Origin of the sequence: Legionella worsleiensis, from assembly GCF_001467535.1 — a bacterium.
GTDB lineage: Bacteria > Pseudomonadota > Gammaproteobacteria > Legionellales > Legionellaceae > Legionella > Legionella worsleiensis.
The window spans coordinates 57,672-99,427 of sequence record NZ_LNZC01000027.1; the positions used below are offsets into that span (position 1 = coordinate 57,672).

Genomic DNA, 41,756 nt, shown 5'->3' on the forward strand with positions numbered 1-41,756 from the left:
TTTTCAATATTAAAATAACATATTAGGATGCTGGTACAGGGAATGAACTATTTACTAGATATCAAACAAGACTTGCTCATAACGTCCAATGAATGGACCATTGCCAGCAATCAGCAATCAGCACTAGATTTTCCATTGTCTATTCCCCTTACATTTTATGGTGTTTCTTTCCTTTACCCAAGGACTTGTCTCATCTCTTTGCTCGGTTTTTATCCCATGCTACGCGTTCGTGCATTCACTCCCATATTATGCCAATCGATTGCCGCTGACTGCTTACAAGCTCACTTAATGACTCGTTTTTACTTTGCAAGGAGCACTTATGAAGTATCGTTTATTTCTTTCTATCACTGCTGCCGGTGTGTTGGGAAGTACAGCCTTTGCAGGCACCATGGGGCCTGTTATGTCTTCCAAAGACTGGACCTGGGTTGGTGCGTTTGCCGCAGAACCGGTCTGGGCAAGAGGTGGTGAGACGCAGACTTTTTATTTGGCTCCAGAGATTGAAAAGACTTATGCGGCGAGAATTTCCACGAATGCTCTGGCTTCTGGAGAGCTGTTTGTTGGTATACAAAAACCATTGACTTCTCAATGGTTGGGGCAATTGGGATTGGCAGCCGCCACGACTGCTAATGCCGAGCTTCAGGGTGTGATATGGGATGATGCCGGCCCTCAATTTGATAATTACAGCTACCAATACAAAGTACGAAACACTCGCATAGCGCTAAAAGGCAAACTGTTGCTTGATAAAGGCTACTGGGTCATGCCCTGGGTGAGCGCAAGCCTTGGTATTGGCTTTAACCGTGCGCATAATTTTACGAATACGCCTTTGATTTTTGAAGCCTTACCCAATTCCAACTTTACAAACCACACAAAAACCGCCTTCACCTACACGCTGGGTGCTGGGGTGCAAAAATCCATCAGCGAGCATTGGCAATTGGGGGTTGGTTATGAGTTTGCCGATTGGGGTAAAAGCGAACTGGGTCGTGCAGTGGGGCAGACCATGAATTCAGGATTGACGCTCAATCACCTCTACACCAATGGGGTTTTGTTTAATCTGACGTACATCGCATAAGGATAATGGTCATGCAAAGAAACAACAAACACTTTTTTATGCAGAGAATACTGACTTTCTTGTGCTCAGTGTTCGTGATTACAGCAGTTTTTGCAGGAACTCCATTGTGGACCTTTGAACCTCTGACGGCTACCACAATCGCAGTGCCTGCCAATGGTACCGCCATGGTGCAATATCGAGTCACCAATCAATCCAGTAAGCCACATACGTTGGCGATGCAGTCCATTGGCGGCATTACGCAAATCACCACGGGACTCAATGTGTGCGGCAATCCTTTTGTTCTCAGAGGAAAAAATTCCTGCGTACTGTCTTTACAGATAAATGGCAGTCAGTTAAATGGCCCCGTTACGGGTGGTCCCGTGGTTTGCCAGCAAGGAAACCCCAATCAGTGTTATCGGCCAGGTAGCGCCAATATTTTGCGCATCACCCAGGCGCCACCGATAACGGTGGCGGTGATTACCGTCACCGGGTCTCCTTTAACACTCACGGTAAATGGCCCAACGGGGCAGCTCACGATTAACAACACCTCGACGCAAGCGGCTGCTACCAACATCACCTCCGATTTCACAGGAACCGCCTTGGATGGTAATGTCAGCGAGACAGGCAATACCTGCGCCAATGTGCCACCAGGAGGCAGTTGCACACTGACTTACACACCAGGGAATACGGTGGTGCCGCAAACGAATTTCACCATCCAAGGCACCAATACCAATGCGCTGACGGCAGCCATTGCCATTCAATCAGGCAGTACGCTGACCGCCATCAATCCAACCTCAGGAACGGCATCAGGGGGAACCGGTTTTACCTTAACGGGTACCGGGTTAACGGGGGCAACAAGCGTTACTTTTGGCGGAATAGCGGCCACCAGTGTTACTGTCGTCAACTCTACAACGGTGACTGGCGTCACGCCTGCTCATACCGCAGGAGCTGTCGATGTCGTCATTAATACGCCGGCAGGTGGCGCCACACTAGCTAATGGCTATACTTACGTAGCAACCGCAGTCGGACAACCGGCTTTTGGTGGAACGATTGCTTGTCTGAACGGAGGATTGAATAATCTGATTGCAACCACTGCTGAAAACGGCGCAGCCATTCTATGGGGCGGATTTGGTACGGCTGTTGGTGCTGGGGCGCAAAGTAATACCGATGGGGCTACTAACACGGCAACGATTGTTGCCTGTTTGACAGGTCCTGGCGGAGGAGGAGGCTGTCCAATGAATATTAATGTCAACACTTACCCCGCCGGTATTTGCAGCACTTATCAAGTGGACTCCCAAGGGAACACTCCCTGTCAGGCAGGACACACCTGCTATGACGATTGGTTTTTGCCAGCCGGAAATAATTTGACACCCGCAGGTCAACTCAACTGCTTATTTACCAATAGGGCTGCCATTGGCGGTTTTGCCAATGGCAGCTACTGGAGTTCTACCGAGTTTTCCGGCAACCCTACGTTCGACGCCTGGGCCCAGAGCTTCGCAAGTGGCGTCCAGCTCAACGTCGGTAAGAACGGCGCTCTTCGGGTTAGGTGCGTTCGGGCTTTTAACCCTTAAACCCTTTATCCCTTTTCTTTTGAGGCAGCGAAGCTGCCTCATGATTTCTTTAAAGACGTAAGGTATAACGCAACGTCATAGTCAAGCTTTTTAAACAGGAAATCTTCCAATCGTCTTATTATAGGCTTCCTGGGCATCTGATAAAGATAACTTTGAGTAAATTTGAAGTGAATGCATTAAATTAATAGTAACTCCCCAGGTCGTCATCCAGAGGAGCGAAGCGACGAAGGATCTCCAGCAAATGGCACTTATTAAATTAATGTAAAAAATACTTGAAAAATTATGTGGTTATGATCAAATAGCTGCATGAAGAACTACGAACAAATCATATCAACGCTTTTGGCAAAGATTAGGGTTGGTCGAGAAAAAAAGAAACATGCACTGATTAACACACTGAACTCACAGTGGAATGACTTGTTTCCATCATTAATTTAAGACAGTGCCAAATGATGAAGATCCTTCGTCGCTTCGCTCCTCTGGATGACGACCTGGGGAGTTACAATTAATATCTATCGATTATTTTATGAACAGAGCATTTCGCAACACCGACGGGTTATCCACAAAATCTGTGTATAAGATTGTGAATAGGTTGTATAAGTACCTGTAGAGAAAGAGCAAACTGCCAAATACCAGGAATAATCAAATGTTCTTTGATTTCTCTGGCAATTCAATGCCATCTGTTTTAAATTATCTTTCGCTTTTAAACAATAATAAACATGGAATGAGTCACTAAATCATGAAAAAATTAACCCTGCTTTCTTTGATGTCCGCATTATCGTTCAGTTCCGTTATCCATGCCGGTGGTATGGGTGAAGCAAACTCTTGTTGTTCCTCATATTTTTCTCTGGAAGGTGGCTACACATGGAATAACATAGACGGCTATGACTTTGTTATTTTGGACAACAATACCCTTCTTTCCTCACGACTAACCGACGATGAATACACCGGCCGTTTTGCTGCTGGCGTTTTAACCATGTTTGCTGATCAATTCGCAGCTACTGCTGAGGTTGGCTGGGGTTACTACGGAAAAACTACGGTTAATCCCGCTCGATTGAATGTCGCTGCTGCGATTCCCGCCGCATTAACTTCCAGTCATACCTTAAGCGGATTTGATGCGTTATTAGGTGTTGCCTACGTACAACCCTATTACAGCGTTTCGTTTAAAGCAGGTGCATTAATTCAAAACATGCAGAATAATACTACTGCTTTCTATTCTCCTGACATTTCGCTCCCCTTAGTCGATAGCTACAACGAAAAAGCGGTTCAAACAGCGGTATTGCCAGAAATCAAACTTGGTGCAGCTTATAATTTTAATGAAAATTGGTCCCTGACTGGATCTTACCTGTTTGCTTTGGGAGCAAGCCCCAAAACAACCGGAGTATTCAATTTAAACAACTCGACTGGAAGTTTAAATGTAGACAAACGAAATCCAACGATCAACACGCTGTTAGTCGGTGTTCAATATACCCTTTAAACGCAAATCATCAGAATCCAACTCATATTTGAGGTACTCATCACGAGTGGTAGAGTACCTTGTAACAATTCTTAAAGCACAGGATTAGCAAAGTTATTTCTATTTACTTGTTGATAATTCATCATCTAATATAAGTTAAAACATATTTAATCGTTGTTTCAATCAAGAGTATTCATGAAAATAAAGAAGTGTTTTAACCGGTTTCATTTCATTTTACTGGCCTTCGTGTCAACCTGTCTGTGCGCCAAAAATGAAAATACGAACACCGTTGAGACACACCAACCCCCAAAGACAGGCAATTTTGCCCTACCCTCTGCACAGCAAATAAGCCCTCTGGTTTCATTTGGACAAAACATAGTCGATAAAGGAACAAAGCAGGTGTTTATGGAACCTGATTACATACAGGCACCCATGGAGCACTACACTACAGCCACCCCCTCTTTTCTTTATGGACTCAGTGACATTTCATCCCTCTTTATCAGTGTACCTGCTGCAATAAATTATAAAGACGATGGCGCTCATTCCTCTGGTTTGTCTGATGCATTGATTCAACTGGAATATTCTTTTTTTGAAACGTCCAACAGAAGTTATACAACTCAGGCTACTTTTGTAGCCAATGCCACTCTGCCCTCTGGTTCCATAGAGAAATCGCCGCCCACAGGTTCGGGTTCGCCTACCTTTCTTTTGGGTACTACCTACAATATCACTACAGTTAACTGGTACGCTTTTGTATCTCCAGGAGCTATTCTTACGACAAAAAAAAATAATTTCAAACCTGGGGCGCAATACTTGTATCAGTTTGGTCTGGGTAGAACCTTTTTAACTGCCACAAATAAATACATTTTTGCGGGTCTTGTGGAGTTTAATGGAATAATCAACGAGAAATCATCACTATTTAATCAAGCCTTACCGGATACCGGAGGTAAAGTACTTGGAGTCACGCCATCATTATGGTTTTCAAATAAACAACTGATTCTGCAATTTGGTGTTGGATTTCCCTTATATCAACAGTTGAATGGAAATCAACAACCCAACAATTATATCCTTGTAGGTAATGCAGCGTGGCTATTTACCCCTGATTTTTAACCTACTAAATGCAGGTAAAAGATGCGCTTATGATGATGCACCTGAAGAGCCACCTTTTTTTAATAATTTGTATGATTTGCCCGCTTTAATTAAGGCTTGAATGTCACTAAAAGGTAAGGGTTTAGAGCAATAAAAGCCCTGAATTTCATCACAGCCCATACCGAAAAGAATATTAACCTGAGCCAGAGTTTCTACCCCCTCGGCAACTACTTTAATGTTTAAACTATGAGCTAATGTAATAATCGCATTGATAATTTTTATACTTTGCACATTATCAGGTAAGCCATCGATAAACATTTTATCTATTTTTAACGTTTCAGGACAATAATTTCGTAAATAGTCAAATGAACTGTACCCTGTTCCAAAATCATCCAGTGTAATGCGTACATCCTGTTGTTGTAACTCATTAATCACTTTTATTGTGTGCGTGGTATCAGTCATTAATAACGTTTCAGTCACTTCAAATTCAATCCACTTGGGATTTACAGAAAATTCATCCAATAAATTTTTTATTTTTTCAACCAGATTATAAGAAGGACTGAATTGACGGGCTGTTAAATTGATGGCTGTTCGTATTGGTTGATCACTACGCACCAGATTTTTAAATGCCTCACGCAAAACCCAATCACCAACCTCAACAATTAATTCTGATTTTTCACAAACAGGAATAAAATATTCCGGTAACCGCAGGCCATATCGAGGATCATTCCAACGAACTAACGCTTCAACACCCGTTATTTTTCCAGTTTTCAGTGAAACTTGCGGTTGATAATAAAGCTCCAGCTCATTGTTTAATATGGCCTCATGTATACCGCTTTCAATTTCCAATTGCCTTGCCGGAAGAGTAAGCATCTCTGAAGAAGCGAATTTAAACTGGTGACTTCCTTCTTTTGCTGATTCAATGAGTGCCCATATTGCATTGCTCAATAATTGTGTGCTGGTGATACCATGCTCTGGATACTGACTGATGCCAATATTAGTGGTTAAAAAAATCTCCAGATTATGTTCTCTAAAGGGTTTCAGGGTAATGGCAAGGAGTGTTTTAACAAAATGAATAATTGCATTTTTCTCTTTTAGTGTATGAGACAAAAAGCCAAAAACACCAGGCTGGAGAATAGCAATCATATCAACATGCGCTAAAGAAGCATCAAAGTATTTTTTAGCCAGACATTGAAATAACTTATTACCCACATCATAACCCATAGTATTATTGATGAGCTGAATGTTATTAACCTGCAGTTTAATCACCACAAATGATGAAACATTATTTCCAATAAATTCATCAATTTTTTTAATAAACGAATAACGATTATATAAACCCGTCAAAGGGTCATAATTATCAATAAAATTCATTTTATTGATTAACAGAACATTTTGGATGTATTTCGAAAAATTGGCCGTAAACTCAATAAGAATTTTAAAGACATCGATATTAAGATTTAACTCCGTTCGATTATAAAAACTCATCACCCCTATGGTCTGGTTAGATACGACTAAAGGAATTCCAACCACCTCTTTTAAGTGAATATCCTCACCATTTACTGTATAATAGGGATGAGTCAAATTAGCCGAATCTACGCTGTACTGGATTGTATTCTGATTTAAACATTTGATTTGAAAAGCAGGTTCCTCTTCACCGTTCAGATATAAAGTTCTTAATGATTTGGGTTTTAAAGTCAAATCGTCTTTCAGCCAATGAGCAAGGCAAGTTAAGGTATTGTCTTTATCATCCAAAAGCCAAAACTCACCAATATCATAACCAATAGCCTGACATATTGCTTTAAGTATGCTTTGTGAAAAAATGCTAATGTCCTGAGTCTCACTCAAATTTTTATGCAGTTCTGCCAGTAGTTGTTGTTGCATCATCAGGTTGTATTTTGCAGTAACATCAGTAGCAACCCCAAGTATAGCCAATACCTCACCATTAGAATCTTTTAAAGGGAAAATCTGATCCGATATTTGCCGAATCACGCCATCTGCCCTCAAAATTTTAATTTCCACTATAATATTTGATGCACCTTTTTTTATTTGTTCTATTGCATCTAAAATACGCACTCTGTCCTCAGGGAGAATCAGATTTAACCAGCTGCCTGGTTCTTTATACAATAACTCAACTGGCTGTCCATAAATCTTCTCAAAAGCTGGGCTTACATAAATTAGTTCATGCGAATCTACCGGCATTCGCCATAGCACAAGATCGATATTCTCAGTAAATTCAGTAAATAACTTTTCTCTGATTCTCAATTGTTCAAGGAGTTCATCGGAATAGCGTTCAAACCTTCCAATTACCAAAATACCCAATAACACAATAGCGGAAAGAATGATTAAAAAGGCAATAATGGCGACGACCATAGTAAATGTTTTGCCGTAGAAGTGATAACGTAACCCCTGAGTGATTAATACAATAATTACTATGGATGAAATAAAAACCAATGGCAGCAAGATTCTGGCAGAGCGCCCACCGGTATTATCCGCAAGCAATGCAGCACTGACACCAACAGATGGACGTAAACAAAATAAAGCGGCACAAATCAGTAGAAAAGCAATAACAGTATGAATGGCCAGGTTAATGTAGGTAATAATCAAATAATCAGGCTCAACATGAGCGAAGAGATACAACACGCTGAACATGGTAATTGCAAAAATCAGACACATAAAAATCTGAAAAGTCCAATTAGGTACAAATCGACAATCAACAGACAAGAGAGCAAGACTTGCAAAAATAAAATTCAGACAGGTACTAAATGCCATACGTCCGGGAAAATAAAGAGGGTTTACCGGTGTATCAACATAAAAAAATTCATCTATATTAAAGTTAACTGCAAAAAGGTATTCATATAAGGTCAGTGAACTAATCAATAAAACCAGCAGTGCAATCAGTTTGATTGTAAAAAAACGAATTTTACTGGTGCTTTGTAAGGTAGCTAAGAATAAAGACACGCCAACCATTATCAGACAAATGGCTGTATTAAACTTCATGGAGGTCATATTAGGCAGAATAGTCTTTAAAACCTGGATATTTAAAATCCAGCCAAATGCACCTATACACCCAATAAAAACAACGACTAAAGATAAAATCTTCGCAACGACTCTACTGTGTTCTGATGAAAAGATTATTTTATCCATAAATAATCCAACTTATCCTTTAAGGAACCGTTACTACATAATTAAGGCGGGCAAATAAACCAAGTCTTTAAGCATACTTACCTAATTATAGTACAATACTCTGAACAACGAAAATCATGTTAAAAAAATCGTAACTCCCCAGGTCGTCATCCTTCGTCGCTTCGCTCCTCTGGATGACGACCTGGGGAGTTACAAAAAATCCATTATTATGTTTTATTAGACTATTCGCTCATCTTTTAAATTAATTTAGCGGATTTTCAAACCGCTGCAAATAAACAGTTGCCATTTGATATGAGGCATAATCGGTTATATGCCCACTGTCTTTAAATACGGGTAAACCGTTAATATCGGCCTTACAGAGGTTATCAGGGCATAATACTTTTTGTGGGTCTATCACAATCAACTGAGGATATTTCTGTTTTAGCTGAACAAAAAGCCCATCCAACCATTTGGTATCTTCTGGACTCAGTTCAAATTCACATTCCTCTGAGCGGTAGATGGTATGCTGTTTAATGTGCTTTAAAAAGCACTCATGAGGATTTTTTTGAGTAGTGACAATGGATTTTATTAAAACGGGTTTAGCACCTGAATCCACAATCATTTGCAACGCATGCATCAGCGCATTTTTAATCCGTTCTTTGGTTAAAGCATGGGAGCGTTCATCGCCCAGCCTGGTGATGATTTTATCTTGCAGGTAACCAAACCAATTCTCACCAATAATGACATAATCATAATGATTGTTACGGATCATGGAATAATAGCGGAGTGTTTGATCATAACAAGCCTGATAAACTCCTTTTTTAATAAACATATCATACTGATATATTCCAGGCAAAGTGAGGCATGCGATTGTTGCATGAGCAAGAATGGACACGTGAGCATCCCTGGCAAGTGTGTCGATAAATCGCCAATGATGATTTGAATAGGAATCCCCTATTAAAAAGCCGGTTCTTGTTCCTGTTTTTGTGGCACCCAGTACACAATTTTGGTTAATTTCTACATTTTTTCCCTGGATACAATTCGGTCTTTGCGGAGATGAGTGTTCCTTCAATGTAGTGTAAAGCCTGGATATTTCAGCAAATCGCTGCGGAAAACCCTCTTCTTTTTTCATAAAGTAATAACTGACGTGCACTACACCTATAGGAACAATCAATAAGACAACTACACTGTAAGCAAAGTGAATTTTATTCATCATGGAAGCCGGTTTTTCTATAAAACGCCAGGAAAGATACGCCACAATAAAGGCACTACACCAAGCAAAAAAAAGCACACCAAACGTTTCTCTAATACTTAGATAACGTATCAAAACAAAAATAGGCCAGTGCCAAATGTACAAGGAATAGGAAATCAATCCTATAAATACCACAGGCCTTGCAGAGAGAATCTGACTCCAAAAGGGTTTGGGCTCACATTGTCCCGAGGCAATCAAAAGCGCTGTAGCACCACATAAAATCAACGCATAACCGTTAGGAAATCCTGAACTCACGTCTGGTTGCATTGCAATATAAAATAAAGCACCCAAAGCAAATGTACTCAGAATATTGATGAGTTGTTTATTCAATGCCCATCGCAACTTCCCAAAAGCAACGCAGGCGCCAATAAAAAATTCAAATATTCGGCTGGTTAACTGATAATAGGTGTTTATTGGATCATGCACAGAACTATAAAATGCCAGAATACAAAATAATAGGGTTAGAAAATAAATACATCCTGCAATACGCTGTGGCCCGCATAGTTTGTTTAACACTAAAATGACCGCTGGTAAAAGGAGATAACACTGCCACTCAACAGACAAAGACCAGGTATGTAATAGGGGCATCTGGTTACTATCGGGCGAAAAGTAGCCTGAAGTGACCTTACCAAAAAATAAATTAGAGAGAAATACTGATGTTTTACGGGCGCTTCGCCCAAAGAAAATCAAATCCTCCGGTAAATAAAACAGGACTGTCATCAACACACTGACTGCAATCAAACAAATAAAAACAGGTTGGAGACGCCATAGCCTTCGGTTATAAAACGCAATAAAAGAAAAGGTATTGGTACTCATAGAGTTATAGATGATGCTGGTGATCAAATATCCTGAAATCACAAAAAAAACATCAACACCAACAAAACCGGACGGAAAAAGACTCAAGCCACTGTGAAAAAATAAAACAAACAAAACAGCAATTGCCCTTAACCCGTCTATATCAGGACGATAATTCACCAGCAACCTCATGTCGCTCTATTTAATTGTTTTATATCATATTTTTTTTAATTTAGAGAAGAGTTTTATAATCTAATGGATACAAACCAAATAAAAAAGCATAAAACAAATGGCATAATCAATTTGTTTTTCTTTTTGTTAATGCTCTAACCCTGGATAAGGAAATCCCTTACCCGTATATGCGCTCGGATTCAGAATGACGTAGATAAGTTATGCACCTTACGCATCTATCTCTACTCAGGGGGTATTTTTACGAATAAATGAATCTTCGTTAAGAGTAACCATCCTTAAAAACTCGATACATGCAAAAAACAGTCATGCCCGCAAAGGCGGGCAACCATTCCTCAAAACAATCCAATATCCTAATCAAGTCATTTGCATTTAATATACACACAAAATAAAAAAATAACGCTATACTTAGGCTGCGGTACAGGAAAAAAACAACCTAGGAGGATGTTATGAATAGTCAATCTATGTGCTTTGCAAGCGGAGTGCGTACAAGTCTTATGATTGGTTTACTGTTTTTAGCTTTGGGTATTTCTTCTATTGCCAACGCTGCTCAAGGGTGTGGCATGGGGTACCATAGAGCAATCTATAATGGAACATGTGTCTTGAACCATCCTGGCGCATTCTCAACCCCTGCTCCAGCTCATCCTGGATGCTGGAGAAATGCTTGGGGTGCTTTACGTTGCTACAGATAAATCCCCGATAACGTACCTATTACGTTTTTGCTTCTGATAAACAGGATTTCAGAAGCAAAAACGTGTACTTAAACTGCGTTTCGTTAAATCAGGCATTGTCTAAACAGACAAGCTGGTACTTATTTCAGGCCAGCTGACCGGTTGCAAGCAACACTAAATCTACTAATACACGAAGCTTATCCAAAGTGATAGTTCACGCCAACCCGTAATACATTGCCGGTAAAGTCGGCCTTTGATTTTACTGAGGCCTCGGCATAAGCTACAGGAGGGTTAAGTGCTGCATTTTGGGTAAGATTCAAATAACTGTGCAAAGGCCCCAGATTATAATAGATGTATTCTGCCTTGACGCTCCAGGAAGAATTAACCAACCATTCGGCTCCGCCGCCACCAGCCCAGCCACCCAAAACATTATGAACTGAAGCATAACCTGAAACAGGAGTAAATAGGGGTTGTGAATTCGTCACTATATAGCTTGTAGACAATGTTGCTCCGCCATAAGCAAAAGCACCTGCGCCATAAAGTAACAAACCTGGATTTAATAAATAACCTAAACGCCCTTTAATCAGTCCCAGATACTGCAACTTTTTGGTCAAGGAAATATCCGCTGTATGAGTCACACCGGCCAACAAAGGCGTGGTTACTGAACTAACAAAACGGGTAGTACTGCTCGTAGGTGCCAACGCATCCAGATCTGCATCGATACCAATAACCAGATCATCCAATATCAAAGCATTATAACCAATCTGTCCGCCACCGGAAAAAGCATTCAGCGAATTTTTAATACGATGAGTGCCGAGAACAGCGAGTGCATCAGACATGGAACGAGAAAATGGATTAAAAACGGGATTAAACGCTGATGGAATCCCTGTATTTTTGATGACGTTATTTGCAGACCATAAATATCCCGTATTTATGCCTGCATAAAAACCTGACCAGCCAGTACTGCTTTCAACCACATACCCACTTGTTCCGGCAAAGGTATAAGTGCCCGCTAAAGCCAATGTTAAAGAAAGAAAAGTCCTTGTTTTTTTCATTAATAATGTTCCAATCAGATTTAAAAAAATAAAGCAATGAACTACTCAGCTTCTCTATAACGAGACAGTTTATTGCTGATAAAAATGGCGAGTAATACACACGACCATTGAGTCTAGTGGATAAAATAATTTTGATCAATCCGTTGAATGTCTTGAAACGGTGTACCTGTTTATTACTGCGGTGCAAAGCCGTTAAAAAACCAGTAAAGCAAAAGAACTCATCTTTTGTTAGCCGTTTTATTTCTTAATCGAATTCCATTATCCTCTATTTGAATTATGCCCTCTTTGTACAGCTGACCAATCGCACTTTTAAAACTTTTTTTACTGTCACCAAAAGTGCGCATGATTTCTTCTGCAGAACTTTTATCATGTATAGGCAAAAATCCATCCTTTTGCTGCAATTGATCCAGGATGCGTGTCGCCAGATCAAGAATATTGTTATGCCCTAACTTTCTTAAAACAACGTCTACTTTTCCGTCATCTCTCACGGTTTTAATATAACCAGTCATTCTTCTGCCGTAATTCAGAGGCTGGAAAATGTCCGCTTTATGGATCAGCCCCCAATGACTGTTATTGATAATCACTTTATTTCCCAGATCCGTTCTCTCTGCAAGAAGCAGACTCACTTCATCGCCTCGTTGAACATTAAGCGGAGTTTTATCGAGGAAATGATCCAATTTGGAACTGGCGATAATTCGACCTTTGTTATCGAGTTTGACGCAAACAATATAGGACTTGCCCTGCTCCATAGGTTTTTGTTGTTCAGGAACAGGAACCAATAAATCTTTATCCAGCCCCCAATCTAAAAAAGCCCCAACTCGATTCACATCAATAACTTTTAAAAAAGCACAGTGCCCCAATTGAACCCGGGGTCTTTGTGTTGTAGCGATGATCTTGTCATCGGAGTCAAAGTAAACAAACACATCCAGTAAATCACCGATTTTGGCACCTTCTGGTACAAACTTGTTAGGTAATAAAATATCACCCCATTCTTTTCCCTCAAGATAAAGCCCAAATGGCACTTCTTTAACGACTTTTAATTTATTGAACTGTCCAACTTTAATCATATGTGACTCACTTTTATCATTAGCCCCAAGCTTACCACATGCCACCTTATTTGCGGAAAAAAAAACATCAGTTAAGCGTGATACCAACATCATCATAATAAAAAAGAAGTTAACAGGCCAAATTGTTCATTTTTTTGTAAACAAACTCGCCAGTTGACTGGTTAACACATAGAAAATGGGCGTAAAAATAAGGCCAAAAAAAGTAACCCCTATCATTCCGCTAAATACCGCTACGCCAAGAGCCTGACGCATTTCAGCGCCCGCTCCTTGCGCAATGACCAATGGAAATACCCCAAGAATAAAAGCCAGAGAAGTCATTAAAATAGGACGTAATCTGAGCTTGGCTGCCTGAATGGCCGCTTTCCAGCGATTTGCGCCATTACGTTCAAGGGTGCGGGCAAATTCAACGATTAAAATTGCATTTTTAGAGGCCAAGCCTATCAATATGATAAAGCCCATTTGAGTCATTATATTATTGTCCATTCCCCAGATTTTTATTCCCAACATAGCAGAAAACAAACACATAGGAACAATCAAAATCACCGCCAAAGGCATAGTCAGGCTCTCATATTGCGCCGCTAAAACCAAATAGACAAAAACAACACCTAACAAAAAAGCCATAAAGGCAGTATTGCCCGCAGATTTTTGTTGGTATGCGATATCCGTCCACTCATAACTAATCCCTTCAGGTAAATACTCATCAGCTAATTGCTCCATAGTAGCTAAAGCCTCCCCAGTACTGTAACCAGGAGCTACATCTCCCAATAAATCAATTGCAGGATAAAGATTATAACGAGGAATTCTGGCTGCATTGGTTTTATTTTTAATTAAGGCCAAAGAGCCTATAGGAACCATATCGTTTTTATTATTACGCACTTTAATTTGATAGATGTCTTCTATACGTTTACGGTATTCATCTTCTGCCTGAATAATAACCCTGTAGGTTCGCCCCAGATAGTTGAATTCATTGACAAATACCGAACCAAGATACATTTCAAGAGCCTCTACCACCCGTGCAATCGGAACTCCGAGCTGTTCTGCTTTTTCTTTATCAAAATCAAGGTAAACGCTGGGGGTACTGTTTTCAAACAAGGTAAATACAGAAGTAGTTGTTTTGGCCTGATTTGCTTTCTCAGCCAAAGTATTTACTGCAGCAAACAATGCATCGGTTCCTCGACCGCCTCTGTCTTGAACCATCATTTTGAATCCACCGGCATTACCAACACCCCGCACCGGCGGTGGGGGGATGACAACAATAAAGGCATCTTTAATCGATCCCAGTTCTGTTCTTAACTGCGTTAGTATTTGCGTTGCATTCAAACCAAGTGTTCTTCTTTCATCAAAGGGTTTAAGTATGCAAAAAATTGCCGCAGAATTAGACTGGTTCACAAATGTTGCTCCAGAAAATCCGGTAAAGGCTACCGCATTTTTTACTCCCGGAGTTGCCAATATTTTATTAATTGCATCGTTGACCACGGTATCGGTACGACTAAGAGATGCTCCAGGAGGTAATTGAATGGACACAATAAAATAACCCTGATCCTGGCTAGGAATAAAGCCTCTTGGTACAGAGCCAAATAATAAAAGCGTTGCTGAAATCAAAACAGCATATAAAATTAACATCCGACTGGTATGATGAATTAATCGGGCAATGATTCGCCCATAAACTCTGGAGGCAGAGTCAATAAACCGGTTAAACCCATGAAGACACAAACGCACCGGATGATTCCATAAAGCGCTCTTTAAGGGTACTTTAGTATCCTGATGGGGTTTAAGCATTAATGCCGCTAAAGCAGGACTCAAAGTGAGTGAAACAAAAACCGAGATAATGGTTGCAATAGCGATGGTTGCGCCAAATTGCTGATAAAATCTTCCGGAAAGTCCTTGCAAAAACAATGTAGGTAAAAATACAAAAACGAGTACAAGGCCAATAGCGACCAAAGCCGATCCAACTTCTGACATGGTTTTATGCGCAGCTTCCTTCGGGCTCATGCCCGAGCGAATGTTGCGCTCCATATTTTCAATAACCACAATGGCATCATCAACAACAATCCCTATTGCCAAAACCAAACCAAACAACGTTAAGTAATTCAAAGAAAAGCCAATGGCATCCATCACCGCAAAAGTTCCAATAAGCGAAATTGGAATGGCAATAATGGGAATTAGTGCAGCACGCCAGGATTGGAGAAATAGTAAAATGACCAAAACCACAAAAACTATGGCTTCATAAATAGTGTATTCCACCGCTAAAATGGATTCGGCAACATAATCGGTAGGATTGTAGACGATGTCATACACTATGCCCTTAGGAAATGATTTTGCCAACTCCTGCATGGTGGCCTTGATCTGATCAGCCGCTTCAATCGCATTTGTTCCGGGGCGTTGAAAGATAGGTATGGCTATAGCCGGATTTTTCCCCAGATAGCCCTTTGTACTGTATTCCTGGGTTCCTATTTCCACTCGAGCAATATCTTTTAAGCGAACCAATTGTCCATTGGTGCCTGATTTTATGATAATTTGTCCGAATTCTTCTGGTGATACCAATCGTCCTTGGGTTTCTATGATGTATTCAATACCCAATTGCGATTTTTGAGGCGGCTTATTCAAAACGCCACTGGCAATTTGCACGTTTTGTGCCGTCAATGCCTGATTCACTTCATTGGCGGTAATGTCATAGGAATTCATCAGATCGGGATTAAGCCAAATCCGCATAGCGTATTCGCTGGCACCCGACAAGCGAAAATCACTGACCCCGTTAATACGTTTAATTTTATCCCTGATTTGCAATATGGCATAATTACCCAGATACGTTTGATCGTATTTTTTATTCAACGAATACATGTTAATGACCAACAATAAATCAGGAGAGTTTTTTATTGTTTTTACTCCAATACGGCGAACGGCCTCAGGCAACTTTGGTTCGGCTATTGCTATCCTGTTTTGCACCAGAACCTGTGCCATATCCAAATCAGTTCCCATTTTAAAAGTAACGGTCAATCGCATTTGTCCGTCGTTACTTGATTGAGAATCCATATACAACATATTCTCCACACCGTTAATTTCTTGTTCTATGGGTGTAGCTACTGTATCGGCTACTGTTTTTGCATTAGCGCCGGGGTATGATGCGGTAACCTGAATGGTTGGAGGAACTACCTGGGGGTATTGCTCTACAGGCAAATTAAAATAGGCCAAAGAGCCAACAATCAGGATAATAATCGAAAGCACTGCGGCAAATATTGGTCTTTCTATAAAGAAATGGGGCATTTTCATCAATACGTTCTCATTGTTGTATCAGCAGGTTACTCAGACAACTTAATCACTACAGGCTTTACTTTTTGATCAGAAGATCGAATTCGTTGAATGCCACTAATTACAACCAATTCATCTCCCTTAAGGCCTGATTTTATGACGTAATAGCCACTATCCCGTAAAGGGCCTAATTCAACATAAACACGTTGAATTTTGTTTTCTTTATCCACAATGTAGACAAAATTCTTGGTTTGATCGACATTAATCGCCTTATCCGGTAAAAGAATGGCATCATACTCACGGCTGCTTATTAACCGTGCTCTACCAAAAAGACCGGGATAGATAATGTGCTCAGGGTTAGGAATGGTAGCTCGTCCCTGAACCGTTCCAGTGCCTTTATCAACCACATTATCAATAAAATCCATAGTACCTTGATGGACAAATTGAGTTTCATCCTGAAGTTTGAGGCTGATGCTGTTTAAATTGTTGCTTGCTTTGGAAGGAGTCGCAGACTTAATAAGTCTGATGTGCTTAAGCAAATCGTTCTGACTGAATTCAAAATAAAAATAAATGGGATCGAGAGAGACTATCTTGGTTAAAACTGTATCGTTCATTTTAATCAGATTACCCACACTGACAAAATAACGACTGATTCTGCCACTGATTGGTGCGGTAATACGAGTAAATTCCAAATTTAACTTCGCTTCACTTACTCGGGTAGCTGCTACCTGCATTTCTTTATAGCGCTGGTCTATAGCCTCAGCAGAAATAAAACTGGAGGCTTTAAGTTTAAGAGCCCGTTCGTATTGTTTTTTGGCTAAATCTTCCTCAGCAATAGCAACTTCCAGCGCATATTGAAACGGTCGAGGATCGATTTCAAACAAAACCTCTCCCTTTTTAATGATCTGTCCGTCCTTGAAATTTATCGTATTTAAATAACCTGTAACCCGGGAGCGTATATCAACTTCCTCAATTGCCTGAAAACGACCCGTATATTCATCCCATTCAACAATTTTTTTGATCAACGGCTTAGCCACATCAACCTCTAAAGGTGCTGTTGGGGCCTGCGATGCTGGATTATCACAGGACACTGCTAACAGACTCAATATAGCCAGCAATACTGATTTTATTGTGTTCATTCAAATCTCTCTGCGTTGATTATCTTTTTGAATCGTCAACTGCGTAAGTTAAGAGTAGCAGCATTATTGAGAAATTTCGATTTTAACCTATACTGATCAAAATCAACTGATAGGGAAATACACCATGTTAAACATCAAGGTAATCGTTGGCAGTTTGCGAAAAGAGTCTATTAACAGAAAGCTGGTTCTTGCTCTGGATAAACTAAATCATCCTAATCTCAACTTCAAAATGGTCGATGTACACCAAATTCCCTTATACAATCAGGATATTGAATTAAACCCACCTCAATCGGTAATTCAATTAAAAAAAGAAATTGAAGAAGCTGATGGAATTTTAATTGCCACCCCCGAATACAATCGCTCCATACCTGGTGTTTTGAAAAACATCATTGATTGGGGTTCCAGACCCTATGGAAAGAACTCCTGGGCAAGTAAGGCCGTTGCTGTGATTGGAACAAGCCCCGGGGTCATTGGTACTGCTGTAGCACAAGCACACCTACGTGGGATTCTGGTAGGCATAGATATGTTCGTCCTCGGTCATCCTGAGCTCTACATCACGTATAAAGACGATTTAATTGATAATGACTTGAATTTTACCAATGAAAATACAAAAAATTATTTGCAACAGTTTTTGGATACCTTTAGCCATTGGGTAGAATTTCACCGCATAAAATCCTAATACTTGATTCCTGAATAAATTCTGGGCTCAAGAGTACCTCAAGTCCAGAATTTATTATCGTGTCTAATAGGCAGTTAACTTTTAGGCTAAATGTTCCATTTCCTGTTCAAGCCAAGCTAAAAATGCCTCGCGATCTGACTTGGACAAACTGGAAAATTTATTTTTAACCGACTCTATGGGATGTAGTTTTTTTCGAGTAGTTTGTGGTAACGCCTCTTTAATTTTCATTTTCCCTTGAATCACATTATCGTAAGACTCTGGATCTTTTGCTTTTAACTTTAATAACTGGCCATCAAATGATTTGGAACGGGACGGTAAATAAGTTAAGGCATGTTCCTGTGCCACGTCCTGGAGATCGGTATCTTGTTCCAGGAGATCTCGATGCAAAGCACGCACGGGAATTTTTTTTTCTTTGGCAAACATTCTGACGCTGTTCTCTACCTCTTCGAGTACATCAGCCCAGTGTGCTGCATGTTGATTGCTTTTGTTCATTACCGTCTTGATAACCCACAACAAATCATTATTGGCAATACCAAGACCATCAGGTAAAGCCCCCAGTACGTATTCACCAAAATTTTCATAGGTATGTGTTCTTTTTTTCCAAACATCCCGTTCAATAATTTGGGAAATGATTTGCGGTAACTCTTGAAATATCATCCGATACGATTGATTGATGCAATAACATGCTCTGGCATGCAATTGCTCATCGTCTAATAGCGATATATCCTCACTCATCTTGTCAATTTGGTATTCTGCGCTCTGCATTATCACCTCACTTTGTTCGTTATATTGGGCTTATACAATACACCTTTTACCCCTATGATTCATACATTCTGGAAAAAAAACAGGAAATCAGATACTCTGTCAGCGATTTAACACGATTAACAAGGAGAGTTTTTGATGCGCCGTTGTAACAGTCTGATTATCAGCACAATTCTGTTTTTTTTCCTCAATTTGAGTGCACACGCTCAATTGCCTCCCGATTACGCCAACATGTCAGATGTAGAAAAGCAGGAATTATTATGGCATGAAATTACCCTCAGTCATGAGCTCGATCCCTTGCCCTCCCCCAGGGAAAACAGTTTTTTAACAATCCTCGAAACATTGAGCGGCATATTTGATTTAAGCCCTACCTTTGATTACACCAGCGATGAGTTACCTAAAGGCCGGGTAAAAATTATTCATGCCAACGGTTCTGTAGGCAAAATTGCCTTTATTCCAGTGCCAGATCATCCCTTTACAGGGATTTATCAAACTGGCGCAATCGGTATTGCCAGACTGTCTTTGGGAACAACTCCATCTGATGACAGCTACGTTCCTGGCATGGCAGTCAAGTTCTTGATTTCCAATAATCCCTCTTTAAATTTACACGTGATGAACAGGCTTGAAGGACAAAAAGGCAATTGGAATTTTTTTGCTAAAGAGTTTTCCAACCAAATTCCCCATCCAACAAGCTGGACGTTATCTGCGATAGAAAAAATATTTGAATGGACTCGCAATCCAGCGAACAACTTACCCCTTTGGCACCTGGCCGCATGGACAAACGAAGGCAGATACCAGGGTATTCCTGTCTTCCCGGAACGCATCTATTTCAGGCCAACTCGTCAAGTGCAAAACATCATACCGGAAAATTCCCGGGAGGATTTCAGAGTTTCCCTGGAAAAAGTACCTTTTGGCCCAATGTACGATGTTTATGGTGATTATCAGGGTAAGCATTACCTAATAGGCACATTAATGCTCGAAAGTTCTTTATTAGCTTCTGATTACGGGGATAAAAAGTTATTTTTCCAACATCAACGCTAATAAAACACTATTGCTTTTCAAAAACGAACTGCTGCTAAAACAGAGTGGTATTTGAAAGCCAGGCACAAAAGTATGCTTTTTGTGCCTGGCTCTCACACGCTAGACACAGCGAATAATCAGGTACAGCCAATTCAAATTTAAATGATCCTTTTTATAACTTTCCACTCGTTAATCTTGGCGATAAGTACCTTTCTTTTTCCATCCTGGGGTCATAGTCAATAGCATCGCAAATCAATTGCTCAAATTGTTTGGACATCTCTGCAAACAAATGGTCTTGGAATTTAGTACAACCGCCAAGAAACATTTTTATACCAACGACCTTACGCAAGGGAATTTCAATTTTGTCGCCTCTGGGTGATTGCAACAAACAAGTATCCACACGGTTTTGGTGCGCTTCAAAGGATTGAGACAATTCAATTGATTTTTCATAATAATAGGTGCTGGTCTCAAGAGCTTGTTCCAAATCACCCAATCCGAGTTCGTTGGCAATTTCAATCAGATCAAGTGCTGACTCACACAGCTCCAAATCCAGCTGTTTAGCACAGGTGGAGTGATAAAGCATGCAACACGCTAATAGATACATACTCTTCATCTTTACGGTTGTAATTAACGAATTATCCTGACTGGATTCGATTTTAATTAAAAGCTCATGAAGCTGTTCTATTGATTTTTTCACCACATCTACAGATCGGCTCATCATTAATTGTTTTTTAATCTTACTGTAAGCCTCAGATAATTCAGCTGGCGTCGCTTTTTGACTATCAATAAACAAAGCATGCCTTGATTTTAACTCACTGAGTCGTGGAGTAGAGGAAGCGGCTGGTGATTGAGTCTGTAACGCACGGAAGTCTAAAACGGGGATAGATTTTTTCATTTATTTTCCTAAAGCAATAAAAAGAACCTGTAATAAACATCATTCTAACTAAAACAAACACATTATGATATAATATAATTCATTTTTTTGAGTAAGCTTTAGACATGGGAGTATCTGGTTCTTTTATTTCCTGGTTAGAGAACCTTCATGTACATAATTTCCTCTAGCAAAGCGCCCCCTTGATAAAACTCATCAATTTTAGTCGTTCGAGTATTCATAAACCCTAAAGATTCATAAAATTTTCGTGCTTGTTGATTATCAGATAATACCCAGAGGTGTACACTTTTGAAGTGACAACGGGATAATTCAGATAGTGCAGCCCGACACAATTGGGTACCCAAACCCAAGCGCCAATAATCAGGGTGCAAATAAATAGCGCTAATTTCTCCTTTTTCACCCTCATCAGGCGCATCCCTTAAAGCACAAATACTCACAAAGCCAACAACTTTATTGTGCATTTCGATAACCAATACCCTCACGTTTTGTCTGATAAGATCGGTCCATAGCAGAGTACGCTCTTCAACAGATAACTCCTGCAATATGGACTCTGGAATAAATTCTTTATACATTTCTTGCCAGGACTTAACATGAATTTCCGCAATTGTTGGCGCATCGTCTACTTTAGCCATCCTGACTAAAGCAGCTGTGTTTTTTTTATTCATGAGCATTTGTTTAAAAAAATCAGAGTGCTTCAATTTACCATTAATCAAGATTTTATATACACGCTTTTGCAATAAAATAATGTATTTTGCCTGGAAATGATGATTTTTTTTTCATTTTGCACTATTTCAAGCGCATTTGCGCCGTACGCCTAAAACGTAAACATTATTCAGGTAAAGGAATAAATTCATCATCGTCACCAGGAATAGTGCCAAATACCCCCTCTTTCCAATCTTGCTTGGCTTGCTCAATTCGCTCTTTTGAACTGGAGGCAAAATTCCACCAAAGGTAGCGAGGCTTATCTAAAGGTGCTCCCCCAAGCAAGACAAACATAGAATGGGTCATCGCTGTAATTTTAACTTCACTACCAGGTCTTAAAATAAGCATCCTGTTACTCTTAAAACGTACATTATCTATGCTGACTTCGCCACTTAAGATATAAATTGCTTGCTCTTCAGCAATGGATGGAATACTCACCTGAGATGCCGCAGGAAGTCCCCATTCTATAAATAACCCATCTGTGTGCATATTCACCGGAGATTTTAGTCCCATCCATTCGCCAGCAACCACTCTAAAAGTGATGCCGTGGCGGTCATTATGAACAGGAATAACTTTCTGGGCATAATGCTTAAAATCAGGTTCCATTTCTTCTTGATGTAGAGGAAGAGCAAGCCAGCACTGTATTCCCCAAAGATCGTGAGATTGGGCTCTTTCTTTTTGTGGTGTTCGTTCAGAATGAGCAATACCTCGCCCTGCTGTCATTACATTAACTTCACCCGGCACAATCACCTGAAAAGTACCTAAGGTATCCCGGTGTTCCAGAGTACCTGATAATAAATAAGTCATGGTGGATAAACCAATATGAGGATGTGGGCGTACATCGATACCTGTACCGGTTAAAAATTCTCCCGGACCCATCTGATCCCAAAAAATAAAAGGACCAACCGTTCTCTTTTGTTTGGTAGGTAATACTCGCGAAGCATCAAATCCCCCCAAATCAACAGTACGAGGAATAATTTCAAGTTCTATCTGCTGCGGGTATTTTTTTTCGTCAGTTTTGCAGTCGGTCATTACGCGCACTCTCCTAAATAGGATATTGAGCCTATATTTATAAAAAGCTGCCGTCAGGATAATCGTATCGTTTTACAGGTTCCCAGCGCGCTAGTGTCAATCCATCCCATGTTGGCTTATATCCTGCCTAATTTTAAGTTTATGAACAACTCCAGACTTTTACCAGTATTAAAAAATATCACTCACCGAGAGACACAAAAATATTTTAATTAATCCTTTTCCCCATGTACTATGTGCAATAATCAAAGAACAACACATTTCAAAATCTGTTTAAACGCTGTATTAAGGACTAATATGGATTGGAATCCCGAACACTACACCAAGGGAAACTATTTTCAAAATGAAACCAGTGAAGCATTTCGCAAGAGCTTGCCGGTTCAGCCATTTGGAGCCATTTTGGATGTAGGCTGTGGCGATGGTCAATACAGTCGATTTCTTGCCGATCAGCTGCGCTATGGACATATTACCGGAATAGACAGTTCAGCCGAAATGATAAGGCATGCTAATCGTCATTGGGCCAATACAAAACTTTCTTTTGAAGTGCACAATATAGAGCACTATCAACCCAAAGATCAGTTTGATTTCATCCTGTCTTTTTGGTGCTTGCATTGGACGAACATTAACCTATCCTTGCCAAATATGTTTCATGGCTTAACTGAGGGAGGAAGGCTGTATGCCCTTTTTTCTTCTTTTTCCAGCAACAGCATTTATAAAAGCTGTTATGAATTGGCAAAGCAACATCGCTATCCATTTTTAACCGAACGATACTTAAATTCCAGTAACGAATATCAATTTTATTTTTACCGGGTACTTAATATCTTGTTGCAACTTCCTTTTAAACAATTAAAACTGGATTTAAAAACCACTTATGTCTTCTTTCCTGACATGAGTTATTTTAAAAATTTAATTCTCACCATGCCTTTCATTAAAACATTCCCCCAAGATGAGGTGGACTCTATTGTCGATGATCTGTTGGATGTTTTTCAGGGATACTGTGATCGACATTACGGCGGCAAATTATATTATGAAACTCGCCCTATTTACTTAGAAGCAGTCAAATAAGCGGAGAATACGATGGCTTTTAACATGATGATGCATCCTGAGTTAAATATACCCGTAATTGTTGCCACGGTTTCGGGAGGGGAACAAGACCCTGACTTTCTGGTTCAGCTGATTTTGCAGCATCGTCCGAAATGTTTAAAACTGCTGGTCGAATTCGGGGCTATTTTATTCAGGGGATTTGGGTGTCATGATGTTGGGCATTTTTCAAAAGTTGTAACAGCATGCAACCTGGGGATACGCTGCACTACTAAAGATTATGAAATATCCCGCACCTTAATGGCTGATGAAATATATACATCAAGTGATCTGCCCGCTTCCGTGTTTTTGCCACTTCATCATGAAAAACCCAGAACCAAAAACCCACCAAACCACATCTATTTTTGTTGCAATACTCCTGCACAAAAAGGAGGAGCTACTCTTTTTGGAAATGCAGCAATCATTTGGGATAATATACCGGAATCCATCCGAAAGAACATTTTGTGCCACGGTATAGTGTACAGACAATTTTTTCATGGTTCGTCCATCAAACACTATTTCATAAAAAAAGCTCTAAACGCCAGCAGCGCACGTACCTGGATGGATTATTTTGGCACAGTAGAAAAATCAAAGGTTGAAGAGCGTCTAAACAATGAAGGGCTGCAGTGGGAATGGGTAAATAAAAATAATGATTTAATTGTCCTGAATTACTTACCTGGCGTTGTGCCGCATCCAGTGACAGGTCAAAATCTGTGGTTTAATTCTGCCGGTTATTTAAATTTTTATTCCAATTTGCTGTACGGTGAATTAAACAGCTTATCTTCATCCCAATATTGGATGAATCGGTATCTAATCGCTAAGGACATGTTGCCCATAGTCTGTCATTACGGCAATAACATCGCTTTTTCTTCTGCAGAAATCAGCCAAATCAATCACGTCATTCAGCAACATACCTACCCAATTAACTGGCATAAAGGCGACTTTATGGTAGTTGATAATTTTACCTTCATGCATGGAAAAGAACCCCACTTTGGCGACCGACTTTTATATGGATGCATGACTCAGTATCAGTCAAACCCTTTTTATTTCTGAGCGAGGATTAACGATGTATATATGTACTCAGGCTTTATCTGGGTATTGGGTATGACAACCGTAAAACCTATCTCCTTGAGGATGGCTCGATAACAAGCCGCCGTTTTCATCACATGAGGGGCAAAATCATCATGAAAAATATATCGGTATTCCGATGCAAGACATCGGTCATTATTTTCTTCTTTATAAAACTCGCAAATACCTACCAAGCCATTTTTAGGTAAACATTGATAAGCCATGCGCAATAACTTTCTATCAACCTGCTCGTTCCAGTCAAACAATACACGAGTAAACAACACCAGATCAAAACCTAAAGGAAAAGCGTCTTCCTTGATAAAATCACCGGTGTACACGTTGACCCGTGCACTTAAACCCTGCGCCTCAATAGTGCGTCTGGCAATTTCAGCAGCCTTGGGAAGATTATATACTGTAACCTTAATGTGAGGATGAGCACGGGCAAATTCACAAGCCATAGTTCCGTCTCCGCCGCCAACATCCAGCACAGCGTTTACTTTACTAAAATCGATTTGTTCCAAAATATTTTGTATGGGTTGCTGAGCTGTTTTTGCCATCCAGTGCTCAAGCCATTGTGTTTCTGCGTCCGTTTTTGGTGGCCATGAAACGGGCACTTTAACCTGACCAAAACGCAGCACATCAGTTAAATTTTCTTCTGCCCCCACCCTCCATGTACCAAAAAAGAACTGTGTGGCCCACCACCTGTCACTGTGCATCATCTCGATAAATCCTGCGGGTAGTCTGTAAGCCGTCTGATAATCTCGGGTTGTTGTTTTAATTAAAAATTGCTCGGAGCTTAACAGATGCAACCACTTTTTTGCCCTGATGGGCATTAAGTGCAATCGTTCAATGATTTCCTGCTCGGAAACACAGTCCTGTTGCTCAAAAAGGGAAAATATATTGAGATTAAACATGGCCTCAACCAGCTTTAAGCGAGCGCCACTGGCTATTAATGTGAAATAATTTTCATAAAAAGCGGCATTAGGCTGCGAAGATGGAGGTGAAGAAACCGGTTGCTCAAACAAAAAATCCTGTTTTTTTTCTTTTGTAAACCAAGTTTTAAGCCATGAAATGAGCATAGGTTCATTCATCAATAGTGTGGTAATTCAGGATATAAAAAAATACCCTGCTTCGCAATTGTTCTATAGAAAAGGCTCTTTGTTCGCCTCCCCTTTTTTCATGCATCTATTTCTTGATGGTTTACAGTTGATATGAGATTATTTAGTTTTGTTTGGAGTCAATACAATCAATACGACCTAAAGATGATAAGGACAGTTCATCCGCAAACGTTCTTACTTATGTCAGTATCGCCTCTAAGGCCACACAAGGTAGACTACTCAAGCAGCACAGGGAGCAAATGGTGTTAAAAAAACTGCCACAGGATAACACTACGGACATCAACGAACCGCTGGCAATAATTGGAATGAATTGCCAGTTTCCTGGCCTTGATACAGATATTGAGGATGCAGATGCCTTTTATAACCTGTTACTGAAAGGGCAAAGCCCGATTAAGGAAGTCCCTGAAGACAGGTGGAATATTAACCAGTATTATGATGCAGACAGAAAAAAAAGTGATAAAATAGTCAGTCGGCTGGGCGGTTTTTTGAATAATCCTCATTTATTTGACGCAGATTTCTTCAAAATATCTCCTGCGGAAGCCAAACAAATCGACCCCCAACACCGCCTGTTTCTGGAAGTTGCCGTTCGTGCATTAAACCATGCCAACATCACTAAAGAATCACTTTCTGGTAGCAAAACCGGCGTGTATTGCGGTATATCATCCCAGGATTACAGTCACCTCAATTATAAAGACAATATCCAGTTTAACGAATACACGCAAATTGGCGCTGCCAGTAGCGCCGCTCCAGGCAGACTTTGTCACTATTTAAACCTGAGAGGCCCAAGCATGACTGTGGATACAGCATGCTCCTCTTCTTTATCTGCACTGTACGTTGCGGCTACCGATCTGCGAACCCATCAATGCAATATGGCTATTGTTGGCGGAGTTCACCTTAATCTCTGCCCTGAAAACTTTATAGGCTTGACTAAAGCTAATATGCTCTCAGCAAAAGGGCATTGCAGCAGTTTTGATATGAGTGCGGATGGATTTGTGCGCAGCGAGGGATGCGCTGTAGTCATTGTCAAACGGTTAAGCGACGCTTTGAGAGATAAAGACACCATCCTGGCGCTGATAAAAAGTATCGTCATGAATCACGACGGGAACGAAGGCAGCCTTGTAGCCCCCGATATGAACGCCCAAATTGCCATGCACCAGGCAGTTCTGGAACAGGCACAAATCACTGCAAAAGATATTGATTATATTGAAACGCACGGCACAGGTACTGTAATTGGAGACTCCGTTGAATTTAATGCCATTCAAGCCGTTCATCAAGGTTATCACTCCCAAGAAAAACCACTCATTCTGGGCGCATTAAAAAGCACCATAGGACACACCATTTCCTCATCAGGTATCGCCTCTCTGATCAAAGTCATCTGCACGCTCAATCATGAAAAAATACCGCCTAATTTACATTATTCCACCCCAAATGCCACCATTAAGCCAGAGACCATCCCTGCTCGCTTCCCTGTTCAGGCATTAGACTATTTAAAACAAAAAAACCAAAAACGCTGTGCGCAAGTTTCCAATTTTGGTTTCAGCGGCACCAATGTAAGCCTTGTCGTTGAGGAAGCTCCTGAGTTGGAATCTCCTGTGACTTCAGTTAATGACACAGCAACCGCCCCATTTTTAATTTCGGCAAACAGTCCAGAATCGCTGCAAATGATACTTACCGATTTTATCCCTTATTTACAGCATACTTCTGTATCTTTGAGCGATATATGTCACACCTTGATTAACTGCCGTGATCATTATAAATACCGTTGCGCTATTCGCGCCAAAGACAAAAATTCGTTAATTCAAAAAATACAATCCGCCGAATATGAAATCATAAAAGTCAGCATAAACGCTAAGCCTCGCTTCTTGTCTTATACAGAAGAACAATTAATTGATTGTTATCTTTCAGGGGCTAATATACGCATAGAAGCGGATAACCTGTCATTTAATAAAGCAGATTTACCCCTGTATCATTTTCATAGAAAACCCTATTGGCACGAGTCACGAAAAAACGCCAACGCTGCGGATTGGCTTAACGGATTATTGCAAAAATCAAAAACGCAACAAGAAGACCACATCAAAGAAAAAGTAGCTGCTCTGATAGCATCACTCATTCATAAAGAGCACATTAACGAACACCAGGATTTTAACTCATTAGGTTTGACCCCGAAGGAATTGGAAACACTGGATCATCTCATTCAAGAATGTTTTGCCCCACTGTTTAAACTTCCAATCCCTATAACATCACCCCATCTTAATCTGGCGAAACTGGCTCGACATATTCTCTCCATAATCAAACCAGAAACTGTAGAACGACAACCATTCATTAACGTGCTCAATGTGGAGCCCATAGCTGTTATCGGTATGAGCTGCCGTTTTCCAAAAGCGGAAAATATTGATGCTTTTTTATCTCTTTTACAAAATGGCCAAAGCGGCATGACCGATATTCCATTAGAGCGATGGGATAACAGTCAATATTACGACCCTGATTTAAATGCGCTCGGCAAACTTTACATCAAACAATTAGGCTTTATAGATAACATTAAAAATTTTGATGCTGATTTTTTTAATGTCAGTCCCAGAGAAGCCAAATTCATGTCTCCCCAGCTTAGGGTGTTTATGGAGACATGCTTCCATGCCTTGGAAGATGCCAATCTTTCTCTGGACTTGATTAAAGACAGTAATACTGGCGTTTTTGTTGGCGTTGGTACCAATGAATATCCTCGTGTTTTAAGTGCTAACGGCCTCAAACTAGAGGATTTGAGCATCTATTTCGCAACCGGAAATGTGCTCAATGCCCTGGCCGGGCGTGTGGCTTACGCTTTTGACTTTCATGGGCCCATTCAGGTCATAGACACCGCTTGTTCTTCATCCATGACAGCGATTCACAATGCGTGCCTGAGTTTACAGGCTGGAGATTGTGATATGGCGGTGGCAGGTGGCGTAAACACCTTACTCACCCCAGAATCCAATATCACTCTATCCAAAGCCCGGATGTTATCACCAGAAAGCCGATGCAAAACATTCAGTGCAGATGCCGATGGTTATGCTCGCAGCGAAGGGTGTGGCGTGATTGTTTTAAAACGATTAAGTACGGCATTACGGGATAAAGACACTGTCCTTGCGGTCATCAAAGGAACCGCCATCAATAGTGATGGTAAAAGCGGAGGTTTCACGGTACCTAATGGCACAGCACAAGAAGAGCTTATACGTAGCGCATTGGCCAAAGCCAAATTATCCCCGGGAGATATTGATTACATAGAAGCGCATGGAACAGGAACGCCTTTAGCGGATCCCATAGAAGCCCATACCTTGACCAAAATATTCAGTGACAGCCATAGCCAGGAACATCCCTTGTACATCAGCTCGGTAAAAACCAATATTGGTCACTGCGAGAGCGCATCCGGGGTAGCTGGCATAATCAAAGCCATTTTAAGCCTGCAAACGCATCAATTATTTAAACACCTGAACTTTAAAAAATTAAATCCGGAAATCGAACTTTCAAACGCCGTCATCCCTCTGGACACCCTGGATTGGAAAGCAGATACCAAATTAAGATGTGCCGGAGTCAGCTCTTTTGGATTTAGTGGCGCCAATGCGCACATCATTCTCCAAGAAGCTCCTAAGCAGCTCAATGAGGCCTCCCCCATCATTCAGGAGGACTTCTTACTCATTTTATCTGCAAAAAGCGCTCATTCACTGCAATTATTATTGACAACCTATCAGCGTTTTTTAACAAATACTCAGGAATCTTTTGCAAACATTTGTTACACCGCTGCCACATGTCGCAGTCATTTTCTTCACCGTGTTGCAATCAAGGCAAAATCAGCAGCAGAGGCAGCAGAACAAATTGCTAAAAAAGAGTACACCATCCATTCATTAAAAAAAATACGTGATTCATCTCAACCAACACCTACCCTGGAACAAATTCAAAAAGCCTATGAGAATGGCTTTACTGTTAATTGGATAGAATATTACTCCTCTTTAGGCTACTCCTTTAAGAAAGTTAAATTACCTTTATATGAATTTGACCGCAAAGAATACTGGATAAAATCCAAAGACAAATTAAATGACATACCTATACCTGGCCATTGGTGTTTTCAGATGCAATGGCAGAAACAACCTTGCGATACACAAAATCGTGCAATACAAGGTAGAAACTGGTTGTTAGTTGGAGCAAAACATTTAGCGTCCGATTTACAAGCAACAGGGTTAAAAATATTCATTGAAGAAGATGATATTGCTTTAGACCGACTTTATGGGATCCTTTTCGCCGAGGGTCTTGATACTGCGACATTGACCAGTGATGACGCCAATATAGACATGCAAGAACGCATCACAAAAAAATTGTTGCACTTGGTGCAGTCTCTTGACGAACAAGGACTTGCTCCCAGGTTGTTGATTCTTACCACTAATGCAATAGCCGAACTTCCAACAGGCAAGCTCAATTTAAGCAATAGTCCTCTTATAGGACTTAGCAAAACCCTGGGGCTGGAATTACCCCAGTTTCGTACAACGCTTATCGACATAGATCCATCCGACTCTACCAATGCAACCCAGCAGATAATTGCTGAAATGAATTACAACCACAGTAAACTCTATGAACACATGGTTGCCTATCGTGACGGCAACAGGATGGTATCTCGCTTAAAAAAAGTACCGTTGATTGACGATAAAATAGTTATTTCAGGTAAAGGACGCTACCTGATTACTGGAGGTACTGGAGGATTAGGTTTAGTGACGGCACAGGCATTACTTTCAGCTGGTGCTCACGAGGTGGTCATTATCTCCAGAACGGTTGATAAACCGGAATTGAAAACGGCGATAAAAAAAATTCTTATTGACTTTCCCTCACAGAGCATTCAAACCCTCAGCGTTGATGTTAGTGATAAACAACAAGTGCACCAGCTACTTACAGAACTTAATGCAGATAATGGTTTAAAAGGCATTATTCACGCAGCGGGAGTTGCCATCAAAGCCCCATTGCTTTCACACAAAGATGATGATGTTGAGTCTGTATTTTCTGCGAAAGTAAAAGGAGCCTGGTACTTACACGAATACAGTACACACTGTAATTTGGATTTTTTTGTCGTCTATTCGTCCATCGCTGCACTATTTGGCAGCAATAAAGAATCTGTTTACAGCGCAGCCAACAGTTTTCTTGACTTGCTTATCGCCGAAAGGCAACGCCTGGGTCTTCCTGGCATCTCTATAGGATGGGGGCCATGGGGAGAAGTGGGCATGGCCAATAAACGCTCTCGTAACCCGGGACTTAAAGATGCTTTGATTACTAATGAACAAGGTCATTCATTAATCAAAGTATTACTCAAGGGACAACTCTCTCATCCAGGCATTATCTCTCCTGCTTATCTTAAATTTATGTTGGACTTTGTTCCCAAACCACTGACCGGATTTTATAAAATACTTTTTGATGATCTGGTTCTGGATGAGCAAACCAAGACAAAAGAGACCGTTCAGACCAATGCATCACCCTGGTTGAGTTATTACCTCAATATGAATAAAGACCAGCGCCTTAAAGCCTGCAAAGATCTGTTACTGGGAATATGCAAAGACATACTGGAATTAGCTTCTACTGACGAGCTGGATGAGGATGAAGGATTTTTTGAAATAGGTCTTGACTCACTTATGGTTGCTGAAATGGCCAGTGAGCTTAAGAAAAAACTGGAACCTGCCATGAAGATAGGCGTCAGTATTGGTTTTAATTATCCCTCCATCAATCAATTAGCACGTCATATTGACTCCGAACTGAATTCGCAGTTAATGCAAAAAGAAAACCTGTCCTCCTCCAAGCCAGTCGAAGAAGAGGCCATAGCAGTAATAGGCATGAGCTGTGCTTTACCTAATGCGCCTGATCTGCAAGCGTTTGAATATCTTCTTGAACAAGGACTTAGCGGGATTAAAGAGATTCCTCTTGAACGCTGGGATAACAGCCTTTATTACGATGCCAACATGGATGCACCAGGAAAATCCTATGTGAATAAAATGGGATTTATAGATCATATTAAAGATTTTGATGCCCATTTTTTTGGTATCAGTCCTCGTGAAGCAAAATTAATGGAACCTCAGCAACGCCTGTTTTTGGAGCATTGTTATAAAGCAATAGAACACGCAAACTATCCTCCTGATTCATTACGTGGGAGTTTAACGGGAGTATTTGCCGGAGTAGGACCAAACGAATATTACGCCTTACTGGAAAAATCAGGTTTTTCCAATGAAGAATTGAGTGCTTATTCAATCACCGGAAATGTATTGAATTTAATTCCAGGGCGAGTTGCTTATTTTTTTGATTTTAAAGGCCCCTCATTAAGTATTGATACCGCTTGTTCTTCCTCTTTGGTCGCACTGCACTACGCCTGTCAGAGTTTAAAAAATCGGGAAACGAATTATGCTTTGGCAGGCGGTGTAAACGTCTTGTTAATGCCTGAATCCAACGTCACCTTATGTAAAGCAAGAGCCCTGGCGGCTGATGGTCAATGCAAAACCTTTGACGCTCGAGCAGACGGTTACGCCCGTGCCGAGGGCTGTGGGGTAGTATTACTGAAAAGATTATCCGATGCATTAAACGATAAAGATACTATTTTAGCAGTTATCAAAGCGTCATCAGTGAATAATGACGGTAAGGCGGCGGGGCTAACCGTTCCTAATGGCATAAGCCAGGAAGAAGTCATGAAAACGGCGCTCAGGCAAAGCAACCTTGCACTTGAAGACATCAGCTATATTGAAGCACATGGGACTGGAACACCATTAGGCGATCCTATAGAGATGCAGGCAATTAATAAAGTATATGGAGCGCATCACACCCCAGAAAACCCTCTTTATGTGGGTACAGTAAAAACCAACATAGGTCATCTTGAAAGCGCTTCAGGTATTGCAAGCGTTATAAAAACCATACTTGGGCTAAATAATAAAAGAATATACAAGATACTGAATTTCACCCATTTAAATCCCAATATTACGCTCGAGAACACGTATATAGCACTGGATACCCGGGATTGGCAAAGCAACTCCAGACTGCGATGCGCAGGGATTAATGCTTTTGGATTTAGCGGTACAAACGCTCATGTAATTTTGCAGGAGTTTCCGCAGCAAAATAACTCAAGAATACTGCCAACAGAACAACCTCATGCCCTGGTCTTGTCCGCAAAAACAAGTACATCACTGCAGCAGTTAGCCCAAGCATACCAACACTTTCTGGAAACCACCAAAGCAACCTGGGCTGACATTTGTTTTACCGCTGCAACCTGCCGAAATCATTATGCTCATCGTCTGGTTTTGACGGCCAAAAACACTCTTGATGCAGCACAGCACCTTAAAAAAGGCCGGTTTTCCCTCTCTTCAGAGCCCAATAAACCAAACTATTACTCTGGTCATGATCACCTTGATGCATTAGTAATGGACTACTTAAATTGTGCACCAGTAGACTGGAAGCGCTATTATCAGTCTTTGGGCGACGAATTTAAAAAAGTACTATTGCCTCACTACGAATTTGACCGTAGCGAATACTGGCCGGATACAAAAAGCAAATACACAACTTCTACAAAACAAGTACATCCTCTTTTAGGTCAGATGCTGTCAATGCCCGGCAATGAATATCTGTTCACTAATCATTTTGACTTGCATCAGTTAAGTTACATCAAAGACCACAAAGTATTTAATAAAGTAGTGGTTCCGGCAACTGCTTACATGGAAGCAGGCCTGGTTATTGCCAGAGAGCTATTTAAATCACCTGCCTTGAGTATTAAAAACCTGCTTATAGAACGTCCTCTATACCCAAGACAAGGGCAAGAAATTCAATTTCAGGTAAAACCCATCCCACATGGGCGTTATAAGATAATCATTTTTGCACAACACGATGCCCAGTGGCAAAAATATGCAGAAATGGAGTGTCAAACACTAGCAGATGTTCCCAATGAACGCCTTGCTATAGACGAACTTAAATCATCCTTCAATAACGCCATGGATTTATCCCAAATTTACGATCATTTGAGCAATCGTTCATTATTTTATGGCAAGGAATTTCAGGTTCTGCATGAGGGATATGTTGGAGCTAACGACATACTGTCACGGGTGACATTAACCAAGGAGACCCAAACTGCTCGTTATCATTATCATCCTATCTTACTCGATGGCGCCATACAAAGTATTGTATTAAAGAGTATGGACGCATCAGGATATTCAACGTACGTCCCCTATTCTCTGGCTCATATGTTTACCCTCCAGGAAGCGCCGCGAACTGTTTGGGTACATTTGCATAAACGCCCAACAGAACAGAATCTAGATCTTTGTTTTAATATAAAAATATACACTAATACTGGGGTATTAATCGCATGTCTTGAGGAATTAAAATTAAGAAAAGTAACGCCTGAACAATTCATTTCCTATGAATCCGTCCTGCGCCATCTCTACCACATTACATGGCATAAAGCTCAATACAAACAGCACCCACAAACCGCATTACCGCAATTATGGGTAATCACTAAAGATTCGGAACTGGCAAAGAAACGTCTGGGTACCCTACCTTATCAACTCATCAATGACCCCAACAGCCTGAACGATATGCAGCAGAAACACATCTTGTTTCTCTATGAGCAAAGCCAGTTTAATGAACTGGTTCTCTTCTGCAAAAAACTTTTTAAATCTCCACCAGAAAGTTTTACTCTCGTTACAGAATGCGCTTATGCCATTCATGAGTATGATGCAGTCAATCCTTACCATACCATGGCCATCTCATTTTGGAACACTTTCAGAAACGAACTGAATTTAAAACAAAATTACAGTATCGATTGTGATGCAAACAGTACGCTACTCCAACCTCTCAACTGTTTGTTTGATCCAGAGAATACAGAAACACAATGTGCGCAAAGAGAAGCACTCTTCATTCCCCGATTGAATAACAAAATCCTGCATATCAACTCAGAACAGCACCCTAAGCTATTTAATTCGGATGCCAACTATCTAATTATCGGCGGTACAGGGGGATTAGCACTGCCGCTAATACGGTACCTGATGAGCCGTGGAGTGTGCAGTATTCATTTAACCAGTCGTTCCCAACCAGCAGCAACACTTAAAGCGTTGATGGATGAGGCCAGACAAAAGCAGGTATACATCACCCATCATCAAATCAACGCCAGTAATTTTTATGAAATGGAAGGCTTGATACACAGCATTAATCAAAACCCCAAACCGCTTAGGGGAGTATTTCATTTGGCGGGCGTCATTGAGGATGGGCTAATAATAAATTTGACCCCGGAAAACATTCAAAATGTCCTCAATGCAAAAATGGATAGCGCACTGATTCTGCATCAGTTAACTCAAAATATCCCTCTGGATTTGTTCGTGCTGTTTTCTTCATCAGCTTCCATTCTTGGGGCAAAAGGGCAAGCAAATTATGCCGCTGCAAATGGATTTCTTGATGGTTTAGCACATAAGCGGCATCACGAGCACTTGCCCGCCATTGCCATCAACTGGGGACCTTTTCAAAACACGGGTATGACCTCTAATCTGAGCCAAGCCATGCAACATCATGGTTTTATACCCATGGAACAAAATACCCTGGAGGTTCTTGATGTTTTATTAACTCATCCGGTAACTCAAATAGCGCCCTGCCCCATGGATTGGAATATCTATTGCAAACAAGTACCCGGTCAAGCATTGTTCACTCACCTTATCAAAACAGTACCCAATCCAGACCAAAACTTTTTGAACTCATTAAAAAATGGCACAAAAGAAGAATGCCTCACCATGCTCAATCAGGCTTTATGTCGCATTAGTGCTGAGGTTTTAGCATTAGATAACATCAACCAAATTAGCCCTAAAGATAATTTGTTTTCTATGGGTTTGGATTCATTAATGTCTTTGGAAATAAGAAACCGCATTCATGATCTGTTACGCTACCCAAAATTGAGTTTGCCCATAGAATATTTTATCAACAGCCCAACAATTGAAAAAATAGCCTTAGAAATTACGAACCAGCTCTACCCCATGCTGCGTCACAAATCCGATAATCTCCCTCAAATACCTGTAAGCGAACATCCGGTTCCATTATGTGATTTTCAATACATTTTCTGGGTGATGAACACACTGGATTACAGCTTTAACATAGGCATGCAGATACAAATACAAGGAGCGCTCAATAAAGAGTATGTTGCTCAGGCTTTTGACCTGGTGGTACGCCAAAACAGCACATTTTGGATTCAGTTTAATAAAGACGAACCAGTACAAAAAATCAACAAACAAGGACAGTTTCAACTGATTGTCCAAGACTTTTCATTAACTCATGATCGTAATATCCTCCAAAGAGAATTTTATAAAAACCTGATGCGTCTTATTCTCTTATCCGAGCAACCTCTAATCAAAGTGTACCTTTATAAAATCAATAACGATCTGCATGAATTGCATCTGTTAATTCCTCATATTATCGTAGATGATGCGTCTTGCGAGTTGGTATGGAGTCAATTTAAAAGCTGTTATGAGCAACTTGTGCAAGGTAAAACATTAACACCCATTACCGAAAAAGAGAATTTTTTCAACTACGTAAGACACAATAATCATCATTATGAAAAAAATCTAAAGGCTAAAATTAATTTTTGGCAACAGTACAATAAAGGCTTTGAACTACTCAGTTTTGGGAAAAACTATCATTTGCCTGACGCAGCGATACAATCCCAATTTTTGTGTCATTACCCTATACCCAACCACACCCTGGATCAATTTTTTTCATGGCACAAAGAGCGCAACATTAACATAACCTCAGGTCTTGTAGCTGCCTGCCAAATTGCTTTTTACAAAATCAGTCGTCAGAATAAAATTCCAGTGATTTTGATACATAACGGTAGAGAAGGAAGTCGCTTTAAATCAGTTGTCGGTTTATTTTCAGAATACAAGCGTATTAATCTGGTTCTGGATGTAACCCAACGCTTTATTGAGTGTATTCAAGCCATAGAACAGCAAATTATCCAGACTGCACCCTACCAAAAATGCTCACATTTTATTAAAGATCTGGGATTTAAAAATTCTAAACTGGATTTTAGTCAATTGATTTCCTACATGATCAACACGGTGTTGTTGCGTAACACATTCAAAAAAAGCCAAATCAACTCCCTGATCATCAATTATTATCTAAAATATTTAAGCAGAACAAAAACCTTCAAATACAGCCTGTTAATAAAAAACAAAATTAATCAGTTATTCAACCTGAACATCCCCATGCAAAAACCTGACAGACTAAGAGTGCTTATTAGTATTACCCCAAGCTTGTTTGTCAAAGAACAACACGAAAGACGTTTTGCCCATCTTAACTACTCCTATCCCAGTCATTTCGGCTGCATGGACAGACCCATCAGTAACAAAACCTTATGGATTTATTTCTCGAAAAATCAACATGGTGAATACATACTCTCCATTAACGGTCCCCTGACCCAAGAATGTAAAGATCAGATCAGTAACGAAGTAAATAAAATTATTGCACAGAGTATTAAAGACGATGATAGCTGCATCAAGGAGTTATTATAAAGGTGTTTCCCAAAACGACAGTGCGTGTAAAAACAGTCATTAAAAATGAGTGACCTTGCAATCACTCAAACTTTTACACGCCAATCTTCGATTATTTAACGTTTTAAAATGATTCTCCAGGGTTGAAAATAAGTCCAAATATCTGCCTCTTTATATGCAGAACGTAACTGCATTCGAGAAAACCAATTCTTTAAATCCTCAGATACCACCAGATCATACTCTCCTATCATTTTTAAACGCCCGAGTAAAACTACCGTAACAATGTCAACAGAACTGATTTTGTCACCGAATAAAAATACTTTAGGTGTAGGCAGCTGTTGCAAATAAGCTCTAACTTTATTGCGTTCTTCGGCTAATTTGTCTTCCAGGCTTCCCTCACTAAAATAAGCCAAACGTTGTTTGTTCAGTAGAATTTTTGCCTCAAGAGCCTTCTCATCCGAAGAAGAAGGACGCTGAGACTCAAGAGAAGAAATTGCATTACGTAACATTTTGAACACAAAAAAACGAAGCAAAGGAATACTGTTCAATGCCTTGCCGAAAGTTAATCGTTCAATAGTAATGGCGTAATGATCTTTAACCAGAGTGTCAATTTGGCCCGCACATTCGGGATCCGCATCCATCCACTGTGTTCCAGCTTGCGAAGCGGCAAACTTTAAAATATCTTGGCTGTCTGTCCAGATTGTCTTGTTATCAACCAGCGCAGGTACTGTCATGGCAGGATTGATGGCCATGTACCAGGGAGACAATTGCTCCTTAGCCAAATGAATATCCATACGCCTGTGTTCAAAAGGTAACCCCGCTTCAAGCAAGGCATAACGACCAATCATTGAGTAATACGAAGAAGAGGCACTATATAAAATCATAAATCATCCCTGAAAAAAGTATCCGTTAAATTCTATTTTTATCATAGTAAATTAAAATAATGAAGCATCATAAAACACGTAAAAGCTGATCCAGAGCATCTCAACGATATTTCAGAAAAAGGCCGCATCATTAAAATGATGCTGTTTCATGATCCAAGCATTGTTAAATTCATTGCGCTAACCTATTGTACAGAGGATATCATGAGCATTTTATTGAAAATCGTTTAACTTATCTCCATCAACGCACCTTGGTCAATAATGTGACTCTCTGTATAATTCGCATCAAATTTTTGAATAATTTCATTCAAAATTAACGCAATTTTTGCATGATTCGCTTGTCTTTGCTCATTAGATAAAATAACCACACTAAAAAATCCATACCCTATAGTAATAGGTCCCTCTTTTTTACTCAGATCATACTCAATAATTTTAAGTACCAAAACAACAGCTTTCAGTAAGTTTTTATGTTCCTCAAACTGAACGATACTCTCGATGTATCGAGTTATAGATTCAAATAGCATATTTTGTATTCCATCCAAATCCATTATAGACATCAGAGACTTAATACTCATAGAACGAGGTAAACCATCGATTGCATTGCGCAAATCAAGAAGAGCATTTCGTTCATAGAGAGTAATACGCTCATCTCCAGACCAACTACCTTGTTCCAGTATCTGGTTAATCCAATCCAAACCAATGTTCAATGCCAGGGCTATTTGGCCTGTCTTGTACCCATAGCTGTCTTTAACTTGATGATTATCAATTGCAGTTAATGACTCGACTTGCATTAAATAGTGAATGACATTGGCTTTAGTCAAACTCATAAACACTCCTTGTTTATCAGCTAAAACTATATTAAACCCTATAATTTTAAAAATTCACAGATGGTTATGACACTTAAGAATAAAACTAACAAATTTTATCCGTATCAGGCAAGACCTGATACGGTAGCGGTAGATTGATTATTGAATTCAAAGCTTACATTTTATCTGATTAACCATCTCACATAAAAAAGCTTTTGACTGGCAAGATAAACTAAATCCTGTTGGATATTAACAGTAACATAGGTTTAGAATTTATAAGCCAGCCCCACTGTTGCCAAAATGCTTTTTGGGATACCCGAATCATAAAAAGCATCGGTCTGTTCCCTGTCTGTATAAGCAGTTATTTCACCATTTAATGTAACATATTGATTTATATCATAACTGACACCAGCTCCAATCGTAAGAGCGGTACCATCTGAAGAAAAGTCCAACAAAGGCAAAGAACCGTAACTGATATCAAACTTACCCCATAACTGCGATGCTCCCACAAGCGCATATAAATTAGCAGGGCTTTGATTACCCAAAGGAAGATAGAGTTTGCCTACAAGGCTTAAGGAGTATATGGAATAATCACCTGTAACAAAAGTTCCGGGAATGTAATAACGTGTTTCTCCCAGTTCAGAATAACTGGTTTCTACACCCAGATATTCGTTAATGTTGTAACCCAAAAAAAATCTTCCGGCGAGGGCATCATGATCTAACTGATAAAAATTCTCTATATCAGCTAACTGACTAACACCTAAACCAATACCTGCATAGTATCCAGGAGTTGCTGCATTAATTGATTGAATGCCAGAACACAAAAGAAGAGAAACCAATCCTAATTTAATTGCTTTATTCATTATTATTATTTTCCATTATTAGGTTAAAACTTGTTTATATACAAACCGTTTATTTTTCCATAGGTTACGTTCAATTGGATATCGAACGAGAAATGCAATTTATAGCAGATTTTATTTGAGGTCAACTTTTTTTTTGCACAGCAGAAAAATTTAATTGATGAGTACAACTCCTGACAACTCAACCGTTCCGACCTATAGTTTATTCATAACCGCTTGCTTATTATGCCAAGTTTATGCGACAAAGCGTGACCAATTTTTTACTCAATAAGATTTGGATCAAACAAACTTTTGGTTGCTAAATAAGAAAGTAAGTCCGCAGACACACCATTAAACAGGGAGATCCATTTTAAGAGATCCCGGATTTGAATACTTCACCCAAGCCGACAGAACAAAAACGTCTAGTGCTTAAGTGAGGTAAGCTAGCATGCGACAACTCAATGTAAAGTTAAATTCTTTGCATTGATAGATTCGATTCATCATCTGATTTGTTTATTAAAGATGAATTAACCTGAGGCTTTTGGGAAGTTAACAGTATCATCAGACACAGGGCACAATGCGCTAATCCAGCCGCACCAAGAAAAGTAACTAGTAGATTATTCATAGCGTCCAAACCCTCACATGAGTCGATTCCCCTCCATCTTGAGGCATGTCCCCCATAAGATTTATAACACGCTCTCAAAAACGCATCAGCCCTCGTTAAGCCCAAATTATCGAGTAACTAAAAAAATAAAAGTATTCATAATACCCAGACTCTTTAATAAGTTAATTCTTATCATCAACCAAGTTAAAATCGTTCTAACCTTTTAATTATTTTATATAAAACAATCAGCGACCGTTTTTTATTAAAGGCAAATTGGTGCAAATTAGAACTGATTGAGCCTCAAGAATTTACTGAAATAAGAAATAGAGCAGCACGATTAAAAAATACATTTTTTTAATAGAATAAATGGGTTAGTGTCGGTTTATGTTTTAAATGATCAATATACTAAATATATCGAGGTTCTCCCAGAATTAGCACCATGCAAAACGTAGCAATCCCTTTTTACATTCTGAATGATACGTTTAGCTCATTTAATTTCAATAAACTGTACACAGTTAGAAACACTCCAGATATTTAATCAATCTCACCTTGACTCCACCCTTACAGCATCAAAATACTTCCTTTCTTTGTTTTCTACCCAATAAAATAATGGAGGTCGCTTTGCGACACTGTTTCATCCCCCCTCACCCTTAATCCCTCTCCCCCATGCTTCGCACAGTGGAGAGGGAGATTTAATAGCATAGAGAAACGACTTCCATTATTTTATTGGGTAGAAAACGCAAAAGAACAGTATGAGAATTGTGCAAGAACGGATTCAAGGTGAAATCGATTAAATAGTTGATGATGGATGAATGATTTTGCATTTTATTTGGGTAAAATTAGAACTTATTATGTTAGAGAAAATAAAATTATTAAAGCTTAGCCATTATAAGCTTTTACCTATCATCCCGGTTTAAAAGGTTATATACCATTGCGTCCCCTCTCCACTGTGCGAAGCATGGGGGAGAGAGATTAAGGGTGAGAGGGATTTAATAGCATAGAGAAACGACTTCCATTATTTTATTGGGTAGAAAACGCAGAAGAACAGTATGAGAATTGTGCAAGAAC

At 40.0% G+C, this 41,756-nt stretch carries 25 protein-coding genes; 10 read left to right on the plus strand and 15 right to left on the minus strand.

The window, feature by feature from the left end; translation table 11 throughout:
• Positions 1 to 319 precede the first annotated feature (319 nt).
• The 4 genes from Lwor_RS09855 (at position 320) to Lwor_RS09870 (ending at position 5,179) form a co-directional block, all read left to right on the plus strand.
• Positions 320 to 1,069: an outer membrane protein gene (locus Lwor_RS09855; protein WP_058493720.1), complete on the plus strand. Its 750-nt coding sequence runs from the start codon at positions 320 to 322 to the stop codon at positions 1,067 to 1,069.
• An 11-nt stretch (positions 1,070 to 1,080) separates the two neighbouring features.
• The gene (locus Lwor_RS09860) at positions 1,081 to 2,619 is read left to right on the plus strand and encodes an IPT/TIG domain-containing protein (RefSeq protein WP_238584653.1); all 1,539 of its coding nucleotides are present in this window, start codon (positions 1,081 to 1,083) and stop codon (positions 2,617 to 2,619) included.
• 736 nt (positions 2,620 to 3,355) lie between these two features.
• A complete protein-coding gene (locus Lwor_RS09865; protein WP_058493721.1) occupies positions 3,356 to 4,093 on the plus strand; it encodes an outer membrane beta-barrel protein in 738 nt (245 codons plus the stop codon).
• 174 nt (positions 4,094 to 4,267) lie between these two features.
• Positions 4,268 to 5,179 carry a hypothetical protein gene (locus Lwor_RS09870; RefSeq protein ID WP_058493722.1) on the plus strand — a complete coding sequence of 304 codons (912 nt, stop codon included), beginning with the start codon at positions 4,268 to 4,270 and terminating at the stop codon, positions 5,177 to 5,179.
• A gap of 27 nt (positions 5,180 to 5,206) precedes the next feature.
• Here Lwor_RS09870 and Lwor_RS09875 read toward each other — a convergent pair whose 3' ends face one another.
• Both Lwor_RS09875 and Lwor_RS09880 read right to left on the minus strand, forming a co-directional pair.
• Positions 5,207 to 8,305 carry a bifunctional diguanylate cyclase/phosphodiesterase gene (locus tag Lwor_RS09875; RefSeq protein ID WP_058493723.1) on the minus strand — a complete coding sequence of 1,033 codons (3,099 nt, stop codon included), beginning with the start codon at positions 8,303 to 8,305 and terminating at the stop codon, positions 5,207 to 5,209.
• Between the two features lie 241 nt (positions 8,306 to 8,546).
• The gene (locus Lwor_RS09880; RefSeq protein ID WP_058493981.1) at positions 8,547 to 10,511 is read right to left on the minus strand and encodes an acyltransferase family protein; all 1,965 of its coding nucleotides are present in this window, start codon (positions 10,509 to 10,511) and stop codon (positions 8,547 to 8,549) included.
• Positions 10,512 to 10,969: 458 nt separating this feature from the next.
• On the opposite strand from Lwor_RS09880, the gene Lwor_RS09885 reads away from it, so the two are divergent.
• Positions 10,970 to 11,212 (plus strand): GCG_CRPN prefix-to-repeats domain-containing protein, encoded by a 243-nt coding sequence (locus Lwor_RS09885; protein WP_058493724.1) that lies wholly within the window; start codon positions 10,970 to 10,972, stop codon positions 11,210 to 11,212.
• Between the two features lie 176 nt (positions 11,213 to 11,388).
• Here Lwor_RS09885 and Lwor_RS09890 read toward each other — a convergent pair whose 3' ends face one another.
• The 4 genes from Lwor_RS09890 to Lwor_RS09905 form a co-directional block, all read right to left on the minus strand.
• The gene (locus Lwor_RS09890; protein ID WP_058493725.1) at positions 11,389 to 12,246 is read right to left on the minus strand and encodes an outer membrane protein; all 858 of its coding nucleotides are present in this window, start codon (positions 12,244 to 12,246) and stop codon (positions 11,389 to 11,391) included.
• Positions 12,247 to 12,464: 218 nt separating this feature from the next.
• The gene (locus Lwor_RS09895; RefSeq protein WP_058493982.1) at positions 12,465 to 13,313 is read right to left on the minus strand and encodes a CvfB family protein; all 849 of its coding nucleotides are present in this window, start codon (positions 13,311 to 13,313) and stop codon (positions 12,465 to 12,467) included.
• A gap of 126 nt (positions 13,314 to 13,439) precedes the next feature.
• Positions 13,440 to 16,583 (minus strand): efflux RND transporter permease subunit, encoded by a 3,144-nt coding sequence (locus tag Lwor_RS09900; protein ID WP_058493726.1) that lies wholly within the window; start codon positions 16,581 to 16,583, stop codon positions 13,440 to 13,442.
• A gap of 29 nt (positions 16,584 to 16,612) precedes the next feature.
• Positions 16,613 to 17,701, minus strand: coding sequence for an efflux RND transporter periplasmic adaptor subunit (locus tag Lwor_RS09905; RefSeq protein WP_065235852.1), 1,089 nt, complete (start codon positions 17,699 to 17,701; stop codon positions 16,613 to 16,615).
• A gap of 124 nt (positions 17,702 to 17,825) precedes the next feature.
• Between Lwor_RS09905 and Lwor_RS09910 the strand changes: the two genes are divergently transcribed.
• On the plus strand, positions 17,826 to 18,380 hold the full coding sequence (locus Lwor_RS09910) for an NADPH-dependent FMN reductase (protein ID WP_058493727.1): 555 nt from the start codon (positions 17,826 to 17,828) through the stop codon (positions 18,378 to 18,380).
• A gap of 81 nt (positions 18,381 to 18,461) precedes the next feature.
• Here Lwor_RS09910 and Lwor_RS09915 read toward each other — a convergent pair whose 3' ends face one another.
• The gene (locus tag Lwor_RS09915; protein WP_058493728.1) at positions 18,462 to 19,145 is read right to left on the minus strand and encodes a hypothetical protein; all 684 of its coding nucleotides are present in this window, start codon (positions 19,143 to 19,145) and stop codon (positions 18,462 to 18,464) included.
• Positions 19,146 to 19,280: 135 nt separating this feature from the next.
• Here Lwor_RS09915 and Lwor_RS09920 point away from each other — a divergent pair, with 135 nt between their 5' ends.
• Entirely contained in the window at positions 19,281 to 20,183 is a 903-nt protein-coding gene (locus Lwor_RS09920; protein ID WP_058493729.1) for a hypothetical protein, read from the plus strand.
• A 151-nt stretch (positions 20,184 to 20,334) separates the two neighbouring features.
• Here Lwor_RS09920 and Lwor_RS09925 read toward each other — a convergent pair whose 3' ends face one another.
• The 3 genes from Lwor_RS09925 to Lwor_RS09935 form a co-directional block, all read right to left on the minus strand.
• On the minus strand, positions 20,335 to 21,057 hold the full coding sequence (locus Lwor_RS09925) for a hypothetical protein (RefSeq protein WP_058493730.1): 723 nt from the start codon (positions 21,055 to 21,057) through the stop codon (positions 20,335 to 20,337).
• 134 nt (positions 21,058 to 21,191) lie between these two features.
• Positions 21,192 to 21,719, minus strand: coding sequence for a GNAT family N-acetyltransferase (locus Lwor_RS09930; RefSeq protein ID WP_058493984.1), 528 nt, complete (start codon positions 21,717 to 21,719; stop codon positions 21,192 to 21,194).
• 163 nt (positions 21,720 to 21,882) lie between these two features.
• On the minus strand, positions 21,883 to 22,788 hold the full coding sequence (locus Lwor_RS09935; RefSeq protein WP_058493731.1) for a pirin family protein: 906 nt from the start codon (positions 22,786 to 22,788) through the stop codon (positions 21,883 to 21,885).
• Positions 22,789 to 23,082: 294 nt separating this feature from the next.
• Between Lwor_RS09935 and Lwor_RS09940 the strand changes: the two genes are divergently transcribed.
• Complete coding sequence (locus tag Lwor_RS09940; protein WP_058493732.1) at positions 23,083 to 23,850, plus strand: class I SAM-dependent methyltransferase; 768 nt, start codon at positions 23,083 to 23,085, stop codon at positions 23,848 to 23,850.
• A gap of 12 nt (positions 23,851 to 23,862) precedes the next feature.
• Positions 23,863 to 24,918, plus strand: coding sequence for a TauD/TfdA family dioxygenase (locus Lwor_RS09945; protein WP_058493733.1), 1,056 nt, complete (start codon positions 23,863 to 23,865; stop codon positions 24,916 to 24,918).
• Here the strand turns inward: Lwor_RS09945 and Lwor_RS09950 are convergent.
• Positions 24,909 to 26,012 (minus strand): methyltransferase, encoded by a 1,104-nt coding sequence (locus Lwor_RS09950; protein WP_415582843.1) that lies wholly within the window; start codon positions 26,010 to 26,012, stop codon positions 24,909 to 24,911. The two genes, Lwor_RS09945 and Lwor_RS09950, sit on opposite strands and share 10 nt — an antisense overlap.
• A gap of 278 nt (positions 26,013 to 26,290) precedes the next feature.
• Between Lwor_RS09950 and Lwor_RS09955 the strand changes: the two genes are divergently transcribed.
• Positions 26,291 to 37,579: an SDR family NAD(P)-dependent oxidoreductase gene (locus Lwor_RS09955; protein ID WP_058493735.1), complete on the plus strand. Its 11,289-nt coding sequence runs from the start codon at positions 26,291 to 26,293 to the stop codon at positions 37,577 to 37,579.
• 95 nt (positions 37,580 to 37,674) lie between these two features.
• On the opposite strand, the gene Lwor_RS09960 is transcribed toward Lwor_RS09955, so the two are convergent.
• The 4 genes from Lwor_RS09960 to Lwor_RS13795 all read right to left on the minus strand — a co-directional run bounded on the left by Lwor_RS09960 (position 37,675) and on the right by Lwor_RS13795 (position 40,709).
• Entirely contained in the window at positions 37,675 to 38,442 is a 768-nt protein-coding gene (locus Lwor_RS09960) for a glutathione S-transferase family protein (protein WP_058493736.1), read from the minus strand.
• Between the two features lie 224 nt (positions 38,443 to 38,666).
• On the minus strand, positions 38,667 to 39,266 hold the full coding sequence (locus Lwor_RS09965) for a hypothetical protein (RefSeq protein WP_058493737.1): 600 nt from the start codon (positions 39,264 to 39,266) through the stop codon (positions 38,667 to 38,669).
• A gap of 245 nt (positions 39,267 to 39,511) precedes the next feature.
• Positions 39,512 to 40,108 carry an outer membrane beta-barrel protein gene (locus Lwor_RS09970; RefSeq protein WP_058493738.1) on the minus strand — a complete coding sequence of 199 codons (597 nt, stop codon included), beginning with the start codon at positions 40,106 to 40,108 and terminating at the stop codon, positions 39,512 to 39,514.
• A 445-nt stretch (positions 40,109 to 40,553) separates the two neighbouring features.
• Positions 40,554 to 40,709, minus strand: a complete 156-nt coding sequence (locus Lwor_RS13795) for a hypothetical protein (RefSeq protein WP_157063145.1) — start codon at positions 40,707 to 40,709, stop codon at positions 40,554 to 40,556.
• Positions 40,710 to 41,756: the final 1,047 nt, after the last annotated feature.

Coding starts and splice junctions, on each gene's coding strand:
- Lwor_RS09940 (WP_058493732.1), top strand. CDS start 23,083: ATGGATTGGAATCCCGAACACTACACCAAGGGAAACTATTTTCAAAAT.
- Lwor_RS09925 (WP_058493730.1), bottom strand. CDS start 21,057: ATGAAAAAATCTATCCCCGTTTTAGACTTCCGTGCGTTACAGACTCAA.
- Lwor_RS13795 (WP_157063145.1), bottom strand. CDS start 40,709: ATGAATAATCTACTAGTTACTTTTCTTGGTGCGGCTGGATTAGCGCAT.
- Lwor_RS09900 (WP_058493726.1), bottom strand. CDS start 16,583: ATGAAAATGCCCCATTTCTTTATAGAAAGACCAATATTTGCCGCAGTG.
- Lwor_RS09970 (WP_058493738.1), bottom strand. CDS start 40,108: ATGAATAAAGCAATTAAATTAGGATTGGTTTCTCTTCTTTTGTGTTCT.
- Lwor_RS09915 (WP_058493728.1), bottom strand. CDS start 19,145: ATGCAGAGCGCAGAATACCAAATTGACAAGATGAGTGAGGATATATCG.
- Lwor_RS09860 (WP_238584653.1), top strand. CDS start 1,081: ATGCAAAGAAACAACAAACACTTTTTTATGCAGAGAATACTGACTTTC.
- Lwor_RS09905 (WP_065235852.1), bottom strand. CDS start 17,701: ATGAACACAATAAAATCAGTATTGCTGGCTATATTGAGTCTGTTAGCA.
- Lwor_RS09895 (WP_058493982.1), bottom strand. CDS start 13,313: ATGATTAAAGTTGGACAGTTCAATAAATTAAAAGTCGTTAAAGAAGTG.
- Lwor_RS09910 (WP_058493727.1), top strand. CDS start 17,826: ATGTTAAACATCAAGGTAATCGTTGGCAGTTTGCGAAAAGAGTCTATT.
- Lwor_RS09855 (WP_058493720.1), top strand. CDS start 320: ATGAAGTATCGTTTATTTCTTTCTATCACTGCTGCCGGTGTGTTGGGA.
- Lwor_RS09950 (WP_415582843.1), bottom strand. CDS start 26,012: ATGCTCATTTCATGGCTTAAAACTTGGTTTACAAAAGAAAAAAAACAG.
- Lwor_RS09955 (WP_058493735.1), top strand. CDS start 26,291: ATGGTGTTAAAAAAACTGCCACAGGATAACACTACGGACATCAACGAA.
- Lwor_RS09945 (WP_058493733.1), top strand. CDS start 23,863: ATGGCTTTTAACATGATGATGCATCCTGAGTTAAATATACCCGTAATT.
- Lwor_RS09890 (WP_058493725.1), bottom strand. CDS start 12,246: ATGAAAAAAACAAGGACTTTTCTTTCTTTAACATTGGCTTTAGCGGGC.
- Lwor_RS09965 (WP_058493737.1), bottom strand. CDS start 39,266: ATGAGTTTGACTAAAGCCAATGTCATTCACTATTTAATGCAAGTCGAG.
- Lwor_RS09960 (WP_058493736.1), bottom strand. CDS start 38,442: ATGATTTTATATAGTGCCTCTTCTTCGTATTACTCAATGATTGGTCGT.
- Lwor_RS09875 (WP_058493723.1), bottom strand. CDS start 8,305: ATGGATAAAATAATCTTTTCATCAGAACACAGTAGAGTCGTTGCGAAG.
- Lwor_RS09885 (WP_058493724.1), top strand. CDS start 10,970: ATGAATAGTCAATCTATGTGCTTTGCAAGCGGAGTGCGTACAAGTCTT.
- Lwor_RS09920 (WP_058493729.1), top strand. CDS start 19,281: ATGCGCCGTTGTAACAGTCTGATTATCAGCACAATTCTGTTTTTTTTC.
- Lwor_RS09930 (WP_058493984.1), bottom strand. CDS start 21,719: ATGAATAAAAAAAACACAGCTGCTTTAGTCAGGATGGCTAAAGTAGAC.
- Lwor_RS09865 (WP_058493721.1), top strand. CDS start 3,356: ATGAAAAAATTAACCCTGCTTTCTTTGATGTCCGCATTATCGTTCAGT.
- Lwor_RS09935 (WP_058493731.1), bottom strand. CDS start 22,788: ATGACCGACTGCAAAACTGACGAAAAAAAATACCCGCAGCAGATAGAA.
- Lwor_RS09870 (WP_058493722.1), top strand. CDS start 4,268: ATGAAAATAAAGAAGTGTTTTAACCGGTTTCATTTCATTTTACTGGCC.